This window comes from Nocardia takedensis NBRC 100417, assembly GCF_000308695.1.
GTDB lineage: Bacteria > Actinomycetota > Actinomycetes > Mycobacteriales > Mycobacteriaceae > Nocardia > Nocardia takedensis.
This window is the reverse complement of sequence record NZ_BAGG01000115.1, coordinates 166,722-223,493: the sequence shown is the minus strand read 5'-3', so window position 1 is coordinate 223,493 and position 56,772 is coordinate 166,722. Positions and strand designations below refer to the sequence as shown.

Annotated in this window: 55 protein-coding genes (2 of these 55 running past the window's edge); 25 read left to right on the top strand and 30 right to left on the bottom strand. The window is 69.8% G+C overall.

Going from position 1 to position 56,772, the window contains the following annotated elements:
- Positions 1-679, top strand: partial view of a TetR/AcrR family transcriptional regulator gene (locus ON30_RS25350; RefSeq protein WP_040710748.1) — the 3' portion only. The gene continues 38 nt to the left of window position 1, outside the view; the window shows 679 of its 717 coding nt (coding positions 39-717); its start codon lies beyond the left edge, outside the window; the stop codon is at positions 677-679.
- Between the two features lie 8 nt (positions 680-687).
- Here the strand turns inward: ON30_RS25350 and thiD are convergent, their stop codons facing one another.
- A complete protein-coding gene (gene thiD, locus ON30_RS25345) occupies positions 688-1,536 on the bottom strand; it encodes a bifunctional hydroxymethylpyrimidine kinase/phosphomethylpyrimidine kinase (RefSeq protein ID WP_040710746.1) in 849 nt (282 codons plus the stop codon).
- Positions 1,537-1,624: 88 nt separating this feature from the next.
- Here thiD and ON30_RS25340 point away from each other — a divergent pair, with 88 nt between their 5' ends.
- A complete protein-coding gene (locus tag ON30_RS25340; RefSeq protein WP_040710889.1) occupies positions 1,625-2,764 on the top strand; it encodes a GTP-binding protein in 1,140 nt (379 codons plus the stop codon).
- Between the two features lie 5 nt (positions 2,765-2,769).
- Here ON30_RS25340 and ON30_RS25335 read toward each other — a convergent pair whose 3' ends face one another.
- The 3 genes from ON30_RS25335 to ON30_RS25325 all read right to left on the bottom strand — a co-directional run bounded on the left by ON30_RS25335 (position 2,770) and on the right by ON30_RS25325 (position 5,632).
- On the bottom strand, positions 2,770-3,393 hold the full coding sequence (locus tag ON30_RS25335) for an NAD(P)-dependent oxidoreductase (protein WP_040710745.1): 624 nt from the start codon (positions 3,391-3,393) through the stop codon (positions 2,770-2,772).
- A gap of 122 nt (positions 3,394-3,515) precedes the next feature.
- The gene (locus ON30_RS25330; protein ID WP_040710743.1) at positions 3,516-4,310 is read right to left on the bottom strand and encodes a thioesterase family protein; all 795 of its coding nucleotides are present in this window, start codon (positions 4,308-4,310) and stop codon (positions 3,516-3,518) included.
- Between the two features lie 77 nt (positions 4,311-4,387).
- A complete protein-coding gene (locus tag ON30_RS25325; RefSeq protein WP_051029945.1) occupies positions 4,388-5,632 on the bottom strand; it encodes a KasA/KasB family beta-ketoacyl-ACP synthase in 1,245 nt (414 codons plus the stop codon).
- Positions 5,633-5,672: 40 nt separating this feature from the next.
- Between ON30_RS25325 and ON30_RS25320 the strand changes: the two genes are divergently transcribed.
- Positions 5,673-6,227, top strand: a complete 555-nt coding sequence (locus ON30_RS25320; protein ID WP_040710741.1) for a TetR/AcrR family transcriptional regulator — start codon at positions 5,673-5,675, stop codon at positions 6,225-6,227.
- A 52-nt stretch (positions 6,228-6,279) separates the two neighbouring features.
- The gene (locus tag ON30_RS25315; RefSeq protein WP_040710740.1) at positions 6,280-7,806 is read left to right on the top strand and encodes an MFS transporter; all 1,527 of its coding nucleotides are present in this window, start codon (positions 6,280-6,282) and stop codon (positions 7,804-7,806) included.
- Between the two features lie 3 nt (positions 7,807-7,809).
- Here ON30_RS25315 and ON30_RS25310 read toward each other — a convergent pair whose 3' ends face one another.
- From ON30_RS25310 to ON30_RS25285, 6 genes are all read right to left on the bottom strand, one after another.
- Positions 7,810-8,253: an SRPBCC family protein gene (locus ON30_RS25310; RefSeq protein WP_040710739.1), complete on the bottom strand. Its 444-nt coding sequence runs from the start codon at positions 8,251-8,253 to the stop codon at positions 7,810-7,812.
- Positions 8,254-8,385: 132 nt separating this feature from the next.
- Positions 8,386-10,014, bottom strand: a complete 1,629-nt coding sequence (gene thiC, locus ON30_RS25305; protein WP_040710737.1) for a phosphomethylpyrimidine synthase ThiC — start codon at positions 10,012-10,014, stop codon at positions 8,386-8,388.
- A 160-nt stretch (positions 10,015-10,174) separates the two neighbouring features.
- Positions 10,175-10,648 (bottom strand): VOC family protein, encoded by a 474-nt coding sequence (locus tag ON30_RS25300; protein WP_040710736.1) that lies wholly within the window; start codon positions 10,646-10,648, stop codon positions 10,175-10,177.
- A gap of 70 nt (positions 10,649-10,718) precedes the next feature.
- Positions 10,719-11,915 carry a fumarylacetoacetase gene (gene fahA, locus ON30_RS25295; protein WP_040710886.1) on the bottom strand — a complete coding sequence of 399 codons (1,197 nt, stop codon included), beginning with the start codon at positions 11,913-11,915 and terminating at the stop codon, positions 10,719-10,721.
- Positions 11,912-13,111 (bottom strand): homogentisate 1,2-dioxygenase, encoded by a 1,200-nt coding sequence (locus ON30_RS25290; RefSeq protein WP_040710734.1) that lies wholly within the window; start codon positions 13,109-13,111, stop codon positions 11,912-11,914. The genes fahA and ON30_RS25290 overlap by 4 nt, the downstream gene beginning before the upstream one ends.
- A 175-nt stretch (positions 13,112-13,286) precedes the next feature.
- On the bottom strand, positions 13,287-13,913 hold the full coding sequence (locus ON30_RS25285) for a TetR family transcriptional regulator (RefSeq protein ID WP_040710733.1): 627 nt from the start codon (positions 13,911-13,913) through the stop codon (positions 13,287-13,289).
- Positions 13,914-14,071: 158 nt separating this feature from the next.
- On the opposite strand from ON30_RS25285, the gene ON30_RS25280 reads away from it, so the two are divergent.
- The gene (locus ON30_RS25280; RefSeq protein ID WP_040710731.1) at positions 14,072-15,181 is read left to right on the top strand and encodes a hypothetical protein; all 1,110 of its coding nucleotides are present in this window, start codon (positions 14,072-14,074) and stop codon (positions 15,179-15,181) included.
- Here the strand turns inward: ON30_RS25280 and ON30_RS25275 are convergent, their stop codons facing one another.
- The 3 genes from ON30_RS25275 to ON30_RS25265 are packed head-to-tail and all read right to left on the bottom strand — an operon-like array spanning position 15,182 to position 17,629.
- On the bottom strand, positions 15,182-15,997 hold the full coding sequence (locus ON30_RS25275; RefSeq protein WP_040710729.1) for an exodeoxyribonuclease III: 816 nt from the start codon (positions 15,995-15,997) through the stop codon (positions 15,182-15,184).
- Positions 15,998-16,053: 56 nt separating this feature from the next.
- Complete coding sequence (locus ON30_RS25270; RefSeq protein WP_040710728.1) at positions 16,054-17,049, bottom strand: N-acetylglutamate synthase, CG3035 family; 996 nt, start codon at positions 17,047-17,049, stop codon at positions 16,054-16,056.
- Entirely contained in the window at positions 17,039-17,629 is a 591-nt protein-coding gene (locus ON30_RS25265; RefSeq protein ID WP_040710727.1) for a peptide deformylase, read from the bottom strand. Before ON30_RS25265 ends, ON30_RS25270 begins: the two co-directional genes overlap by 11 nt.
- Before the next feature lie 193 nt (positions 17,630-17,822).
- Here ON30_RS25265 and napA point away from each other — a divergent pair, with 193 nt between their 5' ends.
- The 5 genes from napA (at position 17,823) to ON30_RS25240 (ending at position 22,253) form a co-directional block, all read left to right on the top strand.
- A complete protein-coding gene (gene napA / locus ON30_RS25260; protein WP_040710725.1) occupies positions 17,823-18,179 on the top strand; it encodes a nucleoid-associated protein NapA in 357 nt (118 codons plus the stop codon).
- Between the two features lie 70 nt (positions 18,180-18,249).
- On the top strand, positions 18,250-18,834 hold the full coding sequence (locus ON30_RS25255) for a LytR C-terminal domain-containing protein (RefSeq protein ID WP_040710724.1): 585 nt from the start codon (positions 18,250-18,252) through the stop codon (positions 18,832-18,834).
- 157 nt (positions 18,835-18,991) lie between these two features.
- Complete coding sequence (gene sodC, locus ON30_RS25250) at positions 18,992-19,678, top strand: superoxide dismutase[Cu-Zn] (protein WP_040710723.1); 687 nt, start codon at positions 18,992-18,994, stop codon at positions 19,676-19,678.
- Positions 19,679-19,690: 12 nt separating this feature from the next.
- Positions 19,691-20,839, top strand: coding sequence for a glutamate--cysteine ligase (locus ON30_RS25245; protein ID WP_040710721.1), 1,149 nt, complete (start codon positions 19,691-19,693; stop codon positions 20,837-20,839).
- A 55-nt stretch (positions 20,840-20,894) separates the two neighbouring features.
- Positions 20,895-22,253, top strand: coding sequence for a phosphatase PAP2 family protein (locus ON30_RS25240; protein WP_040710719.1), 1,359 nt, complete (start codon positions 20,895-20,897; stop codon positions 22,251-22,253).
- Between the two features lie 93 nt (positions 22,254-22,346).
- On the opposite strand, the gene mnhG is transcribed toward ON30_RS25240, so the two are convergent.
- The 13 genes from mnhG to ON30_RS39380 form a co-directional block, all read right to left on the bottom strand.
- Positions 22,347-22,679: a monovalent cation/H(+) antiporter subunit G gene (gene mnhG / locus ON30_RS25235; RefSeq protein ID WP_040710717.1), complete on the bottom strand. Its 333-nt coding sequence runs from the start codon at positions 22,677-22,679 to the stop codon at positions 22,347-22,349.
- Positions 22,676-22,936, bottom strand: coding sequence for a monovalent cation/H+ antiporter complex subunit F (locus tag ON30_RS25230; RefSeq protein WP_040710715.1), 261 nt, complete (start codon positions 22,934-22,936; stop codon positions 22,676-22,678). Before ON30_RS25230 ends, mnhG begins: the two co-directional genes overlap by 4 nt.
- On the bottom strand, positions 22,933-23,466 hold the full coding sequence (locus ON30_RS25225; RefSeq protein WP_040710885.1) for a Na+/H+ antiporter subunit E: 534 nt from the start codon (positions 23,464-23,466) through the stop codon (positions 22,933-22,935). Before ON30_RS25225 ends, ON30_RS25230 begins: the two co-directional genes overlap by 4 nt.
- Before the next feature lie 8 nt (positions 23,467-23,474).
- On the bottom strand, positions 23,475-25,076 hold the full coding sequence (locus ON30_RS25220) for a Na+/H+ antiporter subunit D (RefSeq protein WP_040710712.1): 1,602 nt from the start codon (positions 25,074-25,076) through the stop codon (positions 23,475-23,477).
- A complete protein-coding gene (locus ON30_RS25215) occupies positions 25,073-25,456 on the bottom strand; it encodes a Na(+)/H(+) antiporter subunit C (RefSeq protein ID WP_040710710.1) in 384 nt (127 codons plus the stop codon). Before ON30_RS25215 ends, ON30_RS25220 begins: the two co-directional genes overlap by 4 nt.
- Positions 25,453-28,287 (bottom strand): Na+/H+ antiporter subunit A, encoded by a 2,835-nt coding sequence (locus ON30_RS25210; RefSeq protein ID WP_040710709.1) that lies wholly within the window; start codon positions 28,285-28,287, stop codon positions 25,453-25,455. Before ON30_RS25210 ends, ON30_RS25215 begins: the two co-directional genes overlap by 4 nt.
- Positions 28,288-28,398: 111 nt before the next feature.
- A complete protein-coding gene (locus tag ON30_RS25205) occupies positions 28,399-29,694 on the bottom strand; it encodes a hypothetical protein (protein ID WP_040710707.1) in 1,296 nt (431 codons plus the stop codon).
- Positions 29,695-29,918: 224 nt separating this feature from the next.
- Positions 29,919-32,129 carry an AAA family ATPase gene (locus tag ON30_RS25200; protein ID WP_040710706.1) on the bottom strand — a complete coding sequence of 737 codons (2,211 nt, stop codon included), beginning with the start codon at positions 32,127-32,129 and terminating at the stop codon, positions 29,919-29,921.
- A 43-nt stretch (positions 32,130-32,172) separates the two neighbouring features.
- Positions 32,173-32,607: a hypothetical protein gene (locus ON30_RS25195; RefSeq protein ID WP_040710704.1), complete on the bottom strand. Its 435-nt coding sequence runs from the start codon at positions 32,605-32,607 to the stop codon at positions 32,173-32,175.
- Between the two features lie 103 nt (positions 32,608-32,710).
- On the bottom strand, positions 32,711-33,049 hold the full coding sequence (locus ON30_RS25190; RefSeq protein WP_040710702.1) for a UBP-type zinc finger domain-containing protein: 339 nt from the start codon (positions 33,047-33,049) through the stop codon (positions 32,711-32,713).
- A gap of 65 nt (positions 33,050-33,114) precedes the next feature.
- Positions 33,115-34,602, bottom strand: a complete 1,488-nt coding sequence (locus ON30_RS25185; protein WP_040710701.1) for a sensor histidine kinase — start codon at positions 34,600-34,602, stop codon at positions 33,115-33,117.
- An 18-nt stretch (positions 34,603-34,620) separates the two neighbouring features.
- Positions 34,621-36,285: an NAD(P)/FAD-dependent oxidoreductase gene (locus ON30_RS25180; RefSeq protein ID WP_040710699.1), complete on the bottom strand. Its 1,665-nt coding sequence runs from the start codon at positions 36,283-36,285 to the stop codon at positions 34,621-34,623.
- 57 nt (positions 36,286-36,342) lie between these two features.
- Positions 36,343-36,549 carry a hypothetical protein gene (locus tag ON30_RS39380; RefSeq protein WP_157183827.1) on the bottom strand — a complete coding sequence of 69 codons (207 nt, stop codon included), beginning with the start codon at positions 36,547-36,549 and terminating at the stop codon, positions 36,343-36,345.
- Between the two features lie 243 nt (positions 36,550-36,792).
- Between ON30_RS39380 and ON30_RS25175 the strand changes: the two genes are divergently transcribed.
- Positions 36,793-37,248 carry an SRPBCC family protein gene (locus tag ON30_RS25175; protein ID WP_040710697.1) on the top strand — a complete coding sequence of 152 codons (456 nt, stop codon included), beginning with the start codon at positions 36,793-36,795 and terminating at the stop codon, positions 37,246-37,248.
- A 48-nt stretch (positions 37,249-37,296) separates the two neighbouring features.
- On the opposite strand, the gene ON30_RS25170 is transcribed toward ON30_RS25175, so the two are convergent.
- Entirely contained in the window at positions 37,297-38,325 is a 1,029-nt protein-coding gene (locus ON30_RS25170) for a beta-ketoacyl-ACP synthase III (RefSeq protein WP_040710695.1), read from the bottom strand.
- 243 nt (positions 38,326-38,568) lie between these two features.
- Here ON30_RS25170 and ON30_RS25165 point away from each other — a divergent pair, with 243 nt between their 5' ends.
- From ON30_RS25165 to ON30_RS25140, 6 genes are all read left to right on the top strand, one after another.
- Entirely contained in the window at positions 38,569-38,838 is a 270-nt protein-coding gene (locus ON30_RS25165; protein ID WP_040710693.1) for a GlsB/YeaQ/YmgE family stress response membrane protein, read from the top strand.
- Positions 38,839-38,940: 102 nt separating this feature from the next.
- Positions 38,941-39,681, top strand: a complete 741-nt coding sequence (locus tag ON30_RS25160; protein WP_040710691.1) for a phosphatidylserine decarboxylase — start codon at positions 38,941-38,943, stop codon at positions 39,679-39,681.
- On the top strand, positions 39,681-40,589 hold the full coding sequence (locus ON30_RS25155) for a CDP-alcohol phosphatidyltransferase family protein (protein ID WP_040710689.1): 909 nt from the start codon (positions 39,681-39,683) through the stop codon (positions 40,587-40,589). The genes ON30_RS25160 and ON30_RS25155 overlap by 1 nt, the downstream gene beginning before the upstream one ends.
- Positions 40,590-40,628: 39 nt before the next feature.
- Positions 40,629-41,513: an RNA polymerase sigma-70 factor gene (locus ON30_RS25150; protein WP_040710687.1), complete on the top strand. Its 885-nt coding sequence runs from the start codon at positions 40,629-40,631 to the stop codon at positions 41,511-41,513.
- A gap of 83 nt (positions 41,514-41,596) precedes the next feature.
- Positions 41,597-42,679, top strand: a complete 1,083-nt coding sequence (locus ON30_RS25145; RefSeq protein ID WP_040710684.1) for an NAD(P)/FAD-dependent oxidoreductase — start codon at positions 41,597-41,599, stop codon at positions 42,677-42,679.
- Between the two features lie 49 nt (positions 42,680-42,728).
- Entirely contained in the window at positions 42,729-43,448 is a 720-nt protein-coding gene (locus ON30_RS25140; protein WP_040710681.1) for a Clp protease N-terminal domain-containing protein, read from the top strand.
- A gap of 127 nt (positions 43,449-43,575) precedes the next feature.
- On the opposite strand, the gene ON30_RS25135 is transcribed toward ON30_RS25140, so the two are convergent.
- Positions 43,576-45,627 carry an NAD(+) synthase gene (locus tag ON30_RS25135; protein WP_040710680.1) on the bottom strand — a complete coding sequence of 684 codons (2,052 nt, stop codon included), beginning with the start codon at positions 45,625-45,627 and terminating at the stop codon, positions 43,576-43,578.
- A gap of 139 nt (positions 45,628-45,766) precedes the next feature.
- Between ON30_RS25135 and ON30_RS25130 the strand changes: the two genes are divergently transcribed.
- Both ON30_RS25130 and groL read left to right on the top strand, forming a co-directional pair.
- Complete coding sequence (locus ON30_RS25130; protein WP_040710679.1) at positions 45,767-46,069, top strand: hypothetical protein; 303 nt, start codon at positions 45,767-45,769, stop codon at positions 46,067-46,069.
- 235 nt (positions 46,070-46,304) lie between these two features.
- Positions 46,305-47,930, top strand: a complete 1,626-nt coding sequence (groL, locus tag ON30_RS25125; protein WP_040710883.1) for a chaperonin GroEL — start codon at positions 46,305-46,307, stop codon at positions 47,928-47,930.
- 103 nt (positions 47,931-48,033) lie between these two features.
- Here the strand turns inward: groL and ON30_RS25120 are convergent, their stop codons facing one another.
- Complete coding sequence (locus tag ON30_RS25120) at positions 48,034-48,816, bottom strand: DUF6585 family protein (protein ID WP_245554201.1); 783 nt, start codon at positions 48,814-48,816, stop codon at positions 48,034-48,036.
- A 227-nt stretch (positions 48,817-49,043) separates the two neighbouring features.
- Between ON30_RS25120 and ON30_RS25115 the strand changes: the two genes are divergently transcribed.
- From ON30_RS25115 to ON30_RS25105, 3 genes are all read left to right on the top strand, one after another.
- Positions 49,044-49,913, top strand: coding sequence for a DMT family transporter (locus ON30_RS25115; protein ID WP_040710676.1), 870 nt, complete (start codon positions 49,044-49,046; stop codon positions 49,911-49,913).
- Positions 49,914-50,266: 353 nt separating this feature from the next.
- Positions 50,267-50,872 carry a TetR/AcrR family transcriptional regulator gene (locus tag ON30_RS25110; protein ID WP_051029943.1) on the top strand — a complete coding sequence of 202 codons (606 nt, stop codon included), beginning with the start codon at positions 50,267-50,269 and terminating at the stop codon, positions 50,870-50,872.
- A 23-nt stretch (positions 50,873-50,895) separates the two neighbouring features.
- Entirely contained in the window at positions 50,896-51,753 is an 858-nt protein-coding gene (locus tag ON30_RS25105) for an alpha/beta hydrolase family protein (RefSeq protein ID WP_040710673.1), read from the top strand.
- Positions 51,754-51,762: 9 nt separating this feature from the next.
- On the opposite strand, the gene ON30_RS25100 is transcribed toward ON30_RS25105, so the two are convergent.
- Positions 51,763-53,811 carry a prolyl oligopeptidase family serine peptidase gene (locus ON30_RS25100; protein ID WP_040710671.1) on the bottom strand — a complete coding sequence of 683 codons (2,049 nt, stop codon included), beginning with the start codon at positions 53,809-53,811 and terminating at the stop codon, positions 51,763-51,765.
- Positions 53,812-53,886: 75 nt separating this feature from the next.
- On the opposite strand from ON30_RS25100, the gene ON30_RS25095 reads away from it, so the two are divergent.
- The 3 genes from ON30_RS25095 to ON30_RS25085 form a co-directional block, all read left to right on the top strand.
- Positions 53,887-54,870, top strand: a complete 984-nt coding sequence (locus ON30_RS25095; RefSeq protein ID WP_040710670.1) for a dipeptidase — start codon at positions 53,887-53,889, stop codon at positions 54,868-54,870.
- 72 nt (positions 54,871-54,942) lie between these two features.
- On the top strand, positions 54,943-56,346 hold the full coding sequence (gene lpdA, locus ON30_RS25090) for a dihydrolipoyl dehydrogenase (RefSeq protein ID WP_040710668.1): 1,404 nt from the start codon (positions 54,943-54,945) through the stop codon (positions 56,344-56,346).
- Between the two features lie 72 nt (positions 56,347-56,418).
- Positions 56,419-56,772, top strand: the 5' portion of a protein-coding gene (locus ON30_RS25085; protein WP_040710667.1) for a polysaccharide deacetylase family protein. Its footprint extends 357 nt past the window's final position; the window shows 354 of its 711 coding nt (coding positions 1-354); its start codon is at positions 56,419-56,421; its stop codon lies beyond the right edge, outside the window.

Sequence of the window (56,772 nt, the reverse complement as noted above, 5' to 3'; positions counted from 1 at the left end):
ACGCGTCGACGCCAGGACCGAGCGGTGGCGTGAGCATCGGCGCAAGGTCCGCGCGGATTTCGTCACGGCCGCGTTCCGGGCGCTGGACAAACACGGTCCCGAGGTCAGCATGGGCGATATCGCCCGGGAGGCGGGCGCGGCCAAGCCGAAGCTGTATCGGCATTTCGCGGACAAGACCGATCTCTACAACGCGATCGTGGATCGGGTGCGCGACCTGCTGTGGGAGCGGGTGATCGAGGGCATCGATCTGACCGGCGATTCCACCGGCGAGTTGATCCGCCGCGGCGCGGTCGAATACGTGCGGGTGGTGACGGAGCATCCACAGGTGTTCCGGTTCATGCTGCACAGCCATTTCACCCAGCGCGCCGACGAGTCCGAGCGCGCCCTGCACACCGCGCGGCAGTCGGCGCGCCGCGCGGCGGATCTGGTGGCGGGCCTGGACGAATCGCTGGACGTGGACAGCGTCGAGTTGGTGAACTACTCGATCTTCGGCGCGGTGGCCTCGGCCACGGACTGGTGGCTGGGCGCGAACCGGCGACGTGAGCAGACCATGTCGACGGACAGTTTCGTCGCCTATCTGACCGAGATCATCTGCGCGTTGGCGACGGCCAACGCGCGGCTCAGCGGCATCGTCTTCGATCTGGAGTTACCGCTGCACTCGGCCTTCCGTTCCGCCTGACCCGCCCGTCACGGGGTTTCGTGCAGCCGCCACAGCGGCGAGACCGGCCCGTGGCCCGCGCCGAGGTCGTAGGAGGCGCGCAGGCAGCGGCGGGTCCATTCCTTGGCGAATTCCACCGCGTCGGGCACCGGGTAGCCGTGGGCCAAGGCGCAGGCGATGGCCGCGGCGAGGGTGTCGCCGCCGCCGTGGTCGTTGCCGGTGTCGATGCGCGCGGCCGGGTATTCGTGGAAGGTCTCGCCGTCGAAGAGCAGGTCGGTGCTGGAACTCGAGGAGCGCAGGTGCCCGCCCTTGACGATGGCCCAGCGCGGTCCGAGCGCGTGCAGGGCTTCGGCGGCGCGGCGCGCGCTCGCCTCGTCGGTGACCTGGATGCCGGTGATGAGCCGTACTTCGTCCAGGTTGGGGGTGACGATGGTGGCCAGCGGAATCAGCGTGTGGCGCACCGCGTCCAGCGCTTCTTCGTGCAGCAGTGGGTCGCCGTGCATGGAGGCGGCGACCGGGTCGACGACCAGGGGCACGTCCGCGTCGCGGCCGATGCCGACTTCGCGGCAGACCTCGGCGACGGCTTCGATGATGGCGGTGGAGGCCAGCATGCCGGTCTTGACGGCGCCGATGCCGATATCGCCCGCGACCGAGCGCACCTGGTCGGCGACGACCTGCGGCGGGATCTCGTGGAATCCGCTGACGCCCACCGAGTTCTGCACGGTGACGGCGGCGACGGCGACGAGCGCGTGGACGCCGCACAGTGCCATGGTGCGGGTGTCGGCCTGGATTCCGGCTCCGCCGCCGGAGTCGGTGCCCGCGATGGTGAGCACGCGGACCGGCGTCTGCCCCTCGGCGGGGATCGGCAACAACTTCACGGCTAGACCCTACTTCGGTGTCCCGGTTGCCCGGTTCGCCACCTGATCGCGCGGTGTTAATGACAATCGTTATCATTAAGTCGTGACCATCGCCCCCACTCGCCCCCTGCCCGTGACCGTCCTGTCCGGCTTCCTCGGCGCGGGCAAGACCACCCTGCTCAACCACATCCTCGCCAACCGGGAGGGCCGTCGCGTCGCGGTCATCGTCAACGACATGAGCGAGATCAACATCGACGCCGCCCTGGTCGCCGGACAGGGCCACCTCGACCGCACCGAGGAGAAACTGGTCGAACTCACCAACGGCTGCATCTGCTGCACGCTGCGCGAAGACCTCATCGAGGCGGTCGGCGCGCTGGCGCGGCAGGAACGCTTCGACCACCTGGTCATCGAGTCGACCGGCATCTCCGAACCCATGCCGGTGGCGGCCAGTTTCGAGTGGGAGTTCGAGGACGGGTTCTCCCTGGGCGCGCTGGCCCGCATCGATGCCATGGTGACGGTCGTGGACGCCTCCACCTTCCTCATCGAGGTGGCGCGCGGTCAGGACCTCGCCGACCGCGACCTCCAAGCCGGCGAGGGCGACACCCGTACCATCGCCGATCTCTTGGTCGACCAGGTCGAATTCGCCGACGTGCTGATCCTGAACAAGACCGACCTGGTCAGCGAGGCCGCGGCCGGGACGGTCGAGGCGACGCTGCGGCGGCTGAACCCGCGCGCCCGCCTGCTGCGCACGGCCGAAGGCGTGGTCGAGTTGTCCGAGGTGCTCGACACCGGACGCTATGATCCGGTGTTGGCCGCCGGAACCGACGGCTGGACAGCGGAACTCGCGGGCGGGCACATCCCCGAGACCGAGGAATACGGCATCTCCTCGATCACCTACCGCGCCGACCGCCCGTTCCATCCCACCCGCCTGGCCGACACTCTGGCCGCACTGCGCGGGATGTTGCGCAGCAAGGGTTTCTGCTGGATCGCCGGGCGAGACGAGTACCTGGCGCTGTGGTCGCAGGCGGGCCCGAATCTGCGGTTCGAACCCGCCGCGCTGTGGTCGGCGCTGGACGAGCCGCCCGGTCAGGAGATCGTCTTCATCGGGGTCCGCCTCGACGGCGACCGGGTCCGCGCCCTGCTCGATGCCGCACTGCTCACCGACGCCGAATTCGGTGCCGGACCGCAGGTCTGGGCGCGCTACGCCGACCCGTTCCCCACCTGGGACGACCCGCACGAGCACGCCTGAACCGATCAGTTCGAGATCCCGGGCGTGCGGCGCACGTAGGTCCGGTCGGTGAGCTGTTCGAGCAGGAACTCCGCGATGTCGGCGCGGGCGATCTTCAGCGTGAGACCCTGCGCGTCGCCGTCGAGGTCGCGGCGGTAGGTCCCGGTCCGCGGCCCGTCGGTGAAAGCGCTCGGGCGCACGATCGTCCAATCCAGATCGCTCGCGATCACGTAGTCCTCCTGGTAGCCGTGGTCGGCGTAGGCGCGGCGCAGCAGCAACCCGAACATCAGGTACTTCCACACGAAGTTCAGGTTCGCGCGACTGTCGCCGACGCCGAGACTGCTCTGCACGATCAGTCGGTCGACCCCGACGCGGTGCATCGCGTCCACGATCGCCTTGGTGCCGCCGTAGCGGACCTTGCCCGCGCGGCCGTCGCCGAGGGCCACGATCACCGCGTCCTGCCCCACGATCGCCTTCTCCGCCGCGGCGCTGTCGAACACGTCGCCCTGCACCACCCGCAGGTTGTCGTGGCGACGGGTGACCGTGGCCGCGTCGCGGGTGAAGGCCGTCACCTCGTGGCCCTGTTCGAGCGCCTGCTCGACGACGTGCCGTCCGACCGTGCCGGTGGCGCCGAAAACCGTGATCCGCATGATTGCTCCCTGTGTGCCGATGTCGTTGACTCGCTGGCGAATCCAGTACATCAGCGGCGGGAGCCCGCGAACATGGCCGCGCGTCTCGCACCCATGCGCGAGCGTCGCGGGGGCCGGTCGGCTCAGCGCGGGCCGATCAACAGGGTCTGCGTCCCGCGTCCGAGCGGGCCGTGTTCGTCGAAGAGCGCCGATTCGGCCAAGCCGATGCCGTGCGGTTGCGGATAGGTCGCCGCGTCCAGGCAGACCCATTCGCCGACGGGCTGACGGTGCAGGGTGACGGTCAGGTCGGTGTTGATGAACAGGTAGCGGTTCCAGTCGAGCACCGCGCTGACGCCGTTGCCCGAGTCGGCGGCGGCCATCGTCCGTTCCAGCGGGCTCGGCTCGGTGCCCGCGACGACCGGATGCTTCAACCTGATCCAGCAGATCGCTGGACCGGGTTCGTCGAAAGACCCGGTCACGAAACGGTATTCGATGGCGGTGTGGAAGCCGACGGGCTGCGAGCTCGGGAAAGGCGCGGGCTCGGCGGCGTGTTCGGGGCCGGGGCGCGCACCGGTCGGCAGGAAGGCTTCGGGCAGTTCGACTTCCGGCTCCGCGAGTTTGAACCGCCACGCGTTGGCCGTCATCACCGGACCGCGGTCGGCGCTGAGCGTGGCTCGGATCAGTTCGACGCTGCGTCCGGGCCGCACCACCTCCGCTCGCACGGTCAGCGGCGCGAGCGGCACCGGACCCAGGATCTCCACCGCGACCCGTCCGACCTGGAAGCCCTCGCGCGGCGAGCAGCGCTCGATCGCGTGCGCCAACAGCGCCGAGGGCGGCCCCGCGTGCTGCGCGTCCGGCGACCACGGCCCCCGGGTCAGCTCGGTCGAGAGGTACCGATCCGGTCGGTCGGGGTCGGGCAGGTAGAAAGCGTCGCTCATCGTCGTCCGTCCCTCGGGCCGTCGGCGCGCGCCGCGCGGCAACTGGTTCGTTCGGACTACGATTCTGCCGTGCCGGTTCAGGCCCGCCCGAACGCGAGGCACACATTGTGTCCGCCGAAGCCGAACGAATTGTTCAACGCGTAGTCGGGTCGCTGCGTGCGCGCCGTCCCCGCGACGACGTCCAGGTCGATGGCGGGGTCGGGGGTGTCGTAGTTGAGCGTGGGCGGCACGACACCCTCGCGCAGGGTCAGCAGCGTGAGCACGGACTCCAGCGCGCCGACCGCGCCGATCGAATGACCGAGCGCGGATTTTGGCGCGTAGACCGAGGCGTCCGGCGTGACGGCGGCGATCGCGGCGGCCTCGGAGGCGTCGCCGATGGTGGTGGACGTGGCGTGCGCGTCGACGTGGCCGATGTCGCCGGGCCGCAGACCGGCGGTGGCGATGGCCGCGCGCATCGCCCTGGCCGCGCCCGCGCCGTCCGGATCGGAGGCGACGATGTGGTAGGCGTCGGAGGTGATGCCCGCGCCGAGGACCCGGCCGTGGACGCGCGCGCCCCTGGCCCGCGCGTGGCGTTCGGATTCCAGGACCAGCAGCGCGCCCGCCTCGCCGAAGACGAATCCGTCGCGGTCGCGGTCGAAGGGGCGCGAAGCGCGTTCGGGTTCGGCGTTGCGGGTGCTCATCGCCCGCATCATGGCGAAACTGGCGATGGGCACCGCGTGGATGTGGCCTTCGACCCCGCCCGCCACGACCACGTCGGCTTCACCCGTGCGGATCAGTCGCCAGGCGTGCGCGATGGCCTCCGATCCCGACGAGCAGGCCGACACGGGGGCGTAGACCCCGGCTTTCGCGCCGAGTTCGAGGCCGACGGTGGCGGCGGGGCCGTTGGGCATGACCATCGGCACCGACATCGGCGAGACCTTCCGGTATCCGCCCGCACGCAGGGCGTCGACGGCGTCGATGAGGGCGTCCGCGCCGCCGAGTCCGGTGCCGATGGCGACCGCGAGTCGCTCGCCCTCGACCTCGGGCGTGCCCGCGTGCCGCCAGACCTCGCGCCCCAGCACCAGTGCGAGTTGTTCGACGTAGGACATCCGGCGTCGTTCGACGCGGGTCAGTTGGTCGCCCGGGTGGGCGGTCAGGGTGCCGCCGATGCGGACCGGCAGGTCGTAGTCGGTGACGAAATCGGCTTGCAGCGCGCGGATTCCGCTGTGGCCCGCCAGCAGGCGCGACCAGGTCGTCTCGGCGTCCGGACCGAGGCTGGTGGTGGCGGCGTAGCCGGTGACGACCACCTGGTCCACAGTTTCTGAAGCGATCGTTACAGTCACGGGTTCCAGGAATACCTGTAGCGATCGCTACAGTCAACTCATGGCACGCCCCCTCGACCACGAGCGACGCACGCGACTGCTGGCAGGCGTGGTCGACTACATCGCCGCGCACGGCCTGTCCGAACTGTCCCTGCGACCGCTGGCCGCCGAACTCGGCACCAGTTCGCGCATGCTCATCTACTACTTCGGCACGAAAGAGGAGTTGCTGGTCCAGGCCCTGGCCACCCAGCGGCCCGATATCGCGGCGGTCTTCGCCGGGGTGGCGGACGCGGCGACCCTGCGACGTCGACTCACCGACCTCTACGAATCCAGCCTGACCGGCGACGGCGCGATCAGCATCCGCGTGATGCTCCAAGTGCTCGGCGCGGCCTGCGCGCCGGGCAGTCCGTATGACCGCTACGCCCGCGAGGCCATCGCCGTCTTCGTGGAGGCGCTGAGCGCGGCGCTGGCGCGGATCGGGGTCGAGGACCCGTCCGTCGTGGCGACCCTGTTGATCTCGGGCATGCGCGGGATCCTCCAGGACCGGCTCATCACCGGCGACGTCGAGCGGACCTCGCGGGCCGGGCGAAGACTGGTCGAGGCGCACGTCCGCTGAGGTAGCTTGATATTCGCCATCGAACTCGTGGCGCGGTTCCGGAAGGAGCGTCGTGGGCGAACGAGAGTCGGTTCGACGCCGGGGAGCGGCGCGGTGGGTGATGCTCGCCGTGCTGTGTGCCAGCCTGTTGCTGGTCGCCATGGACGCCACCATCCTCAACGTCGCCCTTCCTTCGCTCATCGAGGATCTGCACCTGGGCCCGCTGCAACAGTTGTGGGTAATCGACATCTACGGGTTGGTGCTGGGCGGTCTGCTCATCACTACCGGCGCGATCGGCGACCGGGTCGGCCGCAAGTTGCTCTTCCTCACCGGGTTCGTGCTGTTCGGCGTGGCCTCGGTGGTGGCCGCGACCTCGCACAGCGCCTGGCAACTCATCCTCGGCCGGGTGCTGCTCGCCGTCGGCGGCGCGATGGTGATGCCCTCCACGCTGTCGCTGATCCGCGCGATCTTCACCGACATCCGCGAACGCAACCTCGCCATCGGCATCTGGGCGGCCGTGGCGGGCCTGGGCGCGACCATCGGCCCGATCGTCGGCGGCTACCTGGTCGAACACCTCGGCTGGGCCTCGGCCTTCTGGCTCAACGTGCCGGTGGTCGTACTCACCGTCGCGGTCGGGCTGTTCGTGCTGCCCGAATACCGTGCGCCGCAGCACGGTGGACTGGACCTGCTCGCCGCGTGCTTGTCGATCACGGGCATCGTCGGACTGGCGTGGGGTCTCAAACACCTGGCCAAGGGCGGCGCGGCCCCGGCGGATCTGGCGGTACTGGCTCTGGGACTGCTCGCGCTTGCGTGGTTCGTCCGTCGGCAGCTCGCGGCCGACGACCCACTGCTGGACGTGCGACTGTTCCGCAACGGCGCGTTCACGGCCGCCGCCCTGGCGACCTTGCTGGCGATGCTCGCCATCGGCGCGGCGCTGTTCCTGATCTCGCTGTGGTTGCAGTACATCCACGGCTATTCGCCCTCGCAGGCGGGCGTCCGGATGCTGCCCTCGGCACTGACCCTGCTGATCGCCTCGCTGAGCACGCCGTGGCTGATGCAACACCTCGGGGTGCGGGCGGTGCTGGCGCTCGGGTTGGGGGCGTCCGCGCTGGGATTCCTCGGGCTCGCGCTGAGCCCGGAACCCACCACCTACCCGGTCATCGCGCTGGTCCTGGCGACCTTCGGGCTCGGTGACGGACTCGCGATCACCGCCGCCGCGGCCGTGCTGGTCTCGGCGGTGCCGCCCGATCGGGCCGGACAGGCGGGCGCGGTCTCGGAGACCAACTACGAACTCGGCATCGGCCTGGGCGTCGCGCTGCTGGGCAGTATCCACGGACGGGTGTTCACCGACCACATGGTGGACCTGCCGGTGGACGGCGCGGCGGCCGAGCAGGCGCGCGGATCGGTGGGCGGTGCGGCCGAGGTGGCCGACGACCTGCCCGAAGCCGCCGCCGCGGACCTGCACGCGCTCACCGAACACGCCTTCGACACCGCGCTGACCGTCACCGCCTACCTCTCGGCGGGCATCGTCGCGGTGGTCGCCGTGGCGGCGGTGCTGCTGGTGCCGCGCGGATTCCGCATCACCGGCGCCAGGCACTGACGCTCAGGATCCCTGGTCGAGCACCTCGCGCAACCGCGTCAGCGTCGCCTTCCAGCCGCGTTCCATCGCGTTGCGCGCCATCTTCTGGCGACGGTCGTCGATGTCGAAACCGGTCTGGGTCAACAACAATCGCGTGCCGCGGCCTTGCGCGCGCACCGTCCAGTCCACCACCCAGCGCTGCGGCTTGTCGGCCCGCATGTCCACCCAACTGTGGGTGAACCGCTCCCCGGGCAGCGCCTCGAGCACCTCGCAGGCGATCTCCCCGGACGGGTGGGTGGGCAGCGCGAACAGGAAATGCGTCCCCACCGCCGCGTCGAACCCCACCGTGGGCATCAGCCAGCGCTCCACCAGATCGGGTTCGGTCAACGCCCGCCACACCGCGTTCGGCCCGTGCGGGAAGAACCGACCGATCTCGACCGCGGCGGGATTCAACTCCGCGTCAGACATTCCCGCCCACCACCCCTCGCGTCGGTGATCATGTCCCCCAGCATTCCACGGCGAGCGGCGTTCGTCCGGTGTCGCGGACGTCGTGCCGCTCCCCGCCCCCTGCGCGGGGCGCGACACGACGCCCGCGCCGGGTCAGGACACCACGGGCAGGTAGACCTGCTTGCCGGTGTCGGCGAATTCGGCGGATTTCTCGGCCATGCCCGCGACCAGCGCTTGCGCGTCGGTCAACCCTTCGCGCTCGGCGTAGGCGCGTACATCGGCCGAGATGCGCATCGAGCAGAACTTCGGCCCGCACATCGAGCAGAAATGCGCGGTCTTGGCGGGTTCGGCGGGCAAGGTCTCGTCGTGGTACTCGCGCGCGGTGTCCGGGTCCAGCGACAGCGCGAACTGGTCGCGCCACCGGAACTCGAAGCGGGCCTTGGACAGGGCGTCGTCACGGGCCTGGGCGTGCGGGTGGGCCTTGGCGAGATCGGCGGCGTGCGCGGCGATCTTGTAGGTGATGACGCCGACTTTGACGTCGTCACGGTTGGGCAGTCCCAAGTGTTCCTTCGGGGTGACGTAGCACAGCATGGCGGTGCCCGCCTGCGCGATGATGGCCGCGCCGATCGCCGAGGTGATGTGGTCGTAGGCGGGCGCGATATCGGTGGCCAGCGGCCCGAGGGTGTAGAACGGGGCCTCCTCGCACCATTCCTCCTCGAGCCGCACGTTCTCCACGATCTTGTGCATCGGCACGTGGCCGGGGCCTTCGATCATCACCTGCACGCCACGGGATTTCGCGATTCCGGTGAGTTCGCCCAAGGTGCGCAGTTCGGCGAACTGGGCTTCGTCGTTGGCGTCGGCGATCGACCCGGGCCGCAATCCGTCACCGAGGGAGAAGGTGACGTCATAGGCGGCGAGGATGTCGCACAATTCCGCGAAATGCGTGTACAGGAACGATTCCCGGTGGTGGGCCAGACACCAGGCGGCCATGATCGACCCCCCGCGCGAGACGATCCCGGTGACCCGTTTCGCGGTCAGCGGGATGTAGCGCAGCAGCACCCCCGCGTGCACGGTCATGTAGTCCACGCCCTGCTCGCACTGCTCGATGACCGTGTCGCGGTAGAGCTCCCAGGTCAGCGCGGTCGGGTCGCCGCCGACCTTCTCCAGCGCCTGGTAGATCGGCACCGTGCCGACCGGCACCGGTGCGTTGCGCAGAATCCATTCGCGGGTCTCGTGGATGTTCTTGCCGGTGGACAGGTCCATGATGGTGTCCGCGCCCCACCGGGTCGCCCACACCATCTTCTCCACCTCTTCGGCGATCGAGGAACTGACCGCCGAATTGCCGATATTGGCGTTGATCTTGACCAGGAACTTCTTGCCGATGATCGTCGGCTCGAGTTCCGGGTGGCGATGGTTGGCGGGGATGACCGCGCGCCCCGCGGCCACCTCCGCCCGCACGAATTCCGGTTCGACGCCTTCGCGCGCGGCCACGAAACGCATCTCCGGCGTGAGCACCCCCTGCCGCGCCCAGTTCAACTGGGTGGCGGGCCCGTCCACCGACGGGCGCGACCACCCGTCGCGGAGTTTGGCCAACCCCGCGTCCAGATCGATGGTCGCGGCCGTGTCGGTGTACGGGCCGGAGGTGTCGTAGACGTCGAAGTGCTCGCCGTTGGTCAGGTTGATGCGACGCACCGGAATGCGCAGGTCATCGACCTGACGATAGTGTTTGACGCTGCCCTCGACGGGACCGGTGGTCACGGTGTCGACGGATGTGGTCGTCATGAATTCCTCCCTACGCCGGCATTACCCGGTCAGGTTCATACGGTCGACGGCCCTGTCCGCTCCGTGGAGCTAGCCGTCCTCTCAGCCCGCTGGTGCGAGCCCCCGTTGGCGATATGCGGTTGTCCCCGACCGACCATACCCGCCCGTCCGCGACCCCTGGTCAGCCCGCGTTGTAGGCCGCGCGCAGCCCTTCGAGGTCGATCTTCTTCATGCCCAGCATCGCCTTGGTGGCGCGGTCCACCGCGGCCGGATCACCGGTCATCAGTTCGTCGGCCTCGGCGGGCCAGATCTGCCAGGGCACGCCGAAACGGTCGTTGAGCCACCCGCATTCGATTTCCTTGCCGCCGTCGGCGAGCAGCGCCTCCCACAGTCGGTCGACTTCGTCCTGGCTGTCGCAGTTGATCAGCAGCGACATCGCGTGGGTGTAGTGGTAGTCGCCGCCGCCGTTGATGCCGGTGAACTTCTGACCGTCGAGTTCGAAGTCGACCAGCATGACCGCGCCGGTCTCGCCGTAGCCGGATTCGGTGTAGTGCTGTATCGCGGTGATCCGGGAGTTCGGGATCAGCGAGCAGTAGAACTCGGCGGCCTCCCGGGCCTGGTTGTCGTACCAGAGGTTGGTGACGATCTTCTGCATGGCTACTCCTTCGTCGGTGGTGACGCCGCGGGTCCGCTGTACAGGTGGTGACGATCCGGCGGCCGCGTTCTCATCGGTCCGCGAGGTCCGGGTGGGGCAAGGCGGGCAGGATTCGGCCCGCGACCTCGCCCACGCCGACGCGCGCACCGCCCGGCCCTGGTGCGGTCGCCGTGATGACCACTTCGTCGCCGTCGGCGAGGAAGGTGCGGCGGGCCCCGTCGGCCAGGGTGACCGGTTCGGCGCCGTTCCAGGTCAGTTCGAGCAGGGACCCGCGCTGGTCGCGCTCGGGACCGGAGACGGTGCCGGAGGCGAACAGGTCGCCGGTGGCGGTGGCCGCCCCGTTGACGGTCAGGTGGGCCAGCATCTGCGCGGGCGACCAGTACATGTGCCGGTACGGCGGCCGCGCCGCCACCGTGCCGTTCCAGGTGACGGTCAGGTCGATGTCGAAGCCCCAGTGCTCGGTCTCGCGCAGGTAGGGCAGCGGGGGTGGGATCTGCTCGGGCAGTGCGACGCGCGCGGCGTCCAGCGCGGCCAGCGGCGTGACCCACGCCGAGATCGAGGTGGCGAAGGATTTCCCCAGGAACGGGCCGAGTGGCCGGTACTCCCACGCCTGGATGTCGCGCGCGGACCAGTCGTCCACCAGGACGACCCCGAAGACGTGGTCGGCGAACGCGCCCGTGCTGATCCGTGTGCCGAACTCGGAGCCGACCCCGACGACGAATCCGAGTTCGGCCTCGATGTCCAGGCGGCGCGTCGGACCGAATTCCGGTGTTCCCGAATCGATTCCGAGCTGTCCACAGGGGCGTCGGATCGGCGTGCCCGACACCACCACGGTCGCCGAGCGGCCGTGGTAACCCAGCGGCAGATGCCGCCAATTCGGCGGCAGCGGTGCGGAATCCGGCCGCAGCAGCAGGCCGACGTTCGTCGCGTGGTCGCGACTCGCGTAGAAGTCGACGTAGTCGCCGATCCGGATCGGCAGCAGCGTGCGGACGTCGGCCAACCGGTGCACGGCGGTATCGGGGAGCGCGCCGTCCGCCAGGTCGCGCAGTCGCTCGCGGACCTCGCGCCAGCGCTGCGGTCCGCGCGCGAGGAACGGGTGCAGCGAGTCGGCGGCGAACTCCGGGTCGCCCAGCAATTCCGCCAGGTCCAGGACGTACTCGCCCAACCGCGCGCATACCCGCGGCGCGCCGCCCTCGGGGGCGCACACCCCGTACGGCAGCGTGTCCGGGCCGAAGGGGGAGTCGGGCGCGACCGTCACGCGGGTCATCGCCGCGGCCGCCGCCCCGACCAGGTCCACGCGTAGTCGGGGTCCTCGCAGGCCAGTGCGCCTTCGCCGAGTTCGAGCGGCCGGAAGGTGTCGACCATGACCGCCAGTTCGTCCACCTGTTCGGCACCGATGGACCCTTCGTAGGCGCCCGGGTGCGGGCCGTGCGCGTAGCCGCCGGGATGGACCGACACCGAACCCTGCCCGATCCCGGAACCCGCCCGTGCCGCGTAGTTCCCGCCGCAGTAGAACATCACCTCGTCGGAGTCGACGTTGGAGTGGTAGTAGGGCGCCGGGACGGCCAGCGGGTGGTAGTCGACCTTGCGCGGCACGAAATCGCAGACCACGAAATTGACGCCCGCGAACGCCTGGTGCACGGGCGGCGGTTGGTGCACGCGACCGGTGATCGGCTCGAAATCGGTGATGGCGAAGGTGTACGGATACAGGCAGCCGTCCCAGCCGACCACGTCGAACGGATGGGTGGCGTAGCGCATCCCGGTGCCGACCACCAGCCCGGCCGCGCGATGTCTGACCAGCACCTCGACATCGGTCCCCGTCTCCAGGAGCGGGGCGGTCGGCGCGTGCAGGTCGCGTTCGCAGTAGGGCGCGCTCTCCAGCAGTTGCCCCGAATCCGACAGGTAGCGCTTCGGCGGGGTGATGTGGCTGGAGGCTTCTATCACGTACGCGCGCAGCGGTTCCGGTCCGTCGATCACCCAGCGGTGCGTCGTCGCGCGGGGGATCAGCACGTGGTCGCCCCGGCGCGCGGGCAGCGCGCCGAACACCGATTCCAGCACCGCCGCACCGGATTCCACGTACACCAGTTCGTCGCCGACGGCGTCGCGGTACAGCGGGGAGGTCGCGGCGGCGACCACGTACTGGATGCGCACGTCGGCGTTGCCGAGCAGCAGGCGTCTGCCGGTGACCGCGTCGACGCCTGCCACCGCGTCCGCCGGGAACAAGTCGTGCGGACGCAGATGACGATGGCGCAGTGGATGATTGGGGACGGTCCGCTGATCGGGCAGCTCCCAGACCGTGGCGTCGACCAGGGCGGGCGGCAGTCCGCGGTGGTAGAGCAGCGCGGAATCCCCGGAGAAGCCCTCCTCGCCCATCAGCTCCTCGTGGAGCAGCGCGCCGTGCTCGTCGCGGTGCGCGGTGTGCCGTTTGGGCGGCACCGAACCCACCTGCCGATAGAACGCCATCGCCGCACCTCCCGCAGGTCACCGGGTGGATCAGTCACGCCCATGGTAGTGACCGGGAGGTCGGCGGCGGCGGAGATTCTGGCGATCGGACGGCATCGTGCCGGAGTGTCGCCGGGTGACGGCGCGTTCGGCCGGAGAAGTGTCGGCAGGGGACGCGCGCCCGCCGGTCGAGCGGTTACGCCTCGCGCAGCGCGCGGTAGACCGCCGCGCCGACGAAGGCTCCCAGCCCGCGGGTGTCCCAGTCGCCCGCACCGGCCAGCAGGGTGCGCACCGCGCCCTCGCCGGCCGACACCCACAGCTCGACCAGGACGGGCAGTTTGCGTTCGGCGTCCTCGGTGCCCCACGCGCGCAGGGTGGGACGCAGCAGTTCGGTGCAGCGCTGCACGGCCAGCGCGCGGCCGCGGCCGAACGAGTCCGCGACCGCCGGGTCGGGATTGCCGTAGATCAGCCGCCACGCGTCCGGGCGCACCGAGGCGATCTCGAGCAGGGTGCGGAACCCGTCGACGAAGACCGTCTCGCCCGCGTCGACCGCACGGCGCGGTGTGGCTTCGAGCAGGCCGCGGATCAGGTGGTCCTCCTCGCGCCGGATCAGTTCGCCGATCAGTTCGACCCGGTCGGCGAAACACGCGTACACGACCGGCCGGGTGACGTTCATGCGGTCGGCCACCGCGGCGATGGTGACGGCGGCGATCCCGCTCTCCACGGCGATCGCCAGCGCGGTGTCGAGTACCTGGGGGCGTCGGCGCTGGGGCCCGAGATGCTGCGCACGCACCCGAGCTCGCGCGGCCTGCTCGATACCCATGCCGACAAGATATCAGCGTTACCGGTCGGCCGAGCGGGGTTCTCGCAGGTCGGATGCTCCCCGCGAGCGCGGTCGGCGGCGCGCGCCGCGCCGGTGTGGCGCACAACGCGCGAGTCGCGATCCGGCGGTCGGGCACGGCGGGGATTAGGTTGTGAGGCATGCGATCCGAGTTGCCCGCGCCGGATGTCCTGTGGGGACGCACCTTGGTCGTCCAGGTCGTACAGGATCCGGACGGCTCCGGACAGCTGGGCGAGTTGACCGGTGGCCGTGTGACATTCGACATGGGCTACCAGGACAACTGGTTCACGCTGATCCGCTACGAGCGCGACCGGGCGGTGGTGTTCGGCCGCGGGCGCGACGACACCTGGATCGCACCGGAACAACCGCTGGACCTGCTCGCCGACGCGCCCGACTGGGTGCCGGTGGACGAACTGACCGCGCTGATCCTGCGCGAGGAGATCGACGTCGTGCGCTGGTGGGACGGAACCTGGCGGCACGCCGGACAACTGGACGATCTGCGGGTGCGCTACGAGACCGCGGTCGCGATGTACCCGCTGCTCGAATCCGAGCAACTGGTGGCGGTTTTCGCCGAATCGCTGCCCGGGGTGACCCACGAGGAGGTCGCGGCGCTGTTCACCGCGGCCGAGGCGGCCACGGTCAAGGCCGAACTGCTGAGCGGCCTCGACCCGGAACTGTCCGCGGCCGTCCTGGACTACCTGGGCCGCGGCGGCGTGCTGGCCGACGCGCACGCCGTCGCCGAACCCGCCCCGCCGCCGGTCTCCCGTCCCCGGATACGCCGCCGGATCACCTCCGTCGAACACAGCCGACTGCTGGTGGCGGCGATGATGGCGGCCACCGACCACCCCCGCCCCGCACCGCCGAACTCCCCGGAACTGGCCGACATCATCGACCGGGTGCGCAGGCTGCACCGCGACTTCGGCCACGCCGACTTCGCGTTCCGGGTGGGCCGGGGCATCGGCGTCGGCGTCCCGCGCCACGCCCGCAAGATCCCCACCGGCCTGCGTCGCCTGCGCGATGTGGAGGCCGGCGAGCACGGCCGCTGGCTGTTCATCCGATTCACCGTCGAGGGCGCGGACGTGCGCGTCGAACGCGCCTACGACCACTGGCCGTCCTGGTATCCGCGCAACCCGTACCACAACGATCCCGACCGCCGAGACCTGCTGGACGAGTTCGCGCACCGCCCGCCGAGCGCCCGACCCGACTGGGCCGACCTCGCCGCCGACGACTACGCCTACACGCGGGCTTGATCAGTCCGTGAATTCGGCGATCACCGGCGCGTGGTCGCTGGCGCCTTTGCCCTTGCGCTCCTCGCGGTCGACCAGCGCGTCGGTCGCCGTGGCCGCCAACGCGGGCGAGGCCAGGACGAAATCGATGCGCATCCCCTCTTTGCGCGGGAACCGCAACTGCGTGTAGTCCCAATAGGTGTAGACGCCGGGGCCGGGCGCGAACGGGCGCATCACGTCGGCGAAACCGGTGTCCACCATCGCGGCGAAGGCGTCGCGCTCGGGTGCGGAGGTGTGCGTCTTGCCCTCGAAGAACTCCGGTGACCACACGTCGTCGTCGGTCGGGGCGATGTTCCAGTCCCCGACCAGGGCCACCTTCGCCGCCGGATCGGCCGCCAGCCAGGCCGCGCCGCTCGCGCGCAGCGCCGCCAGCCACTCCAACTTGTAGGTGTAGTGCGGGTCGCCGAGCGCGCGTCCGTTGGGCACGTACAGGCTCCACACCCGCACCCCGCCGCAGGTCGCCCCCAGCGCCCGCGACTCCACCACCGGCGTGCTGATCAGCGACTCGCCCGCGTCCTTGTCGAAACCGGGCTGTCCGGGGAAGGCGAATTCGACGTCGGTCAGCCCCACCCGCGACAAGATCGCGACGCCGTTCCACTGGTTCACCCCGAGGTGGGCGACCTCGTAGCCGAGCGCCTCGAAACGCTCGAACGGGAACTGGTCGTCACGGCATTTGGTCTCCTGCACCGCGAGCACGTCGATGTCCTGGCGATCCAGGAACGCCGCCACCCGGTCGACGCGGGAGCGGATCGAATTGACGTTCCAGGTCGCCAAGCGCACGGGATGCCTTCCTCGAGTGGTGGTCCTTCATTTCTACGCCGCGGGTCGCGCACGCCTCAGGCGGTCGGTTCGGCGTAGCGGTAGTGGTGGTGTTGGACGAAACCGAGATCCTGGTACAGCGCCAGCGCCCCGGTGTTGGCCGCGTCCACCTGCACGTAGGCGTGCGTCGCGCCGCGATCGCGACCCCAGCGCAGCAGTTCGGCGCAGACCAGCGCCGCCAACCCGTGCCTGCGGTGTTCGGCCGCCACGGCGACGCAGGTGATCCCGACCCAGCGCCGCTCGTCGGGTGCGGTGGTCAGCGCGCCGCGCGCGATCGCGATCGGCTGCGGCACGCCCAGCGCCGCGAAACCCAACTCCCCCTCGTGCACCGCCGTCAGCACCTCGGGGACCGGCGGCAGATCGATGCGCGACCCCTCGGGTTCGCCCTGCCGGTGGTGCATGTCCAGCCACGCGGCGTCCGGCGCGGGGAAGATTCGGACCATCGGCGGGCCCTGGGGGAGCACGAAGGTCTCGATGTCGATGCCGAGGACGACCGTCTCCTTGCGCACCCGCCAGCCCTCGGGCACGGGGACCAAGCGATCCGGCAGCGCGAGTCGAACGGGCAGACTTCGCACCGAGTACCACTCGGCGAGCTTGCGCGCCGTCTCCTCGCGCAGCGGGCCGGCGGGCGCGCGGTACTCCGAATCACCCACCGGCACGGCCGAATTCGCGCGATCGGTGAAGCCGTAGCCCGCGCGCACGAACCAGCCGTCGATCCAGGTGTGCTCGATCCCCGGCCAGCCGAAGGCTGCCGCCGACTCCAGCGCACGGATCTCCGAGGTGCGGATCGGCCTCGGCCCCAACGCTTTCAACGCCACCACCCGATCCGGTTCGACCGTGACCTCGGCGCCGTCGGCGTCGCGCACGGTCGGCGGGTCCAGCGAGATCAGCGTGCCGATCACGTCGGTCGTGCCGAACTGCTCGTCCGCGGGCAGCGTGTAGCGCATCACCACCCGCTTGCCCAGCGGGATGTCCGTCGGTTCCCGCACGGGATCGGTCGATTCAGTCGTCATGGCCGAACGGGTCGGCGACCGTGCCGGGCACCCAGCTCAGGCCGGGCACGCCCCACCCGTTGCGCTTGATCGCCTTCTTCGCCGCGCGGGCGTTGCGTCCGATCAGCACGTCCACGTAGAGGAACCCGTCGAGATGGCCGACCTCGTGCTGCAACATCCGCGCGAAGAACCCGTGACCCTCGATCTCCACCGGTTTGCCGTGCTCGTCGGTGCCCGTCACCTTCGCCCAGTCGGCGCGACCGGTCGGGTACTGCTCGCCCGGCACCGACAGACAGCCCTCGTCGTCGTCCTCGGGATCGGGCATGGTCTCCGGTAGCGCCGAGGTCTCCAGCACCGGGTTGACCACCGCGCCGCGGCGGCGGGTCGCGACGCCGTCCGCGCCCACGTCGGGGCAGTCGTAGACGAACAGGCGCAGCGGCACCCCCACCTGGTTGGCCGCCAGACCGACGCCGTTGGCGGCGTCGAGGGTCTCGTACATGTCCGCGACGAGTTCGGCCAACTCCTCAGGGGACTGGGTGACCTGCTGCGTCGGGTTGTGCAGCACGGGGTCGCCGACGATCACGATGGGGAGGATTGCCATGGCAGTCAAGCCTAATGGGTGGCCCGCCCGCCCCCGCCGGGTGCCGCCGGAACAGATCGCCCGGTGACACGCGGTTACCGTCCGGTAGACAACACGCCGGGACGGAGCCGGAGGGGGCCCGCGCGCCCGTGGTTCAATGATTCGCGACGTACAGCATCATTTTCGTCAGGTTGTCACTCGGCGAGGGAGCAAGATGGACGGCGCAGCGGCACGCGATCTTTCCGCGACCCAGGACGGCCCTTCCGCGAACGAGGATGTGGACACCGACGCGCACCCCTCGGCCGACGCGGCCGAGCAGAGCGGCCTGAGCCGCCGCGAACTGGACATCCTCGCCTTCGAGCGCCAGTGGTGGAAGTACGCGGGCGCGAAGGAAGAGGCCATCCGGGAACTGTTCGGCATGTCGCCGACCCGCTACTACCAGGTCCTCAACGCGGTCGTGGACCGTCCGGAAGCGCTGGTCGCGGACCCCATGTTGGTCAAGCGCCTGCGCAGGCTACGGGCCAGCAGGCAGAAGGCGCGCGCCGCCCGCCGCCTCGGATTCCAGGTATGACGGCGGCGATGATCCGAAATCCCGCCGCGCTGCGGGCCTCCGGGCCCCGGGTGGGACTAGGGTCGACATCGTGAGCTACCCCAATCCCACCTCCGGCGGGCCGCCCCTGCGGGCGCTGGCGATGGTGTTGATCGCGCTGGCCATCGTGTTCGCGGGCCTCGGCGCGATGTCGTTGTCGAGTTCGGACGCCGACTCCGACACCTCCGCCGCCTCGTCGAGCGAAGCGCAGGCGACCACGACGGTCGCCCGCACCACCACGGTCGCGGCGAGCACCGGCCAGTCCGCGGCGGGTTCGGCGACCACCACCGTCTCGACCACCGCCGCGGAGACACCCACTCCGGCCGCGCCGCCGCCGAGCGCGGCCGCCCCGGGCGTCGACCGGGCGGTCCCGGTGCGCGTGCTGAACAACAGCATGGTCTCCGGCTTGGCCACCCGCACCGCTCAGCAGTTGCAGACCGAAGGCTGGACCAACGTGTCCTCGGGCAACTACGCGGGGGGCACCGTCGCGAAAACCACCGTCTACTACGGTAATTCGCCCGGTGAGCAGGAGGCGGCGCAGGAGATCGCGCGCGAACTCGGCGCCGAGGCGGCCCCCAAGAACGGTACGGCGGGCGATTCCGGCCCCGGCGTCGTCATCATCTTGACCGGGGGCTGAGCGCCGGATGCGCCCGCCCACCGCGCCGCGCGGCACAGTGCCGTGGGCCACACCGCCCTGTCATCGGGACGGTCGGCGGGCGTGGCATCATCTGTCCGGAACCAACGTGTCCACCCGGTAATGCCCGTAAACTCGGTACTCGTAAAGGAGTTCCCCGATGGCCTCGTCCACAACTCGTCGCCCGTCCTGGCGGACTGTGACCCCGGTGCTCGCGGTCGCGGTGTTCGGACTCGCCGCCTGCACGAACAGCCAGGAGTCCAGTGACGTCAAGGGCACGACGCCGCCGGTGTGGACCGGTGCCTCCGCGCCGCCCTCGGGAGAATTCGGCGAGCGGCACGGCACCGACTCGACCAACCCGGGCGCCAAGGTCGACCTGAAGGACCCCTCGGGCAAGTCCGTCGCCACCGCGACCATCACCTCGGTCGGCACCCACCTCCAGATCCAGGTCGACGCCAACGGCCTGCGCCCCGGCTTCCACGGGCTACACATCCATTCCGTCGGCAAGTGCGAGCCGAATTCGGTGGCGCCCACCGGCGGCGCGCCCGGCGACTTCCTGTCCGCCGGCGGACATCTGCAGGTCGGCAGCGCCAACACCCACCCCGCCAGCGGCGATCTCAGCTCGCTGGCCGTGCGCGAGGACGGGTCCGGTCTGCTGATCACCACCACCGACGCCGTCACCCTCGACCAGGTCAAGGGCAAGGCGCTGATCGTGCACGCGGACGCCGACAACTTCGGCAACATCCCCAATCGCTACAGCAGGGCCGACGGCGTGGCCGGCCCGGACGACACCACTCTCGCCACCGGTGACGCGGGCGGCCGCGTCGCCTGCGGCGTCATCGCTTAGACAAGGTGGGCCATGGCCGGGGGACAGCGCATCGACCACGTTCCGTTCAAGGGATCACCCCGACCGACCATCGGCATCGAATGGGAGATCGCGCTCGTCGACAAGGTGACGCGCGATCTGTCCAACACCGCGGCCGCGGTCTTCGACGAAGTCGGTGACCTGCGCGCCTGGGATGGCACACCCCAGGTCACCAAGGAACTGCTGCGCAACACCGTGGAATTCGTCACGGGTGTGCACGACACCGTCGGCGCGGCGGTCGACGATCTGCGCGGCACCATGGACGCGGTGCGGCGGGTCGCCGATCGCCAAGGCGTCGACCTGTTCTGCGCGGGCACCCATCCGTTCGCGCAGTGGTCGGCCCAGCAGTTGACCCGCTCCGAGCACTACGACGAGTTGATCGAACGCACCCAGTGGTGGGGTCGGCAGATGATGATCTGGGGCGTGCACGTGCACGTCGGGGTCTCGCACCGGGACAAGGTGCTGCCCATCATCAACTCGCTGCTGGTGCAGTACCCGCACCTGCTCGCGCTGTCGGCCTCCTCGCCGATGTGGGCCGGGTCCGACACCGGATACGCCAGCAACCGGACGCTGATGTTCCAGCAGTTGCCGACCGCGGGCCTGCCGTTCCAGTTCGAGAACTGGACGCAGTTCGAGCATTTCGTGCACGACCAGTTCAAGACCGGCGTGTTCGAGCAACTCGGCGGAATGCACTGGGACATCCGGCCCGCGCCCAAGTGGGGCACGATCGAGGTGCGCATCTGCGACGGCACCTCCACCCGGGCCGAACTGGCCGCGATCGCCGCGTTCATCCACTGCTTGATCGTGGATCTGGACCGCCGGGTCGAGAACGGCGAACAGTTGCCGACGCTGCCGCCGTGGCACGTGCAGGAGAACAAGTGGCGGGCCGCGCGATACGGGCTCGACGCGATCGTCATCGTCGACGCCGACAGCAACGAGCGTCTGGTCACCGACGATCTCACCGAGATCCTGAACCGGCTCGAGCCCACCGCCAAACAACTCGGCTGCGCCGACGAATTGGCCGCGGTCGCCGAGATTCCCGTGCGCGGGGCGTCGTATCAGCGTCAGCGCAAGGTGGCCGCGGCGGCCGACGGTGATCTGATCGCGGTGGTGAACGCGCTGGTGGAGGAGCTGAAGGAGTAACGTTCGGTCGCCCGGCGTTCATCGCCGGAGGGGGTGCGTTCATCCCCCGTTTACTATGGTCGACGTGCTGGTCGAAGATCCGGGTTCCGATGGAGGAAATGCGGTGCGGCAGCCGCCGTCACCGAGGACCCGGATCCGGGTCGTCGCTCTCGCGGTGGCCGCCGTGCCGGTGTTGTTGGTCGCGTTGCAGTTCGCGGCCGCGCGCCAAGGGTTCCAGGGCCCGTTGGAGAGCTTGTGGCACGACTACGTGGGCACGCCGAAGTCGATGTCGGTGCCGTGGGCCGGATTCGTGCTCGCGCTGGTGGGTCTGTCGCCGCGTCGCCGGGTGATCGCCTTGGCCGCCGCCGTCGCGATCGATCTCGTCTGCGCGCTGGCGCGGGTGCTCTCGGGGGAGGCGTTCGCGGTCGGCAACGGCGCGGTGATCGTGCTCACGGCTATCGCGGTGGTCGCGTGGCTGCGCTGGACGGGCGTGGCCCGGGTGAACGCCCTGCGCGCGGTCGCGTTGGGCGCGTTGCTGATCCTGGCCACCAAGGTCGGTGACGTGTGGCTGCACGTGACGGTGGTGGCCCGGCCGGAGGTGTTCGACGAGTACGTCATGCTGGCCGATCACGCGCTCGGTGATCCGTCCTGGCTGATGGGCCGGGTGGTCGAGGCGCTCGGGCCGGTGGTGTACGCGGTCCTGCACTGGGTCTACATCGAATTGCCGGTCGCGGCGATCGTGGTCGCGCTGTGGCAGTTGCGCCGGGTCGTGCCCGCCGGTCTGTGGCCGTCGCACTATCTGGTGCGCACCTTCCTCGTCCTGGGTCTGCTCGGCCCGGTGGTGTATCTGCTGTTCCCGGTGGTGGGGCCGATGTTCGCCTTCGGCGTCGACGGTCACGGCCTGCAACTGGGGAACTACTGGCCCACCGTGGTGCCGCCGATCGACCCCGATCCCACCCCGCTCCCCTTCGACAGCGCCACCCCGCGCAACTGCATGCCGTCGATGCACACCGCCTGGGCGCTGGCCGTATTCCTGCACACCCGCCGCGATCTCGACGGCTCGCCCGCACCCGCATGGCTGCGCTGGGGCGGGGCGTTCTGGCTCGTGGCCACCTTGGTCGCCACCCTCGGCTTCGGCTACCACTACGGCGTCGACCTGGTCGCGGGCGCGGTCCTGTGCCTGACCGTCGAGTCGGCGCTGCGCGAACCCGAACGCGGCTGGGGCTGGTTCCGGGTCCGTCTGGTCGCGGGCGGCGCGCTCACCTTGGCCGCCCTGCTGCTGTCCTACCGCTATCTCTCGGTCCCGATGGCCGAATACTCCGCGCTCTCGGGCACCTTGGTCCTGGCGTCGCTGGCCGGTCTGGCCGCCGCGTTCCACGCCACGTGGTTCGCGCGCGATCACACCCCGGCCCTCGAACCCGCCGCCGCTCGTTAGTCGATCCTGACCGTCGGTCGAGACAGCCCGCTGGTCCGTCGGCCCGACGGCGCTACTGCTCGACGGCTTTACGGAGTCCTCGACCTGGCCGGCCTAGTGTTCGTCGTCGCCGAGTTCGTTGACGCGAAGCAGACCGTCACGGTGGCGTTGTTCGCGGTAGGCCGTGCGACCGATCAGGTGGGCGATGACGGGCGCGGTGAGGGCGGTGAACAGCGCCACCAGCACCAGCATCCAGGCGTTGACGTCGAAACGCAGGTGGATGGCCGTGCCGACGAGAATCAGCACCAAGCCGACGATCTGGGGTTTGGTGGCCGCGTGCATCCGGGTCAGCGTGTCGGGAAAACGCAGGATGCCGACCGCGGCGGTGAAGGCCAGCAGCGCGCCGAGCAGGATGCAGGCACCCGAGAGGATATCCAGCACGATCATCGGTCGTCCCTGACGCGGAAGCGCGACACCGCGGCCGAACCGAGGAAGCCGACCAGCGACAGCGCCACGATCGCGGGCACCACGGTGGTGTTCTTGCTGTAGGCGGCCCACACCGCCAGACCGGAGGCGGCGATGGCGATCAGCGAATCGATCCCGACCACCCGGTCCAGGGTGTTGGGGCCCGCCAGGATGCGGAAACCGGTGATCATGGCCGCGGCGACGAGCAGTACGGCCGCGACGACGGCGACGACGGTCAACGCTCCACCTCCTCCTCCGGTCGGTGCTTCATCGGGCGTTCGAAGATGTCGATGAGCAGGCGTTCCAGGCGACGGGTCGTCCGGTAGAACTTGTCCACCGCGTGATCGCTGCTCACGTCCAGGACGTGCACGTAGACCACGCAGCGCTGCCGGTCGATCTCGAGCACCATGGTGCCCGGGATCAGGTTCAGCAGATCGGTGCACAGCACGAGCACCAGGTCCGACCGGGTCCGCAGACTCACCCGCAGCACGCCGGAGACCGGTGTCGCGGCGGGCCGGATCGCCAGCCAAGCCACCTGGAAGCTGGATTCGAGCGCGTAATAGGTGCTCGCCAGGACCAGTTCGGGCAGCGGCAGCGGGTTGAAGCGGCCGTTGACCGGGAGCATCGGCAGCGGCAGCGCGACCATCACGACCAGGCCGACCACGAGTCCGCCGAGCAGGTTGCCGACACTCAGATCGCCCCACAGGGCCATGTAGACCAGCGTCAACCAGATCAGCAGGCCGACGCGCACGACGTTGTCGCGACTCAGGCGCGGTCTCATCGCGGCGCCTCCGGATCTCCCAGGACCGAACTGATGTACACGCCGGGCTGGTCGAGTTCGGCGGCGGCGCGGTCGGCGATGCCCAGGATCGGTCCGGCCAGCACGGTCAGCGCGAGGCCGACCGCCGCGAGCGACCCGGTGGCCACGAGCATCAGCGCGGGGATGCGGCCGGGGTCGATGCGTTCGTCGTAGAGGACGTCCTCGGTGTCCTCGATCAGGGTCGGCGGATTCGCCGCGGCCAGATGCCCTTCCGGCGCTTCCGAGCGCGGCCGCCAGAACGCTTTCGCCCAGGTCCGCGCGGCGACGTAGAGGGTGAGCAGGCTGGTGACGACCGCGCCGCCGACCAGCACCCAGGCCAGCACGCTGCCGTCGGCCGCGCCCGCCTGCAACAGCGCGACCTTGCCGATGAAGCCCGAGAACGGTGGGATGCCGCCGAGATTGAGCGCCGGGATCAGGAACAGCACGGCCAGTACCGGACTCGCGGCGGCGAGTCCGCCCAAGCGGCGCAGCGAGGTCGACCCGGCTTGGCGTTCGATGAGGCCGACCACCAGGAACAGCGTGGTCTGCACGAGGATGTGGTGGGCGACGTAATAGAGCGCGCCCGCGAGTCCGGCGGCGCTGCCGAGTCCGACGCCGAACACCATGTAGCCGATGTGGCTGACCAGGGTGAACGACAGCAGTCGACGGATGTCGCTCTGCGCGATCGCGCCGAAGATGCCCACCAGCATGGTCAGCAGGCCGCAGATCAGCAGGACCGTGTCCAGGCCGCCGTCGGGGAACAGCAGCGAATGGGTGCGGATGATCGCGTACACGCCGACTTTGGTGAGCAGGCCCGCGAAGACCGCGGTGACCGGGGCGGGCGCGGTCGGATAGGAGTCGGGCAGCCAGTTCGACAGCGGGAACACCGCCGCCTTGATGCCGAAGGCCACCAGCAGCACCAGATAGACCGAGGTGCGCACCCCTTCGGGCGCGGCGTCCATGCGCACCGCGAGCTGGGCCAGGTTCAGCGTGCCGGTGGTCGCGTAGGCCAGCGCGATGCCGATCAGGAAGATCAGCGACGACAGCATCGACACCATCACATAGGACACGCCCGCGCGGATGCGCTCGGCGGTCGCGCCGACCGTGAGCAGCACGAAGGACGCGGCCAGCAGCATCTCGAAGCCGACGAACAGGTTGAACAGGTCACCGGCGAGGAAGGCGGCCGAAACCCCCGCGGTCAGGACGAGATAGGTGGGCCGGTAGATCGAGGTGGGCTGTTTCGCGCCGCCGTCGCGGATGTTCTGGCCGGAGCCGTAGACCGACACCGCGAGCAGCACGATCGTGGACACCAGCAGCATGCCCGCCGAGAGTCGGTCCACCACCAGCGTGATCCCGATCGGCGCGCCCCAGCCGCCGACCTGCACCGCGGTGGTGCCGTCGCGGTCGGCCAGATACAGCAGCAGTCCGCTGATCGCGACGACGGCGGTCAGCGCGACCCACACCACCGTGCCCTGGATGCGCGGCTGACGCCCGAAGACCAGGGTGAGCGCCGCCGCGAGCAGCGGGACGAGCACCGGAAGCGGCGCGAGGGCGGGGAGCAGACCGGAGGACAGGCTCAATCTTCGGGGTCCTCTCCCTCGCGGCGGCTGGCCACCTCGAGGTCGGCCGGATCGGTCTGCACGTCGTCGGTGGTGGTGAGCATGTAGGCGCGGTAGGCGAGCGCGAGGACGAACGCGGCCAGCCCCATGGTGATGACGATCGCGGTCAGCACCATGGCTTGCGCGAGCGGATCGGCCAGGTTCTCGTGGTCGGCTTCGGAGCCCGCGCGGATCGGCGGGTCGCCGTCGGGGCCGCCCGCGCTCAGGATCAACAGGTTGACCGCGTTGCCGAACAGGATCATCCCGAGCAGCATTTTCGACACGGTGCGTTCCAGGATCAGGTAGACCCCGCACGCGACGAGGACGCCGATCAGGATCAGCATGGTGAGGTTCGCGGTCATCGGAGGTCTCCGATCGACGCGGATTCGGTGGTCTCGCCCAGTTCGCTGTCCAGGCGCGCGCCGAGGCTGCGCAGCACGTCGAGCACCAGGCCGACCACGATCAGGTAGACGCCGAGGTCGAAGAACAGGGCGGTGACGAGTTTGACGTGCCCGATCAGCGGCAGCGTGAACTCTATGATCGCCGAGGACAGCGGGGGCGCGCCGAGCAGCAGCGACGTGGCCGCGGTGCCCGCGGCCAGCGCCAGTCCGGCCCCGAGGATGTGTCCCGCGTCGACGGGCAGCGCTTCGCCGAGTTCGTAGCGCCCGCCCGCGAGGTAGCGCAGGGTCAGCGCGAGTCCGGCGGTCAGACCGCCCGCGAAACCGCCGCCGGGGGCGTTGTGACCCGAGAAGAAGAAGTAGATCGACAGCACCATGATGGTGGGGAAGATCAGGCGCGTGGTGATCTGCAGGACCATCGAGCGGTCCTCGCGGGCCATCAACCGGGCGGCGGGCAGCCAGCTGACGATGTCGGGGTCGTAGCGCGGCGAGTCCGCGGCGCGCGGGGCCGAGCCGAAGCGCCGGGTGCGGAACACCAGCGAGGCGACGCCGGTGGCGGCCACGATCAGCACCGAGATCTCGCCGAGGGTGTCCCAGGCGCGGATGTCGACCAGCAGCACGTTGACGGCGTTCTTGCCGCCGCCGAAGGTGTAGGCGGCGTCGGGGATCAGATGCCAGATGGGTTCGGTGCCGCGCGCCGCGCTCGCGAACGCCGCCAAGACGGCGACGCTCGCGCCGACCGCCGCGGCCAGCAGCGCGCGGCGCTTCTTGAAGTTCGCGGTCCGGCTCTCGTCGATCTCGGCGGGGAAGGCGCGCAGGACCAGCACGAAGATGACCAGTGTCAGCGTCTCGACCAGGAACTGGGTCAACGCCAGGTCGGGCGCGCCGTGCAGGGCGAAGATCACGCCGCAGCCGTAGCCGGTGACGCCGACGACGAGCACGCTGGCCAACCGGTTGCGCAGCACCGTCGCGGCCAGTGCCATCGCGATCATGATCGCGCCGACGGCCAGTTGCAGCGGCGAATCCCACAGCCGCAGTTCGACCCCGGTGCGGGTGCCCACCGCCAGCGCCACCACCGGCACGACGATCAGGGTGCCGAGGATGGTGGCCTGACTCAGCGGCAGTGAACCGCGCTGGACCGTCGCGGTCATCCGCAGTGAGAGGCGGTCCATCGCGCGCAGCGTCGCGTCGTAGGCGCGGTCGGCGTTGCCGAGGATGTGGTGGTCGGATTCGATGATGCGGCCGCGTTGCAGGAACAGCGCCACACCGGCCGCGACGATCAGCACGGTCAGCCCCAGCGGCAGAGTCAGGCCGTGCCAGAGCGCCAAATGGGCGCCGGGCGCGCCGCCGAGCGTCACCGCGTAGGGGTCGATCAGATCCTCCAGCCACGGCGCGGCGAAACCGGCGATCAGCGAGGCCAAGGCCAGCAGCGTGGGCGCGCCGAGCAGCAGTGGGCCGGGGGCGTGCCAGCGGGCGAGACCGTCGAGGGTCTCGGCGCCCGGTTTGTCGGCGAACGCGCCCCAGACGAACCGCGCGCTGTAGCCGACCGTCAGCGCCGAACCCAGCGCGACACCGATCAGCAAGGTGATCCGGGCGGGGTCGGCCAGGAGGTCGGCGTCGAGCAGCGCGGCCAGCGCGCTCTCCTTGCCGACGAAGCCGAGCAGCGGCGGCAGACCGGCCATGCTCAGCGCCGCCAGGCTCGCCACGGTCAGCAGGACCGGCGCGCGGCGGCCCAGTCCGGACAGTTGCCGCAGGTCACGGGTGCCCGCGCCGTGGTCGATGATGCCGACCACCATGAACAGGCACGCCTTGAACAGCGCGTGCGCGACGACCATCGCCATCCCGGCCAGCGCCGCGTCCGGCGAGCCGACGCCGACCAGCAGGATCAGGAAGCCGAGTTGGCTGACGGTCCCGAAGGCGAGCACCAGTTTCAGGTCGGTGACCTGTAGCGCGCGCCACCCGGCCAGCAGCATCGAGGCCAGACCCAGGGTCAGCACCAGCGGGTGCCAGGGCGGACTGTGCGCGAAGACGGGAGCCAGACGGGCGACCAAGTACACGCCTGCCTTGACCATCGCCGCCGCGTGCAGGTAGGCGCTGACCGGGGTCGGCGCGGCCATCGCGCCGGGCAGCCAGAAGTGCAGCGGCACGATCGCGGATTTGCTCAGCGCACCGACCAGGATCAACACCACCGCGACCGAGACCGCGACACCGCCGGGCGGCTGTTCGCGGGCCAGCAGATCCGACAGCAGGTAGGTGCCGGTGCTCTGGCCGAGCACGACGATGCCGACCAGCATCGACAACCCGCCCGCGCCCGTCACCAACAGCGCCTGGATGGCCGCGCGGCGACTGGCCGCGCGTTCGGCGTTGTGGCCGACGAGCAGGAACGACAGCACCGTCGTCGTTTCCCAGAAGACGTAGAGCACCAGCATGTTGTCACTGGTGACCAGGCCGAACATCGCGCCGGCGAAACCGATGAGCTGGGCGGCGAACAGGCCGAGGCGGGGTTCGTCGTTCTCGAAGTAGCGCCCGCAGTAGGCCAGCACCAGTGCGCCGATGCCCAACACCAGCGCGGCCATGATCGCGGTCAGCGAATCGAAGCGCAGATCGATGTTCATCCCGATCGCGGGCGCCCAGGCGATCCGAACCTGCTGCGCGCTATCCCAATTCGCGATGACCCAGGCCAGACTCGCCAACGGGACCACGGCGAGAAGGTAGAAGGCGTTGCGTCCCAACACCCGCACATACAGCGGTGCCGTCAACGCGGCGAACGCGTGTGCGAGCAGGATTGCGAGCAAACTGCACTCCGTCGAGTAGTGGCGGCGGGGTACTGCCAGTAAACCCTATGGGGATATTCGCTGTTCGCCGGGTCCGTCGACTATGTCGTATGCCATGTTCCAGCGGCTCGGCTATATATCCGCAATCACTCCGGTCGGCGCGGGGGCCGCGGCGGGGCGCGCGGGTGGGCGCAGGCGGTGCAGCGCGGTCAGGCCCAGCGCGCACCCGACGGTGATCACCAAGGCGGTACGGCCGGACGCGCCCACGCCCGCCATCGCGTCACGGACCGGCAGTTCGCCCTCCTCGGGCAGCGAGGTGACGATCGAGGGCAGGAACAGCGCGCCCAACCCGAGCACGCCGCTGGGTGTGTAGCGGGGTTTGGCGGTTCCCCCGGCGTATCCGGCGACGAAGGCCAGCGCGATGTTGCCGATCGCGTGCACCGCGGTCTTGTCGTAGGGCGCGGTGATGATCGCGTAGAGCGCGAGCGCGCCGATCAGGATCAGCGCGAAACCGGGCAGCGGCACGCGCAGACCCGAGACGAGGCCGAGTGCGGTCACCGCGACCACCACGACCAGCGACCATCCGGGCCGCGGCCCCGGGCCGAGCGCGTCGGCCACCGGGACCAGGGCGGCCACCAACAGCACGCCCGCGCCGTCGCGGCCCGGCAGCAACATCGCCGCCACCGTCGCCGCGATCACCGTCGCGACCACCGCCAATCCGATGTCGATGGTGTGCCCGCCCGCCTTGTCGTACTGGTTGCTGAGCCATTCCGAGGCCACCAGCACCACCAGTGCGAACACCAGCGCCGCCACGATCGGCGCGATCGGCAGTTCCGTCGGTTCGTCGTCGGCCTCGCGCTGCCGCGAGGGCGCGCTGTTGCGCAGCGTGCTCAACGCCACCAGGGTCAGCGCGACCGCGATCAGCCAACCCGGCGGCGTCTCCAGCACGGCGTAGGGATCGTCGGCGCGGATCTGCAACAACTCGGCCAGATCGCCGAAGACGAAGGCCGCGACGCACCCCAGCGCGAAACCGTAGGCGGGCAGCGAACTGCGCAGCGCCCGCACACCCAACGCGCCGAGCAGCAGACCGGCGAACATCGTGTCCAGATAGTTCTGCGTGGTCAGCAGTTCCGGCGCGGAGACGTTTCGGCCCGCGAAATGGTTGACGAACAGCCCGAACGCGCCGGCGAGTGCGGTCAGCCAGGTGATCCAGGGGCGGCCGAAGGTCGTCACCACCACGGCCACCGTGACCGCCACCACGACACCCATCGCGGCGCCGCGCGGCACGCTCGCGTAGAGCGCCGCCAACCGGTACGGGGTGGATTCGCCCGCCCAGGAGAAAGTGATCGGCAGCAGCAGCGTCACCCCGGCGACCGCGGCCCCGGTGAAAGCCGTGATCGTGTCGAAGGTGTCGCCGATGCGTCGCACCTGTCCGAATCTACTCGCGCCGGGTGGTCGAACCTCGGATTGCCGGATCGGGTCCGATGCATGTCGCCATTGCCGAAACAGCAGACTGTTGCGGGTCATCGACCAATAGCGGTGTGCTAGCTGACGGTGGCCGCGGTTTCTGTCGAGCCGGGGCGTGAGTCCGGCGGGGCGCCCCGCTCCCGGCCGCGGAACCGTGCACGTCGGTTGCGCGGTTCGCGGGCGGATCAGCCGCGCTTGTCCGCGTACGCGCGCAGCGATTCGACCTGGGCCCGGTCCAGGGACGGGCGCACGGCGGCGCGCGCGGCCGCGACATCCGCCGCCGACACGTCGGCCGCGTCCACGTCGCGCCGCATCGCCGACAGTGCCGCCTCGCGCAGCAGCGCCGCGCAATCGGCGGCCGAATAGCCGTCCAGGTCGGCGGCCAGACCGTCCAGGTCCACCTCGGCGGCCAACGGGACCGCGCGCGCGGCGGTGCGCAGGATCGCGGCGCGCGCCTGCGCGTCCGGCGGCGGCACGAAGATCAGCCGTTCCAGTCGGCCCGGCCGCAGCAGCGCCGGATCGATCAACTCCGGGCGGTTGGTCGCGCCCAGCACCACCACATCGCGCAGCGGTTCCACACCGTCCAATTCGGTGAGCAGCGCCGCCACCACCCGATCGCCGACCCCGGAATCCCCGGACTGGCCGCGGCGCGGGGCGAGCGCGTCCACCTCGTCCAGGAAGATCAGCGAGGGTGCGGAATCCCTTGCGCGCTGGAACAATTCGCGGACCGCGCGCTCGGAGGAGCCCACCCATTTGTCCATCAGTTCCGCGCCCTTGACCGCGTGCACGCTCAACTGACCCGTACCGGCCAGCGCGCGCACCAGGAAGGTCTTGCCGCAACCGGGCGGACCGTACAGCAGCACCCCGCGCGGCGGATCGATCCCCAAGCGCGCGAACGAATCCGGATGCCGCAGCGGCCACAGCACCGATTCCGTCAGCGCCTGCTTGGTCTCCACCATGTCGCCCACGTCGTCGAGACCGAGGCTGCCGATCGCGAGTTCCTCCGCGCCCGACCGCGACAGCGGCCGGATCACCTCCAGCGCGCCCAGCAGATCCTCTTGCAGCAACCGCGGTTCGGTGTGCTCGCGACCCACCCGCGAAGCCGCGCGCAGCGCCGCCTCCCGGCACAGCGCCGCCAGATCCGACACCACGAAACCCGGTGTGCGCGCGCCGATCTCGTCCAAAGCCAACTCGCCGGTCGGCACCTTGCGCAACAACTGCTCCAACAGCGCCCGCCGCACCGCCGCCGTCGGCAGCGGCAGCGCCAACTCGCGATCGCACAACTCCGGGGCGCGCAATCGCGCGTCCGCCGCCGCCGGATTCGACGACGTCGCCAAGAAGGCCACGCACGGTTCGGCCACCGCGGCGCGCAACTGGTCCAGGATCAACGTCGCCACCGGTTCCGGCTCGGCGGGCAACAACGCGTCGATATCGGTGACCAGCAGGATTCCGCCCTGACCCGACCCCACCTCGGACACCGCCGCCGACACCGCCAGCAGTCGCGCCCCGCTCTCGGCCGCCCCCACCGTCGGGCCGTCCACCTCCACGATCCGGCGCGGCGCGGCCACCGACCGCGCCAACGTCGCCTTGCCGACACCCGCCGGACCGGTGATCAGCACGCCCAGGCGCGGCGGCGCGCCCAGCGTGCGCAACAATTCCGGCTCGTCCAACGCCAGCGTCAACCATTCGGCCAACTTCGCGGCCTGCGGTTGCACGCCGACCAGTTCCTCCTGCGTCAGCAACGGCGCGTCCAGCGCGGACGCGGTCGGCGCGGCACCGGTCGACGGGAGGGCAGTGCCCGCCGCCGCGGCCGAGTCACGGGCCGCGAGCACCCCCGCACCCCAACTCACCGACGTATTCGGTTGCACACTCACCGGACCCGGCCCGGGATCGGCGGCCGTCACCGTCAACAACTCGGTCGTCCAAGCGATCCCGAACGTGCGCGAGAGCGCCTGACTGGCCACCGAGGACGGAATGTCGGGCCCCAGATCACGCGGCAACAGCGACACCGTGTCCCCGACCGTCACCACCTTGCCCAACAGCGCCTGCCGCAGCGTCGCCGCCGGAATACTGCCCGCGGCATGGGTCGAACCGCTCACCGAGATCTGCCGCGCGCCCTGCACGGCCACCGGGGCCACCACCACCGTCGCGTCCTCACGGACCCCGGCGTTCGACAACGTCACGTCATCGAGCAAGGCCACCCCGGCGGGTGTGTTCGCGGGCGCGACACCCACCACCGCCGCCGTGCGACGCGCCCCCGTCACCGCGATCCCGTCCCATTCGCGCAGACCCAACGCCGTCAACGCCTCCGGATGCAGGCGGATCACCCCGCGCCGGGCATCGGCCGCGGACGGATTCAAGCGAGCGGTGAGCGCCAGTTCTGCCACCGTGCCCATTGTGCCCGGCAACCGCCCGGCGGTCAGCGCCGAACCCGCCGGATCAGCTCCCGGCGAGAATCCCCGCCGCCTCGGCCACCGTCTTGTTCGCGTTGCTCGACGCCAGACACACCAGCTTGGCCGTCCCCAACGCGACATTCGGGCTGCCCGCGAACTTGCTGTCCGGGTTCTCCGCCAGAATCCGCTCGATCAGCGCCTTCTCCGAATCGGTGTCCAGCACACGGAACTCGCCGCACGTGACGCTCGAGGCGTCACCCGCGGGCGCGCTCGCAGGCGTGGAGGCGGGCGTCGACTCGGACTCCGCGCTCGACGGAGCCGACACCGACGTGCTCGCCTGCTGCGTGGTCGTCGCCGCGACCGTGCTCGTATTGCCTTTGCGCAAGCCGTTGGCGTCGGTGGACTCCTCGGAACCGCCGCAGCCCGACAGCGCCACGGTCAACGCGGCGGCGGCCACGACGAGGACGGAAAATCGCTTCATCTCCTGCTTCCCCGGGGTAGCTCCGCGCACCGGGACCCCCGGCGCGTCCGGTGCAGCGTACCGGGTGCCCCCGCCGCCCGGGGCCGGGTCCCGCCCGATCCGCTCAGTGGATGTGCTCGCGCCAATCCGCGGGCACCCGGCCCCGCGGCCCGGGAACGCCCTGGTCGGCCGGACGGCTGTGCGGCGGCGCCAACTCCGGCCCCTCGTACATCTGCTCGGTCCGGAAGTCGTAGAACCAGTCCTCGCCCGGCTCGAAACTCTGGATCAACGGATGACCCGAATCCTTCGCGTGCTTCGAGGCGTGCTGCGACGGCGAGGTGTCACAACAGCCGATGTGGCCGCACTCCGCGCAGCGTCGCAGGTGGACCCACCAGCCATTGGTCGCCTCGCATTCGAGGCAGCCGGTGCCGGAGGGGGGAGTGGTGGGGTCGAGGCCGTCCATGGGGGCTCCTACGGGGGTCGGGAGTTGATGGATTACGGGTCTCAGGGCCGTGGCGGTGCCGGGGTTCACCCGACGTTCTCCAGTGGGCTCGCGTCCACCTGGTCGGGTTCGGGGGCCTGGCGGGTCAGCGGCAACCGCACGGTGAACCGGGTGTCTCCCGGTTCGCTCTCGACGCGGATGTCGCCGTCGTGTTTGTTGACCACGATCCGGAAGGAGATGTCCAGGCCGAGGCCGGTGCCTTCGCCGACCGGCTTGGTGGTGAAGAACGGTTCGAAGACGCGGCGGCGGACGTCGTCGGGGATGCCGGGGCCGGTGTCGCCGATCTCGACGACCGCGCAGTCGTTCTCGCGGTAGGTGCGGACGGTGAGGGTGCCCGCGCCGTTCATCGCGTAGCAGGCGTTGTCGATCAGGTTGGTCCACACCTGGTTGAGTTCGGCGGCGTAGCAGGGGACCGGCGGGAGGGTGCGGTCGTAGATCTTCTCGACGTGGATGCCGTCGCCGAGTTTGCGGCTCAACATCACCAAGGTGCTGTCGAGCAGTTCGTGGATGTCGACCACCTGGAAGGGGGCGCGGTCCATCTGCGAATACTGTTTGGCCGCGTTGACGAGGGTGGAGATGCGGGCGGTGGAGTCGCCGATCTCGTTCATCAGCAATTCGGTCTCGATGGTGTAGTTCAGCCAGCGGATCGCGCCTTCGAAAACTTGGCCGGGACAGTCCTCGAGGGTGCCGCGGACGCCTTCGAGCCAGTCGACGTCGAAGCCGGCCTGCACGAAGTTCGGCGCGAGATTCCAGCCGTCGGCGATCTCGTGGTCCTCGAGCCATTCGCCGAGCGCGTCCTCGCGGTCGGCGGCTTCCATCGGAGTCAGATCGGGGGCCTTGGCGACCTGCGCGGCGGCTTCCTCCTGCAACCGCACCAGGGTGACCAGCACTTCGGGCTGGAATTTGCCCTGCGCCATCATCGCCAACTTGTGCCGCATCCCGGCGACGCGTTCGCGCAGGCCGGAGGTGGCTCGCACGGCGGCGGCGGCCGGGTTGTTGAGTTCGTGGGTGAGTCCGGCCGACAGCGAACCCAGCGCTTGCAGCCGTTCGCGTTCGGCCAGGCGCTGGCTGGTGTTGCGGTTGCCGTTGAACGCGCCTTCGAGCAGGTGCACGGCCATCGGGAACCATTCGTGCATCATCCGCGAGAAGGTGCCCGCGTCCAGCACGAAGAAGCGCGATTCCCGGGTGACGTACATCGAGCTCGGATAGTTCTGGTCGACCTTGTCGCCCAGGTAAGCCGTCCACGCGCCCGCGTAGACGCCGCGCTGGTCGGTGCGGTTCAGCTCGATCTCCATACCGCCGGAGACTTTCGTCAACCGCAGTTCGCCGTCGATGAGCACGTAGAAGCAGGTGGCCGGGTCGCCTTCGCGGAAGACGAGCCCGGGTTCGAGCAGTTCGATGCGCCCGTCGGCGCACAGCCACCGCAGTTGGTCCTCGTCGAGTCGCTCGAACAGGAACAGCGAGCGCAGTTCCGCGGGATCGCACGCCATCTCGGTGTGGGTCTGATCGGTCATTCGCCGGCCACCTTTCGCCTAGGCCAGATATCTGTGCACGAGCATGACGGCCATCGCGCCTTCGCCGACCGCGGAGGCGACCCGCTTCGCGGATTCGGCGTGCACGTCACCGGCCACGAACACACCGGGCACACTCGTTTCCAAGTGGTGCGGCGGCCTCGGCAATTCCCAACCGGCCGGTCTGCCGCCGTCGACCAGCAGATCCGGGCCCGCCACGACGTAGCCCGCCTGGTCGCGGGTGACGACGCCGTCGAGCCAGTCGGTCTGCGGCGCGGCCCCGATGAACAGGAACAGCCGTTCGGTCTCCACCTTTTCCTCGGTGCCCGCGGCGGTGTCGCGTAGCACGATGCCGCGCAGGTGGTCGTCGCCGTCGACGGCGGTGACCTCGGTGCCGGTGCGTACCACGATGTTGGGGATCTGCTCGATCTGCTGGATCAGGTAGTGCGACATGGACCTGGTCAGCGACTCCCCGCGGACCACCAGGTGCACGGTGCGCGCGTTGCGGGACAGGAACACCGCGGCCTGACCGGCGGAGTTCGCGCCGCCGACGATGTAGACGTCGTGGTCGGCGCATTCGGCGGCCTCGGTCATCGCCGAGCCGTAGTAGACGCCGCGGCCGGTGAAGTCGTCCACGCCGGCGGCGGGGTGGCGGCGGTAGTCGACGCCGGTGGCGATGATGACGGTGTGCCCGCACAGTCGCCCGCCGTCGGCGAAGGTGACGGTGCGCGCCGACCCGTTGACCTCCAGCGCGGTGACCTCGCGGGTGGTGATGACCTCCGCGCCGAATTTCGCGGCCTGGCGGCGGGCGCGGTCGGCCAGTTGCGCGCCGGACACGCCGTCGGGGAAACCGAGGTAGTTCTCGATACGCGAACTCTGCCCGGCCTGACCGCCGGTGGCGGTGCGTTCGACCAGGACCGTGCGCAGCCCTTCGGACGCGCCGTAGACCGCGGCGCCGAGACCGGCAGGCCCCCCGCCGACGACGATCAGATCGTAGAAATCGCCGGTCGGGGTGACGCTGAGGCCGACGCTCTCGGCCAATTCGCTGTCGGTGGGCTGGATCAGCGCCGTTCCCCCGGAGGTGATGACCACCGGACAGCGGTCGGGGTCGGCCTCGGCGGCCTCGAGTAGTCGCGCGCCTTCGGGTTCGTCGGCCAGGTACCAGCGGTAGGGCAGTTGGTTGCGGGCCAGGAATTCGCGGACCTGCGAGGAGCGCGGCGACCAGCGGTTGCCGACCACTTTCGTCTCGGTGACGGGCCGGTGGTCGCTGGACCGCCACGCCTCGAGCAGGCCGTCGATCACCGGATACAGCTTCTCCTCCGGCGGATCCCACGGTTTGAGCAGGTAGTGGTCCAGGTCGACGACGTTGATGGCGTCGATGGCGGCGTTGGTGTCGGCGTAGGCCGTCAGCAGCACCCGGCGCGCGTAGGGGTGCAGGTCCATCGCGTGTTCGAGGAATTCGATGCCGTCCATCCCGGGCATCCGGTAGTCGGCGATCAGCACCGCGACGGGTTGGCCCCGCAGTTTCATCTCGCGCAGGGCGTCGAGGGCGTCGGCTCCGGATTCGGCGCGCAGAATCCGGTAGTCGGCTCCGTACCGGCGGCGCAGATCCCGGACGACGGCCCGGGAGACCCCGGGATCGTCGTCGACGCTCAGGATGGCCGGTTTCGTGGCGGGTGCAGTCACTACCGAATTATGTCGCGTCCGGCCGACTCGCGCCGCCGGGTATTTGCCGGGCCCCGGTCACAGGCGGTGCTGCCGGACGATCTCGAGTTCTCCCGGGGTGAGCAGACGCTCTAGTGTCTCCTCGCGGGCACCGGTCGTCGATCGCGGGGACGCGAAGCGTTTCGGGGCGAATCCACCGCCGCCACCGGCGTCGTCGGGATCGAGGGAGGGAAGCAGCGGCATCCGGGCCGCTTGTCGACGTTGGAGCAAGGAGCGCAGTTTCACGGCCGATCACCTCACGCTGGACGGGATTGCTGGAGGGCTGTGGCTCCGCGAAGGGCGAGACGCCCCGCCGGAGGGCTGTGTCGATTGCTTTCGTCCGGACCCATTGTGCGCGCGCTGTCTCGGCCCGCGCCGCGGCACGGCCGAACTGTGACCTGAGCGCCGCCATCGGGGTTACCGGCTAGTATTCCCCCGAATCGACGTCGATCAGCGCTCCGAGCGGGGGCGCGTCACCCGGGAGGCACCGTGCCCGAACCCCTCGAAGCCGCCATCGACATCAGCGCGCCGCCCGAACGGGTGTGGCAGGTCGTCTCGGATCTGCGCCGGATGCCCGAGTTCAGCCCGAGCACCCGCAAGATGGTGCCGCTGGGCACTCCGAAGGTCGGCACGTTCACGGTCAACTGGAACAAGATCGGGTGGAAGGTCTATCCGACGACTTCGCGCATCGTGCGCTTCGAGCCCGGCAAGAGTTTCGCGTTCCGGATGAACGAGAATTTCACGACCTGGAGTTTCACCCTGGAACCGACGGCGACCGGCACCCGCCTGGTGCAGCGCCGCGATGTCGAGGACGGCGTGTCCTGGCCGGTGCGCAAGGCGATCGACGCCCTGCTCGGCGGGGAGCGCACGTTCGAGGCGAACCTGGTCGCGGGCATGAACGAGACCCTGGGCCGCATCAAGAAGGTGGTCGAGGCGGGCGTGTGAGTGCGCGGGGTGGCCGACCCCACGCGGCCACCCCGACGGTCCGGGCCCTCAGGCCAGGCGCGGGAGCGTCACGACCTGCGCGGCATAGGACAGGCCCGCGCCGAAGGCGATCAGCAGGGCGGTGTCGCCCGGCTTCGAGCGGCCGGTGCGCAGCAGCGCCTCCATGGCCAGCGGGATCGAGGCGGCCGAGGTGTTGCCCGTTTCCGCGATGTCGTCGGCCAACGCGCAACTCTCGGGCAGTTTCAGCACCCGGGCCATGATCTCGATGATCCGGCCGTTGGCCTGGTGCGGAATCATCGCGTCGAGGTCGTCGGTGTCGAGTCCGGCGCGGTCGATGGCGTCGCGGCAGACCTTCTCCAGCGAGTGCGCGGCCCAGCGGAAGACCGCGGTGCCCTCCATCGTGAGGTAGGGCCGGACCGCCGCCAGACCCTTCTCGTCGATCTCGGCGAAGAATTCCAGCCAGTTCTTGTCCTGGCGGATGGCGTGGGACTGGGTGCCGTCCGACCCCCATACCGTGGGGCCGATGCCCTGCTGTTCGGCCGGTCCGACGACGACCGCGCCCGCGCCGTCGGCGAACAGGAAGGCCGTGGAGCGGTCGGCGGGATTGATCGTGTCGGTCAATTTCTCGACCCCGATGACCAGGACGTTCTTGGCGGTGCCCGCGCGCACCAGATCCGAGGCGATGGCCAGGGCGTGGCAGAAGCCCGCGCAGCCCGCGGAGATGTCGAAGGCGGCGGCGCCGTTCATGCCGAGGTCGGTGGCGATGGGCGGTGCGGCGGCCGGGGTGAGCAGCAGGTGGGTCGAGGTCGCGACGATGACGCAGTCGACCTGGTCGACCGCGACGCCCGCCGATTCGAGCGCGCCGCGGGCGGCGGCCACGCTCATGGTCTGGATCGTCTCGTCCGGGCCTGCGAAACGGCGCGTCCTGATCCCCGAGCGGGTTCTGATCCACTCGTCACTGGAATTGATGGGGCCCGCCACCTCGTCGTTGGTGACGACTCGTTCGGGGCGGTACACGCCCAGCCCGAGAATGGCGGTGTGCTCAGCCCCCGTGGTCTGGGCGAGTCGAGCAGACATGGTGCGTCTCCTATGTACCTGCGGCGCTGCCGCCGGGGCGTCAACGAAGCATCCGAAATGTCCTCATCGATGTCCTCCGTCCCGTCCCCGGACCCCCGTGGAAGCCGTAGCCGTAGACATGAGGACCCCTCATATTACCGACGATCGCGGTCGGCGAAGTGCGTATTCTCACATTGCCCGGGTATACCCTCGAATAGCACGTCATTTGCTGAGAGAGCTCCCTACCAGCCATGCGAGGTCACCATGCTCGGTCTCGGAATCATCGGGTGGATCATCATCGGCGGTCTCGCCGGATGGATCGCGAGCAAGATCATGAAAACCGACGAGCAACAGGGCATCGTGCTCAACATCGTCGTCGGTGTCATCGGCGGTTTGCTCGGCGGCTTCCTGCTCGCCCTGTTCGGCGTCGACGTCGAGAGCGCGGGCTGGTTCTTCAGCTTCTTCACCTGCCTCGCGGGCGCGGTGATCCTGCTCTACCTGGTCAAACTCTTCACCGGACGTAAGGTCGGATGACAAGCACGTGCTGATGGCTCGGTTCCCGTAGGGTGTGACAGTTGCGCTGGATCTGTCGTCGATCAGCGCGAGCAGACCGCACCGAGCACGAAAGAGGAGCCTGTGGCACGCCGCCCCACCCCGCCCGGCACGCCCGAGACCACCGGAGTCGGCCACGTCGTCGACCTCGTCCGGTCCTCGATTCCCCCGCTGCATCCGGCCGGGCTACCCTTCGTCGCCGCGCCGCTGGCGTTGGCCGTGGTGGGCGGCAAGAACAAGTGGGTCCGACGCACCGGCCTGTTCGCCGCGGCCGCGTGCGCGACCTTCTTCCGCCACCCGCACCGCGTCCCGCCGAACCGTCCCGGCGTGGTCGTCGCCCCCGCCGACGGTGAGATCGCCCTGGTCGACACCGCCGCCCCGCCCGCCGAACTCGGTCTCGGCGACACCCCGCTGCCGCGGGTGAGCATCTTCCTGTCCGTCCTGGACGTGCACGTGCAGCGCAGCCCCGTCTCGGGCACGGTGCGCACCGTGATCCACGAGGCGGGCCAGTTCCGCTCGGCCGACCTGCCCGAGGCCAGCGCCGTCAACGAGCGCAACAGCATGGTGCTCGAGACGGCCGACGGTCAGCGCGTGGTCGTCGTGCAGATCGCGGGCCTGCTGGCCCGGCGCATCGTCTGCGAGGCCCGCGTCGAGGACGTGCTCACCATCGGTGACACCTACGGACTCATCCGCTTCGGCTCCCGCGTCGACACCTATTTCCCGCTCGGCACCGACCTGCTGGTCCAGCCGGGGCAGCGCACCATCGGCGCCGAGACGGTCCTGGCCGTCCTGCCGTCGGCCGGTTCGGCGCCCGCTGGTTCATGATGGAGGCGGCCCAACCCGCGCCGACACCGCAGCGCAGGCGCAGGAGTATCCGGCTGCTGCCCAGCATCGTCACGATCCTGGCGCTGGCCGCCGGTCTGTCCGCGGTGAAGTTCGCGCTGGACGGTGAATTCGACATCGCCTTGGCGATGGTCGGCGCGGCCGCGGTTCTCGACACCCTCGACGGCAGGCTCGCCAGGATGCTGGACGCCACCACCAAGATGGGCGCCGAACTGGATTCGCTCTCGGACGCCATCTCCTTCGGCGTCGCGCCCGCGCTGGTGCTCTACGTCGGCCTGCTGGACGAGAACAGCGCGGGGTGGATCATCGCGCTGCTGTTCGCGGTCAGCATCGTGCTGCGGCTGGCCCGGTTCAACACCTTGCTCGACGACGACACCCGCCCGGAGTGGTCGCGCGAGTACTTCGTCGGCGTGCCCGCCCCGGCGGCGGCGCTGATCGGACTGGTGCCGATCGCGCTGTACGTGCAGTTCGGCGACGGCTGGTGGGTCGGGTTCTACGAGGTCGCGGCGTGGACGGTGTTCGCGGGCGCGCTCGCGGTCAGCACCATCCCGACGTTGGCGATGAAGTCGGTCCAGGTGGCCCCCCAGGCCGCGGCGGCGCTGCTGGTACTGGTCGCGGTGGCCGCGGCGCTGCTGGTCACCTATCCGATCGTGCTGTTGCTGATCCTGGTCGTGCTGTATCTGGGGCACATCCCGTTCGCCTGGCATTCCCAGCGCTGGACGGCCGCGCGCCCGGAGACCTGGGAGCACAAACCGGCCGAGCGGCGCGCGCAGCGCCGGGCCCAGCGGCGTCGTCCGGCGATCCGTCGTCCGGCGGTCCGCGGGGCCGGCAGGCTGCGGTTGCGCAGACCGGGCGCGAAGAAACCCACCGCCGACGACGTCGTGCGCTGAGCGGCGTCATCGGGTCAGAGCGCGGAGCGAGGTCGAGCGGTGGATTCGGAAGGTTTGCGCGAGTTCCAGGCGCATCGTCCCCGGTTGTTCGCGCTCGCCTACCGGATGCTCGGGTCGGCGAGTGAGGCCGAGGACGCGGTGCAGGAGGTCTGGCTGCGCTGGGACGGCACCGACCGCGCGTTCATCCGGTCCGCGGAGGCGTGGCTGACCACGGCGGTGGTGAATCTGTGCCGCACCTGGTTGGTGTCGGCGCGGGCACGCCGGGAGAGCTATGTCGGGCCGTGGCTGCCCGAACCGGTGCCGACCGCGCGCGGTGAGCTGGGGCCGTTGGAGACGGTCGAGGAGCGCGAGCAGGTGTCGCTGGCGCTGTTGACGGCGTTGGAGCGGTTGTCGGCGGTCGAGCGCGCGGTCTTCGTGCTGCGGGAGGCGTTCGGCTACGCGCATCGCGAGATCGCCGACATGCTCGACATCTCCGAATCGCTGTCGCAGCAGACCTATCGGCGCGCGGGGCAGCGGGTGCGCGCGGATCGGCCGCGCTTCGAGGTCGACACCGCGCGGGCGGGCGTGCTGATCGAACGGTTCCTGAACGCGGCGCGCACCGGCGAACTGGCGGCGTTGGAGCGGATGTTGACCGCCGACGTCACGGCGGTGGCCGACGGCGGCGGCCGGGTCAACGCGGCGCGCAAGCCGGTGGTCGGCGCGGTGAAGGTGTCCCGCTACCTGGCGGGCCTGTTCCGTTTCCTGGACGACACGATGACGGTGTCGACCGTGGAGGTCAACGGTGTGCCCGCCGTGGTGATCCGGCAGGCGGGCGCGGCGCTGGCGGTGATCGCGGTGGAGTTCGAGGACGGCGCGGTCGCGGCGGTGCGACTGCTGGTCAACCCGGACAAACTGACGCGCCTGGAGGCCACCGAGAGCGTGTGATGTGACTCACCTCCGGGACCTGTCAGGGATCGGGTCGCCATCCGGTCTGGAAGGTGTCGGCTTGATTCGGAAGGAGTCACATCATGACCGGAGAGCATCGGATCGTCGTCCTGGGCGCGGGCTACGCGGGCCTCGCCGCCGCGCGCACCCTGCTGCGCGGCGCGACGAAGGCGCGGATCACCGTCGTGGACGCGCGAGCGGAATTCGTCGAGCGGGTCCGGCTGCACCAGCGCGCCGCGGGACAGCACACCGAGACCTGGGATCTGGCGACCGTCCTGGGCGAGAAAGGCGTCGCTTTCGTGCACGACCGCGCGGTGGACCTCGATCTGCCCGGCCGCCGGGTGTTGTTCGCGGACGCGCCCGCACTGGAGTACGACACCCTGATCTACGCGCTGGGCAGCGCGGGCGACCGGTCGGGCGTGCCGGGCGCGGTCGAGTACGCGACCACGGTCGCGACGCCGACCGACATCGCGCCGCTGACCGGGCCGGTGGTGATCGTCGGCGCGGGCGCGACGGGGATCGAACTGGCCGCCGAACTCGCCGAGACCCGCCCGGACACCCCGGTCGCGTTGGTGAGCGCGGAGGAACCGGGCGGCTGGATGTCGGCCAAGGCGGCGGCACACGTGCGGCGCGTGCTGGATCGGCTCGGCGTGCGCATGTATTCGGGAGCGAAGGTGGTCGAGGTGTTGCCGAACGGCGTGCGCCTGGCCGACGGTGAGGTGATCGACGCGGCGACCACGGTGTGGACCACCGGTTTCACCGTGCCGGATCTGGCCGCGCGGTCGGGCCTGGCGGTGGACGCGACCGGGCGGGTGCGCACCGACGCGACCTTGCGGTCGGTGTCGCATCCGGAGGTGTACGCGGTGGGCGACAGCGCGGTGATGACCGGTGTCGAGGGCGGCGAACTGCGGATGGCGTGCGCGACCGCGCTGCCTGCGGGCCAGTACGTCGCCCGGGCGATCGCGGACCGGGTGCGCGGTCGGGAGCCGAAGGATTTCCGGTACCGCTACGTCGCGCAGTGCCTGAGCCTGGGGCGACGCGACGGTGTGCTGCAACTGCTGCGCGCCGACGACAGCCCGGCGCGCACGGTGCTGACCGGCCGGCTGGGGGCATTGGTGAAGGAGGGCATCGTGCGCGGCACGGCGTGGTCGACGATCAAGCTCTGATCGTCAACCAAGTGTTGACGGAGGCGAATCGTCAACTTATGGTTGACGCATGACCTCCTTTCGACTCGATGACCTCATCAACGGCATCAAGAAGGCCCGCCCCGACAACGTCCTGGACCAACTCTCCGACGCGGTCGTGGCGGGCAGCCACCTCGGCGAACTGGCCGACCACCTGATCGGCCACTTCGTCGACCAGGCCCGCCGCTCCGGCGCGTCCTGGACCGACATCGGCGAGAGCATGGGCGTCACCAAACAGGCCGCCCAGAAACGCTTCGTCCCCAAGACCCCCGGCGACGCCTCCGACATGGACCCCAACGCGGGCTTCGCCAAATTCACCTCCCGCGCCCGCGCGGTCGCCGTCGCCTCCCAGGAGGAGGCCAGGACGGCGGGCAACCCGCTGATCGGCACCGGACACCTCGTGCTCGGCCTGCTCAGCGAACCCGACGGGCTCGCCGTCAAACTCATCGAGGACAGCGGCGTCACCGTCGAGGCCGTGCGCACCGCGATCACCGCCGGTCTGCCCGCTCCCGAGGGTGAGGTGCCCGCGCTGGTGCCCTACAGCCCGGAGGCCCGCAAGGCGCTGGAACTGACCTTCCGCGAGGCCCTGCGACTCGGCCACAACTACATCGGCACCGAACACATCCTGCTCGCGCTGCTGGAACAGGAGAACGGCGCCGGGCCGCTGACCGACCTCGGCCTCGACAAGGCCCCGATCGAGGCGAAACTGGCGCAGGTGCTCGCGGCGATCGTCGCGCAGCGACAGGTCTGAGCGCAGCGACAGGTCTGAGCGCAGCGACAGGTCTGAGCGCAGCGACAGGTCTGAGCGCGGCAACAGGTCTGAGCGCGGCGTCGGGTCTGCGCGGTGCCGGGTCCGAGCACGGGGAGAGCCGGGCAGCTCAGTCGGGGACGTTGCGGGCGAGTTCGTCCAGCCAGGCGGCCGCCGAGGCGTCGCTGGGGGCGCGCCAGTCCCCGCGCGGCGAGAGCGAACCGCCGGACCCGACCTTGGGCGCGTTCGGCAGGGTGGAGCGTTTGAACTGGCTGGTCTGGATGAAGCGGCGCAGGAATTCGGCCAGCCACCGCTTGATCGTCGGCAGATCGTAAGCGTGGCGCTGCTCGGCGGGGATCAGATCCGGCCACGACCCCGTAGCCGGATCGGACCAGGCCCGGTGGGCCATGTAGGCGATGCGACTGGGGGCGTAGCCGAAACGCAGCAGGTGGTAGAGGTGGAAATCCTGGAGTTCGTACGGTCCCACCACGGCCTCCGAGCTCTGTCCCGGCGCGTCCGGATCGGCGCCGGGCACCAGTTCCGGTGAGATCTCGGTCAGCAGAACGGATTTCAGGACCCGCCCGGCCTCGGGGCCGAAGCGCCCGGTGTCGGCGGCCCAGGCGATGAGGTATTTGATCAAGGTCTTGGGCACCGAGGCGTTCACGCTGTAGTGCGCCATGTGGTCGCCCACGCCGAAGGTGCACCAGCCCAGGGCGAGTTCGCTGAGGTCGCCCGTGCCGACCACCAGCGCGCCGTGCTGGTTGGCCAGTCGGAACAGGTGCGAAGTGCGTTCCCCGGCCTGCACGTTCTCGTAGGTGACGTCGTAGTCGGCGGAACCGTCGGCGGCCGGATGACCCAGGTCGCGCAGCATCTGCGTCGCCGAGGGGCGGATGTCGATCTCGTGCGCGGTGACCCCGAGGGCCGCCATCATCTCGTGCGCGGCGGTCCGGGTCCTGGTGCTCGTCGCGAAACCCGGCATCGTGTAGGCCAGCACGTTCGCGCGCGGCAGTCCGAGGCGGTCGGTCGTCATCGCGGCGACGATCAACGCCAGGGTGGAGTCCAAGCCGCCGGACACCCCGATGACCAGGCGCTGGGTCCCGGTGGCCCGCATCCGCGTGGCCAGACCCTCGACCTGGATGTGCAGGACTTCCGCGCAGCGCTCGTCGCGGGCCGCCGGATCGGCGGGAACGTAGGGGAAGCGCGGCAATTCGCGTCGCATCGGCACCGCGCCGCCGGGGATCGGCAGTCGCACCGGGACGCGGCGCATCCGGGTCAGACGTTCGCGGTGGTCGTGCACGTTGTCGGCGAAACTGGTGGTGCGCAGGCGATCGGCGGCCAAGCGGCGCAGGTCCAGGTCCGCGGTGACCAGGCGCGGATGGTCGGCGAACCGTTCACCCTCGGCGAGCGGATCGCCGTTCTCGCAGATCAGCGCTTGGCCGTCCCAGGCCATATCGGTGGTCGACTCCCCGTGTCCCGCAGCGGAATACAGGTACGCGGCCAGATAGCGCGCGGAATGCGAGGCGCACAGCGCGCGCCGGTAGTCGGCTTTCCCGACGACGATGTTGCTGGCCGACAGATTCACCAGCACGGTCGCACCCGCCAACGCCGCGAAGCCGCTCGGCGGCAACGGAACCCAGCCGTCCTCGCAGATCTCCAGATGGAAGACGAAACCGTCGGTTCCGGTGGCCGTGAACAATAGGTCCGACCCGAACGGAACGCGCTGTCCGGCGATCACGACGTGGTCCTCGAGCGACTCCCGCGCCGCCGCGAATTGTCGTTTCTCGTAGAACTCGCGATATCCCGGCAGATAACTCTTGGGCGCGACCCCGAGCACTTCGCCGCGGCAGATCGCGACCGCGCAATTGAACAATCGGCCTTGGGCGCGCACCGGCGCGCCGACCACCAGCACGGTGTCGATCCCGCGGCTCGCGTCGATCAGGTCGGCCAGCGCGGCGGTGACGGCGTCGTCCAGGGCGTCCTGGTGGAACAGGTCGTCGGCGGTGTAGCCGGACAGCCCCAGTTCGGGGAACACCGTCAGCACCGCGCCGTCGGCGGCCGCCTCGCGGGCCAGGGTCAGGGTGGCCGCCGCGTTGTGCGCGGGGTCGGCGACCCGCACCGCGGGCACCGCCACCGCGACCCGGGCGAAGCCGTGCCGGTACAGCGAGTCGAACGGCAGGTCCACCGCGCCCCCTGGCGATAGTCGAGACGAACAGTCGGGTCACCGGGAAATCTACGCCGGCCCGCCGGGCACGGCGAGACACGGGAAGGTTCCGAAACACGCGTGCGCTGAGGGGACGGGAGTGTCCCGCTAAGCTATAGCGATGGCGGATGACACCGACGAATTGGATTCCGACCTAGTAGCCGGAGAACGCCGCGTCGATTTGCTGCGCGCGCTTTCCTATGTGTCGACGGAATCCGGGCCGGACGGCGAATATATCGTCAACGGCGATCTGCCGCCCGAGGTCGCGCCGCCGTTCATCCGCGCGATCATGCGGGTGGAGGCCGAGCTGTTGCTGCACGACGCCGAACTGGTCACCGTGGAGTGCGAGGAGCCGCGCACGCCCGACGAGCGGCGCACCGACGCCTTCGTGGCCTTGGTCCTGCGGATCGACGACCGCCCCTGACGGGTCCGCGCCCCGATTCCCGCGCCCGGTCGACCTTGCACTCGGCATTGGCGAGTGCTAGAAATGGCTTTGGCACTCTCCACGTGTGAGTGCCAGGTCGGGACGGTGAGACCGGGTTCCATCGACACCCTCGGTCGTCCGTCGCGGGCACCGAACCTGGCCAGCGTAAATGGGACGACCCAACCGGCGGTCGACCCGCGTGTCAGCCATACACATGGAGGATCTCGAGAACGCCATGGCCAAGACAATTGCGTACGACGAAGAGGCTCGCCGCGGCCTCGAGCGGGGTCTGAACGCCCTCGCCGACGCGGTCAAGGTGACGCTGGGCCCCAAGGGTCGCAACGTTGTCCTGGAGAAGAAGTGGGGCGCCCCCACGATCACCAACGATGGCGTGTCCATCGCCAAGGAGATCGACCTGGAGGACCCGTACGAGAAGATCGGCGCCGAGCTGGTCAAGGAAGTCGCCAAGAAGACCGACGACGTCGCGGGCGATGGCACCACCACCGCCACCGTGCTCGCCCAGGCGCTGGTGCGCGAGGGGCTGCGCAACGTCGCGGCCGGCGCGAACCCGCTGGGTCTCAAGCGCGGCATCGAGAAGGCCGTCGAGGCCGTCACCGCCAAGCTGCTCGAGTCCGCCAAGGAGGTCGAGACCAAGGAGCAGATCGCCGCCACCGCCGGTATCTCGGCCGGTGACTCGTCCATCGGTGAGCTCATCGCCGAGGCCCTGGACAAGGTCGGCAAAGAAGGCGTCATCACCGTCGAGGAGAGCAACACCTTCGGGCTCCAGCTGGAGCTGACCGAGGGCATGCGCTTCGACAAGGGCTACATCTCCGGTTACTTCGTGACCGACCCCGAGCGTCAGGAAGCCGTCCTCGAAGACGCCTACCTGCTGCTGGTCAGCTCGAAGGTCTCCACCGTCAAGGACCTGCTGCCGCTGCTGGAGAAGGTCATCCAGGCCGGTAAGCCGCTGCTGATCATCGCCGAGGACGTCGAGGGCGAGGCCCTGTCGACCCTGGTCGTCAACAAGATCCGCGGCACCTTCAAGTCCGTCGCGGTCAAGGCCCCCGGCTTCGGTGACCGTCGCAAGGCCCAGCTGGCCGATATCGCCATCCTCACCGGTGGCGAGGTCATCAGCGAAGAGGTCGGCCTGTCGCTGGAGACCGCCGGTCTCGAGCTGCTCGGCCAGGCGCGCAAGGTCGTCGTCACCAAGGACGAGACCACCATCGTCGAGGGTGCGGGCGACGCGGAGGCCATCAAGGGCCGCGTGGCGCAGATCCGCTCGGAGATCGAGAACTCCGACTCCGACTACGACCGTGAGAAGCTGCAGGAGCGGCTGGCCAAGCTGGCCGGCGGCGTCGCGGTGATCAAGGCGGGCGCGGCGACCGAGGTCGAGCTCAAGGAGCGCAAGCACCGCATCGAGGATGCCGTGCGCAACGCCAAGGCCGCGGTCGAGGAAGGCATCGTCGCCGGTGGTGGCGTGGCCCTGCTGCAGTCGGCTCCGGCGCTGGACGCGCTGAACCTGACCGGTGACGAGGCGACCGGCGCGAACATCGTGCGCGTCGCGCTGTCGGCTCCGCTCAAGCAGATCGCCTTCAACGCCGGCCTCGAGCCCGGCGTGGTCGCGGAGAAGGTCTCGAACCTGCCCGCGGGCAGCGGTCTGAACGCCGATTCGGGCGAGTACGAGGACCTGCTGGCGGCCGGTGTCGCCGACCCGGTGAAGGTGACCCGTTCCGCGCTGCAGAACGCCGCCTCCATCGCCGCGCTGTTCCTCACCACCGAGGCCGTCGTGGCCGACAAGCCGGAGAAGGCCGCCGCTCCCGCGGGCGACCCGACCGGTGGCATGGGCGGCATGGACTTCTGAGTCCCGCCTCCCGGCACCACGTTTCGACCGGAAGCCGGTCCACCCTCGGGTGGGCCGGCTTCCGGCTTTCCCGGGTGTGGGCGGCCCGGTCGAGTGCGGGGGGTCAGTCGAACGGGGTGACGCGCAGGCGTTCGGCGAGTTCGTTGAAGATGTAGAAGTTGGGGATGGCGGCGACCGCGCTCAGCGAGTGCCAGTGGCCGTCGACCTTGATGCGCACCAAGCCGCCGCGCGCGTCGATGAGCTGGATGGCTTCCCAGCGGAACTGCTGCTCGCCGTGCAGGAGCGCGTCCAGGTTCAGAGCGATGTCGCCGAAGTGGACGGTCTCGCCCGCGTCGATCGCGGCGACCGCGGGCGGCAATCGGGTGGCGGTGATCGCGGATTGGATCGCGGGTCCCCATTCCGGGCCCTCGGCGAAAAGAATGTCGTCGAACACCGCGTGCGCGTTGCCGGGACCGGTGATTTCCAGCGAGTATTCCGACGGAGTTCCGCTCTGGAAACTGATCACCTGTTGCCGCACCTCGGCGGTGTCCCAGCGGAATCCCTGGACGCGTTCATCCGATAGGAAAACCGTCATACCGAAATCGAATAAATCGAGTCGGGCGGCGCGATTGCGGCGATTGTGCCGTCCGCGCCACAGGGCCAGCGCGCCGGGCACGACGGCGACCAGACCTATCCAGATGCCGCCCGCCACCGCGCCGACGGTCGCGCAGATGACGCCCAGGGCGGCGAATCCTCCGGCGACGATGCCGAATCCGCGCAACAGCGGATCGCTCGCGGCGGGTGCGGACCGGAATGTCTGACGGTGTGCGCCGAGTTTCTGATACTCGGACATCAAATGGATCAGTTGGGTCAGCGGGACGGTCCGTCGTTCACGGGTCTCGCTCACGTCGTGCTCCGTCAAGTTCGGAGTGGCCAATCGTCCCTCCACAAGGCGGCTTTCATCCGCGCGAAAGCGTATGTCACGCGCTCGGACACCGCTACCGCAGTACCGTCTTTTGTCCGGATCGGGAATTCGTCACATTCGGTGCGCTCCCGAATTCCATTACCCGCGCGGACCGTTTGCGGACATGTCGTCGCTGGTCGGCGCGGTGCGGGGTGGGTAGCCTCACGACCATGACCCATCTGCCCGCCGTCGGCTTCGCGTTGGTGGCCGCGCTGTGCGTGGCGTTGAGCGCGGTGTCGCGGCAACGGGAGGCGGCGCGGGTGCCGGACGCCGATCTGGGGGCTTTCGGCGTGCTGGGTTCGCTGGTGCGGCGGCCGGGTTGGTGGGTGGGGACCGCGGTGGGGGCGGGCGGTTATGTCTTCCAGGCGTTGGCGTTGGGGCGCGGTTCGGTGCTGCTGGTGCAGTCGCTGTTGGTGACCTCGCTGCTGTTCGCGCTGCCGTTGGCGGCGGTCCTCGCCGGGCGCGCGGTGCGCAGGGCCGAATGGCTGTGGGCGGCGGTGCTGGTGGCGGCGATCGTGGTGGTGCTGGTGGTGGGCGATCCGCGGCAGGGCCGCGCGCATGTCGCGGGCTGGCACTGGGCGTTGACGGCGGCGATCGGGATCCCGCTGCTGCTGGGGTGTCTGCTGGGGGCGCGGCGGTGGCCGGGGCATCGCCGCGCGCTGTTGCTGGGGTTGGCGGCGGGCGCGATGTTCGCGGTGGCGGCGGTGCTGACGAAGTCGCTGGTGACGTTGTTCGGTGACGGTGCGGTGGCGGTGCTGACCTCGCCGGTGCCGTACGCGTTGGCGGCGGTGGGCTTGGCGGCGGTGACGTTGCAGCAGAACGCCTATCACGCCGGGGATCTGCGGGCGTCGTTGCCCGCGGCGACGGTGGCCGAACCGGTGATCGCGGCGACGCTGGGCGTGCTGTTGCTCGACGAGTACCTGGATGTGGATCGCGATCACGTGGCGGTGCTCGCGGCGGCCTTCGTGGCCTTGGTGACGGCGACCTCGGCGTTGGCGCGTTCGGCGGCCGATCCGGTGGACGCGGCGGCGGCGAGGTGACGGAAATCGGAAATATCCGTCACGTGATCCGAGAACCATCGGGAAAAACTCTATGATTCACCGGTTAATTCCGCCGGGATTGTGATCTCTCCCAGCTATCGCCGAATGGCTAACCGCCAGTGATCGCGTCGACGGAACCTGTTCCGTCCTGGCGTTTCCGGTTCCGATGCCAGATAGGCCGTGGGTATCGCTCGTGCTCTCCGCGCGTCTCCGATGACATGAACGCCAAGGGGCCAACTTTCAGCTAACGCGAGGTCGGCGGTGGCGAGAGATCAAGGGCCCGATCCATCACAAGTGCATCCGGCGCTTCGGTATTGTCTGGCCCAATGTCACAGGATGCGAATACGGGTCGAATGTATGCCGGGCAACCCGTAGAGGACCGGCAACGTCAGCGGCGTGCGCGTTTTCTGGAGTCGGGCCTCACGGTCTTCGCGCGCGACGGTTACGCCAACAGTTCGGTGGGCGCGATCTGTAAGGACGCCGGACTGTCCTCGCGGCAGTTCTACGAGGAGTTCACCGGCCGCGAATCGCTGCTGCTCGAGTTGTACGAACAGATCGACCGGGAATCGCGCGAGGCGGTCACCGCGGCCTTGGCGGGCAAGGCCGAATCCTCGGCCCTCGAACTCGTCGACGCGGGCGTGCGCGCCTACATCCAGACCATCGGCGCCGATCCGCGCAAGGCGCGCGTCGCGCTGGTCGAGGTGGTCGGCGCCGGGCCGAAGGTGGAGAAGTACCGGTTGGAGTTGCGCCGGATCTGGGGTGCGCTGCTGGCCGGGGCCGCCGAGGACGCCGCCATGCACGGCGAGATCCCGGCGGGCGACTACGAGATGCGCATGCTGGCGGTCATCGGCGCGGTGAACTACGTGGTCGACTCCTGGAGCGGCGCGGACCCGCGCCCGCCGCTGGACGAGGTCATCTCGGTGCTGAGCCGGGTGATCATGGGAGCCGTCCAAGCCTGAGCCGAGACGGTAGCGTGCGCTGCATGGAGACTGTGCCCATCCAGGTCCCCGACGGCAGCACCCTGCCGGTCCGGCTACTGCCCGCCGCGGGGGCGCATCGGCATCCTGTGACGCCCGACGCGCCCCGCCCGGTGGTCGTGATCATTCCCGGCCTCGGGGTCGCGGGCGCCTACTACTCGGTGTTCGCGCGGCAGTTGGCCTCCCGTGGTTTCGACGTGGCGATCGGCGAGGTCCGCGGCAACGGCGAGAGCCGTCCCAAGCCGAGCCCGCGCAGCACCTACGGCTACCACGAACTCGCGGCGGTGGATTTCCCCGCGATCTTCGAGGTGGTGCGCGAGCGGTTCCCCGCGAGCACCCCGTATCTGCTCGGGCACAGCATGGGCGGCCAACTCGGCGTCCTCTACGCCGCGCGGGTGCGCTCCCGACTCGGCGGGTTGATCCTGGTGGCCTCCGGCACCCCGTACCACCGCGGCTACGGAATCCTGGGGCCCGGCATGTTGGCAGGCACCACGGCCGCCGCGGTGACCTCGAAGATCGCCGGTTTCTGGCCGGGCGACCGCATCACCGTCGGCGGGTTCGGCCGCCAGTCCAAGGTGTTGATCGCCGATTGGGCGCGGCTGGCCCGCACCGGCCGGTTCGTGCCCGTCGACGCCGACATCGACTACGAGGAGCGCATCGCCAGGCTCAAACTGCCGGTGCTGTCGATCACCATGTCCGGCGACGAACTGACGCCGCCGGGCGCGGCCGCGCACCTGCTCGCCAAGATGCCGAAGGCGCAGGTCACCGAGTGGCGCGAGCCGCGCCCGCTCGGCCACAACGGTTGGATCGCCGACCCCGACACCACGGTGGAGCGCATCGAGAAGTGGTTGCGCGACCGCTGATCCGGGAGTTCAGTCCTCGCGCATCAACTTCTGGGTGAAGAACTCGTAGATCAGCGCGGCCTGGAACGCGGACTGCTTGTTGTCGGCCGCGCCGCCGTGGCCGCCCTCGATGTTCTCGTGGTACCAGACCGGATGACCCTGCTCCTCGAGCAGCGCCGCCATCTTGCGGGCGTGACCCGGGTGGACGCGGTCGTCGCGGGTGGAGGTGGTGAGGAGGATCGGCGGGTAGTCGGCGTCCGCGCGCGCGTTCTGGTAGGGGGAGTACTTGCTGATGTAGTCCCACTCCTCCGGCTTGTCCGGGTCGCCGTATTCGGCCATCCAGGACGCGCCCGCCAACAGCAGGTGGTAGCGCTTCATGTCCAGCAGCGGCACCTGGCACACGATCGCGCCGAACAGTTCCGGGTAGCGGGTCAGCATCACGCCCATCAGCAGGCCGCCGTTGCTGCCGCCGATCGCGCCGAGTCGGTCGGCGGTGGTGATCCCGCGGGCCACCAGGTCGCGCGCGATGGCCGAGAAGTCCTCGTACACCTTGTGCCGGTTGGCCTTCTGCACCGAGGTGTGCCACTGCGGCCCGTATTCGCCGCCGCCGCGGATGTTCGTGGTCACCCAGGTGCCGCCGCGCTCGAGCCAGCCCATGCCGGACGCGCCGCTGTAGGAAGGGGTGCGCGAGATCTCGAACCCGCCGTAGCCCGACATGACCGTCGGGCCGGGGGTGTCGCGCCGATCCCGGTGCCGGATGACGAAATAGGGCACCATCGTGCCGTCCTCGGAGCGGGCGAAGAACTGCTCGGTCTCGATGCCCGTGGCGTCGAAATAGCCGTTCTCCTGGGCCAACTGCTCGGTCGCGCCGCCGATCGCACCGGACAGCAGGGTCGCGGGCGTGGTGAAACCGCTGGTGACCAGCATGTATTCATCGCCGCTCTCCAGCGGGTCGAGATTGGTCACACTGCTGGTCGCCATCGGCGGCGTATCGGCCAGCGGGGTGCGCGCCCACCCGTCGACGCCCGGCGTGATCACGGACAGCTTGGTCTGCACGTCCTCCAGGGTGACCAGCAGCAGGTAGTTCTCGGTCCAGCCGTAGCCGTGCAGCGAGGTGTGCGCGTCGGGGGTGAACACGATCTCGAAATCGCGTTCCCCGGCGAGGAATTCGGGGAAGTTCGCGGCCAGCAGCGCACCGGCCGGATAGGTGGCGCCCGCGACTTCCCACGGCGACTTCAACCGGATCAGCAGCCAGTCCTTGTACCAGGACTCGCTCGCGTCGGTGGGCGTGTCCAGGCGGGTCCTGGTCCCGTCCTCGGCCAGCAGGTAGACCTCTTCGTTGTAGAAGTCGGTGGCCCGCCCCACGTAGTGCCGCTCGTAGCCGGGGGTGCGGTCGTAGCCCGCCGACACCGCGACATCGGTCGCCTCGCCCTCGAACACCGTCTCGGCGTCCGCGAGATCGGTGCCGCGCCGCCACTTCTTCACCACGCGCGGGTAGCCGGAATCGGTGAGCGAGCCCGGACCGAAGTCCGTCCCCACGTACAGGGTGTCCAGGTCGATCCAGCGCAAGTCGGATTTCGCCTCCGGCAGGGTGAAGCCGCCCGCGGCCGGATCGACGAACTCGCGACTGTCCAGGTCGAATTCGCGCACCACCTTGGCGTCTGCCCCGCCGCGCGAGAGACTGATCAGCGCCCGCGACTGCTCGGGACGCAGCACCGCCGCGCCGCCCCACACCCAGTTCTCGCCCTCGGCCTCGGCGAGCGCGTCCACGTCGATGAGCACATCCCAGGCGGGGGACTCCGAGCGGTACTCCGCGAAGGTGGTGCGCCGCCACAGCCCGCGCGGGTGCGCCGCGTCGCGCCAGAAGTTGTAGAGCCACCGGCCCCGCCGCCCCGGGTAGGCGATCTTGTCGTCGGTGTCGAGCATGGCCAGGATGCGGGCCTCGAGATCGCTGAAACGCGCCGAATCCGCGAACTCGGTCAGCACCACCTCGTTGTGCGAGCGCGCCCAGTCCAGGGCGCGCTCGTCGGTCACCTGTTCCAGCCACAGGTACGGATCGTTCGCGGTCGGCTCGCTCATGTCGATATTCTCGCCGAAGGGCCTAGGATCGGGAATTCCGAGTCGATCACGCGTCCGGACGACAGGAGCAGGCCCGTGTCTCCGTTTCTGTGGGAACAGCACTGCTGTCTTCCGATGTCGCCGTCGGCGCCGGTGCCCGAACTGGCCCGCTATCCCGTCGGTTCCTATCTGTCGGTGAATGTCGGGTACGCGCCGCAGTCCACGGCCGAGGCGGTCGCCCTCGCGGAATCCTTCCGCGCCGCCGCGCTGGCCGACGGCCGTTTCCGCCTCGTGCGCACCCTCGCCGACCTCGCGGACGCGGGTGAGGTGATCGCGCTCGCCTTCGACCTGGAGGACTCCGGCCCGCTGGGCGGCGACCTGGACAACGTCGCGAGGTTCCACGCCCTCGGCGTCCGCTCGCTGGCCGCCACCTACAACCACGCCAACGCGGCGGGCTGCGGGTGCCTCGACGTCGCGGACACCGGCCTGACCGGCTACGGACGCGACCTGGTCGCCGTCCTGAACGAGGTCGGCGTCTTCGTCGACGGCTCGCACTGTTCGCGGCGCAGCGGGCTGGACATGGCCGAGCTGACCGCCGTCCCGATGATCTACAGCCACTCCAACTTCGCCGCCCTCTGGCCGCATCCGCGCAACATCACCGACGAACAGGCGCTGGCCTGCGCGCGCACCGGCGGCGTCATCGGGATCAACGGCGTCGGCATCTTCCTGGGCCACAACGCCGAATCCGAGGCCGCGGCCCGGGTGGCGGCGATGGCCCGCCACATCGAGTACGGCGTGGAATTGGTGGGGATCGACCACATCGGCGTCGGCTCGGATTTCTCCTTCGACGGCGACGACTTCAACGCCGAGATCCGCGCCAACCCGCACAATTTCTCCGCCGACTACACCCGCTACGGCCCGCTGCGCTGGGTGCCGCCGGAGGATCTGCTCGGACTGTCCGATATTCCCGGATTGGCCGCCGTGCTGGCCGGCCGCGGGTTCTCCGCCGCCGACCGCGCGGCGATATTCGGGGGCAATTTCGCCCGCGCGGCGCGACAGGTGTGGCGCGACCCGCGATGAGGACCGGCCGCGGGCTCACCGAAGCGGGGGCACGCTCGGTGAAGATCCCGCGACGGAGCTAGGCTCGACACCGTGACTTCCCACTACGATGTCGTCGTTCTCGGCGCTGGTCCCGGCGGTTACGTCGCCGCGATCCGTGCCGCTCAACTCGGCCTGCGAACAGCGATTGTCGAGCAGAAATACTGGGGCGGTGTGTGCCTGAACGTGGGCTGCATCCCGTCGAAGGCGCTGCTGCGCAACGCCGAACTGGCCCACATCTTCACCAAGGAGGCCAAGACCTTCGGTATTTCCGGTGAGGCGAGCTTCGACTTCGGTGTCGCGTTCGACCGCAGCCGCAAGGTCGCGGACGGTCGGGTCAAGGGCGTCCACTTCCTGATGAAGAAGAACAAGATCGAGGAGTTCGACGGAAAGGGCACTTTCGTCGACGCGAACACGATCTCGGTCGAGCTCGGCAAGGGCGGCACGGAGACGATCACCTTCGACAACGTGATCATCGCCACCGGCACCACCACCAAACTGCTGCCCGGCACCTCGCTCAGCGCCAACGTGGTCACCTACGAGGAACAGATCCTCACCCGTGACCTGCCCGGGTCCATTCTCATCGTGGGCGCGGGCGCGATCGGCATGGAGTTCGGCTACGTCCTGAAGAACTACGGCGTGGACGTGCGCATCGTGGAATTCCTCGATCGCGCCCTGCCCAACGAGGACGTCGACGTCTCCAAGGAGATCACCAAGCAGTACAAGAAGCTGGGGATCACCATCACCACCGGCGCGGCGGTGCAGTCCATCGACGACGACGGCGCGAAGGTCACCGTCTCGATCAAGGACAACAAGTCCGGTTCGGTGGAGACGGTCACCGTCGACAAGGTGCTCCAGGCGGTCGGCTTCGCCCCGCGCGTGGAGGGCTATGGTCTGGAGAACACCGGCGTCGAGCTCACCGACCGCGGTGCCATCGCCATCGATGACAACATGCGCACCAACGTCGAGCACGTCTACGCCATCGGCGACGTCACCGCGAAGCTCCAGCTCGCCCACGTCGCCGAAGCGCAGGGCGTGGTCGCGGCCGAGACCATCGCGGGCGCGGAGACCCTCACCCTGGGCGACTACCGGATGATGCCGCGCGCGACGTTCTGCCAGCCGCAGGTCGCCAGCTTCGGGCTGACCGAGGCGCAGGCGCGCGAGGAGGGCTACGCGGTGAAGGTCGCGACCTTCCCGTTCACCGCCAACGGCAAGGCGCACGGTCTGGGCGATCCCACCGGTTTCGTCAAGCTGATCGCCGACGAGAAGTACGGCGAACTGCTGGGCGGCCACCTGATCGGCCCGGACGTCTCCGAGCTGCTGCCCGAGCTGACCCTGGCCCAGAAGTGGGATCTGACGGTCAACGAACTGACCCGCAACGTGCACACCCACCCGACGCTGAGCGAGGCGTTGCAGGAGGCGTTCCACGGTCTCGCGGGGCACATGATCAACTTCTGATCACCCGGTCGGCGGCGGCATCCGGAACTCTCCGGGTGCCGCCGTCGCCGTTCGAAGTGCTACACATCGTGGATGCGTCGCAGAGTGCTGATCGGTGTCGCGCTGAGCCTGGTCGTGGTGATCGCCCTGGCCGTCGGCGGATACCAGTTGATGAATTCGCGGACCCACCAGTTGGCGGGACGGTTGGTCGACCGCGTGGACACCGAGGAGAAAGTGGTGGCGTTGACCCTGGACGACGGCCCCACCGCGCACACCCCCGAGGTGCTGCGCGTCCTCGCCGAGGCGGGCGTCCCCGCCACCTTCTACCTCAACGGCCGCGATCTCGCCGCGCGTCCGGAGGCGGGGCGGGCCATCGCGGCGGCCGGTCACGAGATCGGCAACCACACCTACACCCACCGCCGGATGATCCTGGTCTCCGGCGACACC

Excerpts from the sequence above, each read along its gene's own strand:
- napA (WP_040710725.1), top strand. The coding sequence starts at position 17,823 with ATGGACGGCGCAGCGGCACGCGATCTTTCCGCGACCCAGGACGGCCCT.
- ON30_RS25200 (WP_040710706.1), bottom strand. The coding sequence starts at position 32,129 with ATGGGCACGGTGGCAGAACTGGCGCTCACCGCTCGCTTGAATCCGTCC.
- ON30_RS25105 (WP_040710673.1), top strand. The coding sequence starts at position 50,896 with ATGGAGACTGTGCCCATCCAGGTCCCCGACGGCAGCACCCTGCCGGTC.
- mnhG (WP_040710717.1), bottom strand. The coding sequence starts at position 22,679 with ATGATCGTGCTGGATATCCTCTCGGGTGCCTGCATCCTGCTCGGCGCG.
- ON30_RS25155 (WP_040710689.1), top strand. The coding sequence starts at position 39,681 with ATGGAGGCGGCCCAACCCGCGCCGACACCGCAGCGCAGGCGCAGGAGT.
- ON30_RS25170 (WP_040710695.1), bottom strand. The coding sequence starts at position 38,325 with ATGTCTGCTCGACTCGCCCAGACCACGGGGGCTGAGCACACCGCCATT.
- ON30_RS25130 (WP_040710679.1), top strand. The coding sequence starts at position 45,767 with ATGGCGGATGACACCGACGAATTGGATTCCGACCTAGTAGCCGGAGAA.
- ON30_RS25195 (WP_040710704.1), bottom strand. The coding sequence starts at position 32,607 with ATGAAGCGATTTTCCGTCCTCGTCGTGGCCGCCGCCGCGTTGACCGTG.
- ON30_RS25270 (WP_040710728.1), bottom strand. The coding sequence starts at position 17,049 with ATGACGACTGAATCGACCGATCCCGTGCGGGAACCGACGGACATCCCG.
- ON30_RS25115 (WP_040710676.1), top strand. The coding sequence starts at position 49,044 with ATGACCCATCTGCCCGCCGTCGGCTTCGCGTTGGTGGCCGCGCTGTGC.
- ON30_RS25215 (WP_040710710.1), bottom strand. The coding sequence starts at position 25,456 with ATGACCGCGAACCTCACCATGCTGATCCTGATCGGCGTCCTCGTCGCG.
- ON30_RS25280 (WP_040710731.1), top strand. The coding sequence starts at position 14,072 with ATGCGATCCGAGTTGCCCGCGCCGGATGTCCTGTGGGGACGCACCTTG.
- groL (WP_040710883.1), top strand. The coding sequence starts at position 46,305 with ATGGCCAAGACAATTGCGTACGACGAAGAGGCTCGCCGCGGCCTCGAG.
- ON30_RS25245 (WP_040710721.1), top strand. The coding sequence starts at position 19,691 with ATGGCCGGGGGACAGCGCATCGACCACGTTCCGTTCAAGGGATCACCC.
- ON30_RS25310 (WP_040710739.1), bottom strand. The coding sequence starts at position 8,253 with ATGTCTGACGCGGAGTTGAATCCCGCCGCGGTCGAGATCGGTCGGTTC.
- ON30_RS25110 (WP_051029943.1), top strand. The coding sequence starts at position 50,267 with ATGTATGCCGGGCAACCCGTAGAGGACCGGCAACGTCAGCGGCGTGCG.
- ON30_RS25100 (WP_040710671.1), bottom strand. The coding sequence starts at position 53,811 with ATGAGCGAGCCGACCGCGAACGATCCGTACCTGTGGCTGGAACAGGTG.
- ON30_RS25240 (WP_040710719.1), top strand. The coding sequence starts at position 20,895 with ATGGTCGACGTGCTGGTCGAAGATCCGGGTTCCGATGGAGGAAATGCG.
- ON30_RS25190 (WP_040710702.1), bottom strand. The coding sequence starts at position 33,049 with ATGGACGGCCTCGACCCCACCACTCCCCCCTCCGGCACCGGCTGCCTC.
- thiC (WP_040710737.1), bottom strand. The coding sequence starts at position 10,014 with ATGACGACCACATCCGTCGACACCGTGACCACCGGTCCCGTCGAGGGC.
- ON30_RS25165 (WP_040710693.1), top strand. The coding sequence starts at position 38,569 with ATGCTCGGTCTCGGAATCATCGGGTGGATCATCATCGGCGGTCTCGCC.
- ON30_RS25265 (WP_040710727.1), bottom strand. The coding sequence starts at position 17,629 with ATGGCAATCCTCCCCATCGTGATCGTCGGCGACCCCGTGCTGCACAAC.
- fahA (WP_040710886.1), bottom strand. The coding sequence starts at position 11,915 with ATGACCCGCGTGACGGTCGCGCCCGACTCCCCCTTCGGCCCGGACACG.
- ON30_RS25285 (WP_040710733.1), bottom strand. The coding sequence starts at position 13,913 with ATGGGTATCGAGCAGGCCGCGCGAGCTCGGGTGCGTGCGCAGCATCTC.
- ON30_RS25330 (WP_040710743.1), bottom strand. The coding sequence starts at position 4,310 with ATGAGCGACGCTTTCTACCTGCCCGACCCCGACCGACCGGATCGGTAC.
- ON30_RS25290 (WP_040710734.1), bottom strand. The coding sequence starts at position 13,111 with ATGGCGTTCTATCGGCAGGTGGGTTCGGTGCCGCCCAAACGGCACACC.
- ON30_RS25300 (WP_040710736.1), bottom strand. The coding sequence starts at position 10,648 with ATGCAGAAGATCGTCACCAACCTCTGGTACGACAACCAGGCCCGGGAG.
- ON30_RS25335 (WP_040710745.1), bottom strand. The coding sequence starts at position 3,393 with ATGCGGATCACGGTTTTCGGCGCCACCGGCACGGTCGGACGGCACGTC.
- ON30_RS25185 (WP_040710701.1), bottom strand. The coding sequence starts at position 34,602 with ATGACCGATCAGACCCACACCGAGATGGCGTGCGATCCCGCGGAACTG.
- ON30_RS25145 (WP_040710684.1), top strand. The coding sequence starts at position 41,597 with ATGACCGGAGAGCATCGGATCGTCGTCCTGGGCGCGGGCTACGCGGGC.
- ON30_RS25140 (WP_040710681.1), top strand. The coding sequence starts at position 42,729 with ATGACCTCCTTTCGACTCGATGACCTCATCAACGGCATCAAGAAGGCC.
- sodC (WP_040710723.1), top strand. The coding sequence starts at position 18,992 with ATGGCCTCGTCCACAACTCGTCGCCCGTCCTGGCGGACTGTGACCCCG.
- ON30_RS25320 (WP_040710741.1), top strand. The coding sequence starts at position 5,673 with ATGGCACGCCCCCTCGACCACGAGCGACGCACGCGACTGCTGGCAGGC.